The organism is Collinsella sp. LCP19S3_B11 (genome assembly GCF_052121915.1).
GTDB lineage: Bacteria > Actinomycetota > Coriobacteriia > Coriobacteriales > Coriobacteriaceae > Collinsella.
Genome location: NZ_JBQKDI010000016.1, coordinates 1 through 50124 on the forward strand (window position 1 = coordinate 1; position 50124 = coordinate 50124).

Sequence of the window (50124 nt, forward strand, 5' to 3'; positions counted from 1 at the left end):
CAAGCCGTGACCGGAATCGGTGAAAATACGTTAGCGCAACCGGTGAAACCGCCTTTGCGCGAACGGCGCGCCTGTTTAGCGAAACTGGTGAAAAATAGATTGACGCTAACAAGTGCCAGGAGGAGTACGGGCACCCGGCGGGCTGCACCATCGCGCAGATCATCCAGGAGTCCGGCCAGGGAGACCGCATGAGCCAGCTCGCCGAGCGCGACCACAACCTCTTCGGCATGAAGTGGTGGTCGGGCTACGCGGGCTGCCCCGAGGTCGCCGGCAAGGCGAACTGGGCGACCAGCGAGGAGTACGTGCCCGGCGAGCACACGCAGATCACGGCGAGCTTCATCCGCTTCACCGGCGACGCCGAGTGCGTCCGGTTCCGCAGCAGGGTCTTCCTGCAGGCGGAGCGCTACTCGGGCAACGCCCTCATCCGCGAGGCGATCGAGAAGCACGACTCGGACAGGATGGCCGAGGGGCTCAAGGACGCGGGATGGGCGACCGACTCGTCCTACGTCGAGTCGCTGAAGTCGATCATGGCGCAATGGGGCCTCTACCGGTTCGACTCCATGACGGTCGACGACCTGAGGGACCCGGCGGCGAGCGGGAACGCGATCGTCGAGGCGGCGTACAGCCAGCTCGGCGTGCCCTACGTGTGGGGAGGCTCGACCCCCGGCAAGGCGCTCGACTGCAGCGGGCTCACGCAGTACTGCTACGCGCAGGCGGGCATCCGCATAAGCCACTACACGGGCTCCCAATACGAGGAGCTCAGGCGCATACCTCTCTCCGAGGCGAAGCCCGGCGACATCCTCTACCGCTCGGGGCACGTGGCCATCTACATCGGCGACGACAGGTACATACACGAGCCGCGACAGGGCGACGTGTGCCGCATAGCGAGCGGCATCGGCAGCTTCAGCTGCGCGCTCACCGCGAGATAGGAGAAAGCAATGCAGGTAAAGTCAAGGGTCATGGCCGCCGTCGCGGCGGGGGCGCTCATCGTGGCGCTCGGCGCGGGCGCGGCGCGCTGCGCCATCGCCCCGCATGAGGACGCGCAGGAAAGTCCCCGGGAGCAGGCGCAGACAACGGCCGGAGACGGCCAGGGAGGCCCCGACGCGGGGGCCGAGAAGGCCGCCTCGGGCGCCGAGGCGCTATGGAACACCGCATGGGCGGGCGCCGACGACCCGACCGCCACGCTGCGGATCGTCGAGGGCGCCATGGTGGAGCGCGCCGGCGGCGTCGAGCGGGCCTGGTTCTTCTCGGCCCAGGAACCCTCCGCGGCGGGCGGCGTGCTCAGCGTGCCCATCGACGTCAAGGGCGACGGCGAGAAGGCGGGAGGCCTCTCGCTCATCCAGGTCTCCGGCACCGGGGACGACCGCACCCTGGCCTGCGACCTCCTGACGCAGGCATACGCGCCCCAGAAGACGCGCGGCGGAGCGTTCTCCGTCACCGGAATCGACGACCGCCTCCCCGAGGCGCTGGGAGCCGACGCCGCCGACGTCGAGGACGTCCTCGCCAGGAAGGCGGCGGAGGTGTCCCCGCAGGCGGCGGGCGCCTCCTGGGACAAGGAGGTGTGGATCGACTACGCCGGGGGCGTCGCGTCGACGACCTTCACGCTCGACGACCCCGCCTCGACGGTGGTCACCGTGGTCTCGCGCGGCGGCTCGCTGGAGGCGATGTAGCCGTGCGGGCGCTTGAATCGCGACGCCGCAGGGCGTTCGCCGTCTCCGCCGCGACGGCGTTCGCCCTCTGCGCGCTCCTGCTCATCCCCGCGCAGCCGGCATACGCCGACATAGCCGGGGACGTCAACGATTGGCTGTGCGGCCTTCTGCGCGACTGCTGCAACTGGATGTTCAAGGCGCAGACGGGCGTGCTCGGGTCGATCGGCGCGAACGGGATCCTCTCGGCCGACTTCGCGCACATGCTCACGAGCTCGAGCGACCTGACCATGCACGACGTCGCCCGCGGCGTGTGGCAGGTGGCCATCCTGCCGATCGGGTGCGGGGTGCTCGGCCTGGTGTTCACCCTGAAGCTCATCGAGATCTCCCAGCGCATGGACGGCAGCCAGAGCCTTCCCGGCGTCAAGGAGGTCGTGTTCCTGCTCGTCTTCTTCGCCGTGTTCCTGTTCCTCATACAGAACAGCTTCGACCTGATGGCGTCCGTCTACGAGGTCTGCGGGCTCGCCATCGACCGCGTCGAGGCGCTCTTCGGCGCCGGCGGCGCGCTCGACCTGCCCGAGGTGTCCGTCGTCACCACCGACGACGACGTCCCGTCGCTCATCGCAATGCTCGTCGTGAGCCTCATCAGCTGGGTCGTGGTGCTGGCGGCCTACGTCGTGGCCCTCGTGGTCTGCTGGGCCCGCGCGCTCCAGCTCTACATCATGGCCGCGTTCGCCCCGATCCCGCTGGCCTTCCTCGGCATGGACGCCACGCGCCAGATAGGCGTCGGCTACCTGAAGAGCTTCGGGGCGGTCTGCATCGCCGGCGTCATCATCCTCGTCCTGCTCATATCGTTCCCGCTCGTGCTCGGCGGGCTAACCGGGGCGAACCCCGGGACGGGCACCCCGGCGGACGCGGTCGCGAACGGGCTCACCTACGCGCTGCAGTACCTGGCCATGTGCGTGCTGCTCATCCTGGCGCTCGTGAAGAGCGGCTCCTGGGCGCGCGACATCGTGAGCGGCTTCTAACGAGAAACGAGGAAGGAGGCGGTCGCCATGAGATAGGGGCGCCGCGCCGGGGCGCGCGTCCCGGCGGATGAAGACAAGGACCGATTGAAAACGAAAAGGAGGAAAGACATGGAAGAGAGGAAGAACGTGTATCTCTCGCTGCACAAGAGCTTCGTGCGCGAGGGCATCGAGTACACCGACCGCGCCACCGGCGAGGCCAGGACCTTCAACTCGGCGACCCTTCCCAAGGGCACCGTCGTCGACGGCATGGACGTGGGGGGCTACGAGTTCAGCCCCATGTTCGTGAACGAGAGCCGCTTCAAGGGGGCGGACTTCCGAGACATACCGCTGCTCGCGAACCGCGAGGTGTGGCTGAGGAAGACGGTGATGGGACCGGACGGCCAGCCCGAGCTCGACGACGCCGGGCGCGCGGTCAAGGACACCGTGAAGGTCATGCCGGCGCAGCTCAAGGAGGCCGTGGACGCCGGGCGCTCGCGCTACCTCGCGGAGCGCGCCGAGCATGCCCGCCAGGCGAACCGCGCCGTCGAGCACGACGCGCCCCGCGCCCAGCGAAGCGTCGAGAGATAGGGAGGCGGAAAGATGAACGCAGCCAAAGAATGCACCCTGCAGGAAAAGCTCCTCCGATGCGCCATGGCGCTCATCCTGGCGGCGGGGGCGCTGCTCGCCTCCGTGGCGGCATCGCCCGCCTACGCCGCGCCGAGCACGGTCGACGTGTCCATCGGCGGCAAGATCCCGTACGGCGGCTTCGCCACCACGTGGATGAGCGCCGACGGGAACATCGCCTACTGCGCAGAGCCATCGTCCCCGACGCCCGCGGCGGGATCGTACTCGACCAGCCCCGTGCCGAGCGGCGACGTGACGGCGGCGATCTGGTACTCGTTCGGCTCTCCCGGCTTCGACGCGTCGATGTTCCCGGGCAGCTGGTACGACGGCGGCGGCTGGGATGACGCGAAGTACGCGGCGGCGAGCCACGTGCTGATCGCCTACGCCTACTCGGGGTCCGAGTCGGCTGCCACGCACGGCACGAGCGCCGAGTTCGCCTCCTGGGCGAAGTCCGAGCTGATCGGCGGGACCTTCGCCAAGATGAAGGCGGGCGCCGGGAAGGTCTCCGCCGGGTTCGAGGCGTTCTGCGTCAGGACCGGCGGAGGCTCCCAGACGCTCGTGAGCTTCAGCTGGTCCGCGGGCGGCGTCAGGATCGCCAAAGAGGACTCCGAGGCGGGCGCCGAGCCCCAGGGCGACGCCTCGCTCGACGGCGCGGGCTTCGCCGTCGTGAACGAGACGGGCCGCTACGTGCTGGTCGGCGGCAAGTACTACGCCGACGGCGAGACCTGCGCCACGATCAAGACCGCGCCCGGGGACGGCTCGCACGTCGCCGCGACCGGCGCCGACGCCCTCCCCGTGGGCAGCTACCGCATCGTCGAGTCCGCCGCGCCCGAGGGCTACGAGGCCAACGACTCCTCCGTCGCGTTCACCGTGAAGGCCGGCGAGGTGGCCGACCTCACGGGCGACCCCGTGACCGACGAGGTCTTCCGCGGCGGCGTGCAGGTGACCAAGTCCGACAAGGAGCTGCAGGCGTCCGAGGCGCTCGCGGGCAGCGGCCACAAGGAGGCGCCTGGCGAGCACCCCGGCCTCGACGGGATCGAGTTCACCGTCACGAACCGCTCGGCGCACAAGGTCCTCGTTGGCGGCGAGTGGCGCGAGCCGGGCGAGGCCGTGGCCACGCTGACCACCGCATGGAACGACGAGGCCGGCGCCTACACCGCGCAGACCGCGGCCGACGCACTGCCGTACGGGACCTACGACGTGCGGGAGACGGCGACGAACGGGAGCTACCTGCTGACCGACGGCGAGCCCCGCACCTTCGAGGTCCGCACCGCCGGCGAGGTCGTGAGCGCCTCCGCGGACGGCGCCGCGCTCGAGTTCCGCGACCAGGTGGTGCGCAACGACCTCGAGCTCTCCAAGAAGAGCGAGGCCGACAACGCCGGCCTCATGGTCCCGTTCGCCATCGAGAACGCGGCGACCGGCGAGACGCACGTGCTGGTGACGGACCGCAACGGCGACGCGTCGACCGCGAGCAGCTGGAACAGACACTCGAACGACACCAACGCCAACGACGCCCTGCTCAGCCATGAGGGCCCGATCGGGCCCGCCGACATGGACCCGAAGGCCGGCATCTGGTTCTCGCTCGGCGAGGACGGCTCCTCGGCGCCGGTGGACGACTCGCTGGCGGCCCTGCCGTACGGCGCCTACACCATGACCGAGCTGCGCTGCGAGGCCAACGAGGGACTCGAGCTCATCACGAGGAGCTTCTGGGTCGAGCGCGACTCGACGGTGGCAAAGGCCGTATGGATGGGCCTCGACGACCAGGAGGGCCCGCGCATCTCCACCACCGCCAGGGACGGGGCGGACGGCGACAAGGACGTCTCGGCCGACGCCGAGGCCAAGGTCGTCGATGAGGTCGCCTACGAGGGGCTGAGGGCCGGCGAGCCATACGAGCTCTCGGCCGCCCTCGTCGACAAGGCGACCGGCGAGCCTGTGGCCGACGCCTCGGGCAAGCCCGTGGAGGCCAAGGTCGAGTTCGCGCCCGCGCTCTCGGCGGGCAGCCAGGACGTCGAGATCCCCTTCGACGCGAGCCTGCTCGGCGGCCGCGACTTGGTCGTGTTCGAGAGCCTACGCAAGGACGGCGCCGAGGTGGCGTCGCACGCGGACCTCTCCGACGAGGGGCAGACCGTCCACGTGGCCGTCGAGGTGGGCACGCAGGCGGCAGACGCCGCCGACGGCGACCAGGTCATCGAGGCCGGCAAGGCCAAGGTCGTCGACACGGTTGCCTACAAGGGCCTCGTCCCCGGCGAGACCTACATCGCCGTGGGCACCCTCATGGACAAGGGCACGGGAGAGCCGTTCCTCGACAAGGACGGCAACGAGGTGACCGCCCGCACGCCCTTCGAGCCCGAGGCGCCCTCCGGCACCGTCGAGGTGACCTTCGAGTTCGACACCGAGGACCTGGCCGAGGGAGACGAGCTCGTCGTCTTCGAGAAGGTCCTGGACTCCGCCGGCAACGTCGTGGCGACCCACGAGGACATCGACTGCGCCGAGCAGAGCGTGGTCGTGGACAACCCCGACACGCCCGAGGCCCCCGAGGAGCCCTACGCCAAGACCGGCGCCGACGCTCCCGACGGCACCGGCTACGCCGTGGCGGCGGGCATCGCGCTGGCAGCGGCGGCGGGCGCGGGCGGAGCGCTCGCGTACCGCAAGCGCAAGGCCATCACCGCGAGCAAGGACCAGGCGGCCGAAACGACCGCCGAGGAGCCGGAAGAATAGCGACGCCGCATCGATACCGACCTGGAGGCCCTGGGCGCTCGCCCGGGGCCTCCCCTGCGAACGGGGGAGGACATGAACAAAGGGAAAGCCGCCACGGCGCTCGCCGTCGCCGTGGCGTTGCTGGCGCTGGCGGCGCTCGCCGTCCTGCCGCAGCCCGAGAGGAGCCCGTACGAGACGCATGAGGTGCCCGCCGCGGCGGAGGGCACGGCGACGGAGACGCGGGAGACGGGAGGCGGCATCGACTGGGACGCCCTTCCCGCCTCCGCCGTCGCATGGGTGCGCGTGCCGGGGACGACCGTCGACTACCCGATCGTCCGGGGGCGGCCGGAATCGCCCGACTTCTACCTCACGCACGACGCCGGCGGCGGGAGGTCCGCATGGGGCGCTCCCTACATCGACGCCGGGTGCGCGGAGGGCACCGAGAGCCCGCTGGTCATCGTCTACGGGCACCACATGTCCGACGGCACGATGTTCGCGCCGCTCGCGCGGTACTCGTCGCGCGGCTTCGCCGAGGGGCACCGCACCATCCGGGTCTACACCCGCGAGAAGGAAATCGAGCTCGAGGTCTTCGCCGTGGACGTGGTAGACGCGAGCTCGGAGGGCAAGCGGACCGACTTCGCCGACGCCGCGGCGCTCGATGCCTACCTCGGGGACAAATTGTCCCGATGCGAGGTCGTCCTGGAAGAGCCTGCGGGCGTCGCTCAGGCCTGGGCCTTCGCGACCTGCAGCTACCAGACGAGCAACTCGCGCACCGTCGTCTACGCGAAGGAGGTGGAGGAATGGGATTCGCGCCCTTCGGAATAGGGTTCCTCATTGGGCTCCTCACGCTCACGGCCTACGCCTGCTGCGCAGCCGGCGACGACGACCGGGACTGAGCACGGAAAACTGAAATCGAGCAACGAAGAAGAGGCGGGCAATTGCCCGCCTCTTCTTACATCACCCACTTGAACACGGCGCGGAACAGCCAGACGAAGAAGCCCAGCGTGAGCTTCAGCGCCGCCTTGAGGAACCTACCAAGCCTCTTCATCGACGTCACCCCAATCTTCCTCGACCTTGCGGGCGCCTTCCTCGGCGCCCTCTTCCTTCTCTTCCGCGAGCAGGCTCGCCAGCTCGCCCGGCACGCCCGGGACCTCCGCCCTCCCCAGCGCACGCTGCAAGTCCCTTATCTGCGACTTCAGCGGTTTTGAGGGAGGGCCCACGTGCTCGCGGTAGCAGGCGCCGATCGCGGCCGCGTCGCACAGGTACCCCCGCACCCGGGCGAACGCCTCGTCGCCGTCGAGCAGGACGCGCCGTGCTCGCCCGAGCTCCGCCTCCGAGGCCAGCATGAAGCGCCACCCGCGGGACCTCCGCGCCGCCGGGATGCCGTCCGCGGGCGCGTCGGCGCGCCAGTCGTCTCGCACCTGGTGCCAGTTCGCCGTGAGCCAGAGCCCCTTCTCGGGCTCATCCCGCATCTCGAGCTCGAACTCCGTGAGCATGTTCGCGCCGGAGAACGGCGACCCCTCCGTGAACGAGAGCGTGTCGAACAGCGTCGTCCTGCCGCCCTCGTACTCTATCCTCACCATCATCTCCGGCCCCTCTCCCTGCGTTGCTCCTGGTGGGCCCGCTGCCGTTCGGCCGCCCGCGCACGCTGCTGTTCCTCGTCGCGGCGGTCGCCGCGCCCGCGGTCATCGACGTTTGCGTATCGGCCGTCTTCGTAGCGGGTCTTGAGCGGCATGAGCCCGTTTGCCGCCATGTAGCCGCGCGCCGCCTCGAGGCGGCGGTACCCCTCGCCGCCCGCCTGGCCGCGCCGCTCGAGCGTCGCCATCCTGAGCCCGAACTCCTCGATTGACTCGACGTCGAACTTCGCGCAGGTCTCGAGCGCCGAGGAGAGCCTGCTCAGCTCCGAGAGGTCGTTGAGCTCGAGGGCCCGCTCGGCGGCCTCGCGGATGCGCGCGGTGCTCGCGTCCGTGGGGCGGTAGGCTCCCTCGCGCTCGAAGCGCCGGCGCAGCATCTCCTTGCCGTAGACGAAACCCAGCCGCTCGCCGCTGACCTTCTTGGACGGCTCCTCGGCCAGGCTGAACACCCAGTCGTCCCGCCGCGCCTTGGCCGAGTTGTCGGCGACGTGCACGCCCAGGGCGTCGAGGATGCCGAGGAACTCCGCCTCGTCGCGCGCCGTGGTCTTGGCGAGCGCGACGCGGGCGCGGATGTCACCGACCCACGAGTAGCCGCCCGAGCGCATGATCTCCTTCTCGGCCCGTCCCAGGTAGACGCTCCTGCGGCTCCTGGGCCCGCCCGCGGCGGCCCGTCCGCGCGCCTTCGAGGGCGATTCGGGCGCCCGGTCGTTGGAGAGTCCCGACAGCCCGCGCTCGCGGGCCATGTCCTGGAGGTCGCGGTTGAGATCCTCGGGGTGCTGGGTCTGCATGCGGTAGCCGGTGCGCAGGTTCGCGTTGTTCACGACGATGTGCGCGTGGGGTATGCCGCGGGCGTTGTCGTCGTGGTAGACGATGGCTATCTCGTGGTCACCGAAGTGCTTGAGCGCCCATGAGCTCGCGAGCTCGCGCAGCGCCGCCAGGTCGATGTCGTCGCCGGGGTCCGGCGAAAGTACGAAGTGCTTGAACGTGCGCGCGGGCTTTCCCCGCCAGGGGGCGTCCGTGCCGAACGCGGCGCGCGTGGCGTCCATCTCGGCGTCCCAGGCGCAGGCCTCCTTGGCATCGTCCCCGAGCGCGCCGGCGTCGCGCTCGTCGTAGCTCAGGTTGAACAGGTCGCGCGCGAGGGCGCGCCCTCCCTTCTCGAGGTAGCGGCGGATGCCGCCGGTCGAGCCGTGGCCGCTGATCGGCTTCAGGATCGGCATGGCGCGCCCTCCACGAGCGAGTCGGCTCCGATGCGCCCGAGCTCCGCGGCCATCTCGCGGGCCGCGGCGTTCACGTCGGCGAGCTCGCGCTCGATCGTCGGGATGCTCTCCGCGACCAGGTCGCGGTCGACGTGCCCGTGGCGGGCGTGGAAGTTGATGAGGTTCATCGCGTGCACGGCCTGGTTGTAGTGATAGCCCCACTTCGTGAGCTCGCGCGACATCGCCCACAGGGCCCTGCGGTCCACGAGTATCCGGTGCTCGTCTCCCGCGTTCGCCTCAGTCGACAGCGGTATGCGAACGAGATAGCGCAGGTACTCCGACTTGCTGAGGCCGGCGCGCTCGCAGCGCTCGCAAAGCGCGTCGTAGTCGCCGCCCTCCATGCGGAACGTGACGCGGCGCTCCTTGCCCCCGGCGGCGCCGGTTCCGTCTTCCATGGGAAACTCCTCTCCTCGGGCCCGCCGCTCGGCGGGCGCGTCTCTCTAGGGGCGCGGGGGATCCCCCGCAGGCGGCTGCCCGGCTCGGGCGCCGCCTCTGGGACCGGGCCTCGCGGAAGCGGGCTCCCGAACGGCCCGCGGCATGACGGGTCCGAGGCCGCCCGGTCCCCAAGTGCTATGGACGCCCGGCGCGAAGTGTCGGACGCCATAGGCTACTTGCTGGATTTCGGGCCTGAGGCCCTTCTCCGGACCTTCTGGGCGCCAGTGCCCGGCTGCGCGTACGGGGCGGTCATGAGCGCCATCTCCCGCAGCAGCGAGAGGTCTGCCGCGCTCGGGCTCTCGGGCGGGCTCTCCAGGAAGTCGGCGACGAGCCTGGCGGCCTTGGCGAGCCGCCCGTCGGGGCCGGCCGGCGTTTTGCCCTCGCTCTTCACGTAGTCGGAGAGCTCCCGCTTGGTGCGCCGCCACGGCTCCATGGCGGCGTGCATCTCCGCCTGGCGATCCTTCGGCATGTCCGCGAGGGAGCGCACCGCCTCGGCGGTGAGGTTGCCGCGGTCTGCCTCGGCGGCCCACTCGGGCGAGAGGTCCTCGGCGATCCGGCGGGCCATCCTCTCCTCGCGCGCGATGGTCTTGCCGGAGACCTTGCGGCCCGTCTGCCGCTCGATGATGGCCGCCTTCACGTCGTCGACGCGCATGCCGGAAAGCGATGGGTCCTCGGAGCGCAGGCGCACGGCGTCGCCCCTGAGCGCCTCGGTCGCGGCGGCCCGTTCGGTGACGGTGAGCGCACGGGTGAAGTAGTTCGCGGCGTGGAGCAGCGTCACCGCCCGCTCGTCGTCGATTCCCTCGATCACGCGGCATGGCATTCTCTCGTAGGCGGGGTCGTCCTTGGCGAGCAAGGTGTAGGCGGCCTTGCGGCGGTGCCCGGAGACCATCTGCCACGAGCCGTCGCCCACCTTGCGCACGAGCGGCAGGTCGGTGAGGCCGTCCTTCCGTATGGACTCGGCGAGCTCCGCTATGCCCGCCGGGTCCATGGAGTAGGCGGCGTTCGCCGGGTGGTCGGCGATGTCCGCCACCGCGATCTCGGACACCGGGTAGCGCCCGCGGGTGCGCGACGCGCCGTCGAGCAGCCCCGTGATGGTGAAGCCCGCGGCCACCCGGCTAGGCGAGCTCACGGGACACCTCGTCTGCGAGCGCCTCGTAGTCGCGCGCGGGGCGGCTCCCCGGCTCGAAGGCCGCCACCGGCTTCCACTGCCAGCTGCCCTCGCAGACCTTGCTGCTCGCGTGGATGACCGTCTCGAACTGCTCGTCCGGGAAGAAGCCGTCGAGCACGGCCGCGCCCGTGGCCTCGGCGTTGGTCATGCGCCCGGGAACGCAGGTGCGCAGTATCTTCCAGCGGGGCGTGGGCATGCGCAGCGCGTCGGCGATGGAGCGCGTCGCCTCCACGGTGAGCGCCGTGCCGCGCATCACGGTCGAGTCGAGCTTCACGGGGATGACGACCATGCCGCCCTCCGCGGCGGCGAGGTAGGCGTTGAAGGCGAGCCTGCGCATCACGGGGCTGCAGTCGATGAGGCAGACGTCGTAGGAGCCCGAGGCGTCGTCGAGGGCGAACTTGAGGCGCTGCTCGCGCAGCAGCATCTCGTTCTGGTCGACGAGGTCGATGGTCGAGGCCACCACGTCGAGGTTCTGCGCGGCCCCGTAGGCCACCTCCTCCACGGGCGCGCCGCCGTAGAGCAGCTCGACCGAGGTGCGCCGCTCGGAGGCGGCCCGGTCGTAGAGCCCGAAGAAGTCGGTGGCCGACGCCTGCGGGTCGAGGTCGACGAGCAGGGTCCTGAGGCCCCGGGCGGCGAAGATGGCCGCCAGGTTCACGGCGGTCGTCGTCTTGCCGACGCCGCCCTTGTAGTTGGAAATGGCTATCGTGCGCATTGGTCGCTTCCTCTCTAGCGTGGGGCGCGCCTCGCCGCATCCGGTCCGGCGCGCCCCGAGTCTCGGAGCGTCGGGACAAAACCGTACGGATTTGTCCGACAAGCGGAGTGTACCACGAAAACGTACGGATATGTACGCTTTCGTGGTACAGGGGCCGGATTCGGGAAAGGCCCGGCCCCGGGAGCCCGGGACCGGGCGCGGCGCCTAGGAGAGCGGCTCCATCTCGCCGAAGCAGTTGACGTGGTGGCGCAGGAGCGCGCGGTTCTCCTTGACGACCATCATCGCCACCTCGTCGAAGCGGACCGGCGTGTTGGCGTAGTCGTCGCCGTTGCCGGCGAGCCACATCGCCGCCAGCGCCTCGCGCAGCCCGCGCGCCCTGTGGGCCTCGGGGAAGCCGTCCGTCCCGACCCGGACCGTGGCGTCGACGAACACCAGGGTCCCGTCCTCGTCCAGCGCCACGAGGTCGATCCCGCCGATGCCCTCGGGCCCCTGCCAGGCCTCGTCGACGACCTCGTAGCCCTTGCGCTCGAGGAAGGTCCTGACCGCGCCCATCGCCTTTTCCTTCATGTCGTTCATGTCTTGCTCCTTAGACTCTGAGGCCCGCCCCCGTGGCGTGCCTTGCGCCGCGTGAGTCGCATGCAGCGCGGGCGGACCGGCAAGGGGAAAAGCGAAGTCGGACGTGGTTGTAGAAGTACTCCGACGGCAGTTTTTCGCGTTGTTCGCGCGCGGAGCGCATGGGGCGAAGAACCCGAAAAAGTGTCGCGGCCCTTGCGGGGCGCTCGCCGGCGTGCGACCCTGCGCGTCCAAGGAGCGCCGGGGCGGGTTCTCCGATCGAAGGGGCGCAGGCGTGCGGCATGGAATCGGGCATGGTCGCCGGGCCCTCCGGGCATGGGGCGCGGTCCGTCGATGGCAGTGGCGGGGCCTTGCGGGGATTGGCGTCGGCACCACCGCGGCAGGGACGGCGCCGCGTTTCCGAGTCTCGACGCCTCGGTCGGAAACGGGACGGCCTTCCAGCGCCGCTCACGGCGGATACGCGCACGGGATCGCTGGCTGTGGGGCGGCTCTCCATGCAGAACGGCTACGGTGCTGCGCAACACGTCCGTCGGAAGAAGGAGGCAAGCTGATGTTGAGCTACGAAGAGAAGGTTGAGCGCCTCGAGCTGCTCGATGCTGTGACCGATGCTGGGAGGCTGGCAAGGGGCCTGGACCAGCTGCTCGAGTCGCTGGCGCACGCCGACCAGCTGGACCCGCTCGACGTCGAGGGAATCCTGGCCCTGAGGTCGATAAGCGAGAAGTGCGCCGGGCGCATCGAGGACGCCGAGCGCATACTGGAGGCGCAGAACGAGGTCCTCTACGCCGAGGAGCGGAAGCCATCGGAAACCCCAGAAGCTAGGGCCGTGCAAGCGCACTGAGGAATAATCGAGCCTCTCCCCGCCATGCGCCTCGACGCCCTTTGCGTTTTCCGAGGTAGTGGGATAATGGGTTGTTAAATAAGGGACGCAACAACCCCGGGGATTTAGCGGCATCCCAAACCGAGCCGCCGACGGTTTCTTCCGGCCTCAAGCCGAAATGGCAAGACCCGCGACTAGCCGTAGGCAACCGAGAGAGGTCGAAAGAATGAACGACGAGGAGCTCGGCCTGCCAAGGCCGGAGAGATACGAGGGCGAGCGATTCGCGTCGAAGACTACAAGACGGGAGAATACGCGGAGGCGCGGACGCTCGAGGAGGCCATCGCCATCCGGGGCGCCAAGGCGTTCCTCAGGGACGTGACCCCGGACGATTTCCTGGACGACGCCCCGCTGGGTGTCGAGAAAATCGGAATAGCGGACCTTTGGTCCGACTCCACCTGGGAGGAAGGCGAAACGGAGCGCGACGTGACCCTCGAGAGGTCGGCGGCCTCCCTCAAGGAGGGCGACCTTCTCGAGGTGCGTCCGTGTCCGGAGGACGTCAGCGAATGGGGCTACAGGTTCCACCTGGCCGACGGGTCCACGGTGCCCTACACGCCCTACCACGATTACGACGACCAGCTGTTCCAAAGGGCCATCGAGGGCCTCGGCGCCGGCGAATGGCTCGCATGCCGCGTCAGGGAGGTGTCCTGCTTCGGAGAAGACGGCATCGACGACGACCCCGAGTTCTGCTGGCGAGTCTACTCTTGCAAGGTCACGGTGTATCGCGGCGGCTCGACGAGGGCGTAGGCCCGGATCAGCGCCGCGACATCCCGAAGAAGTCGTCGTGGCCTCTCTCGCGCGTCGATCGCCTTTCAGGCGTAGGGGCCTCGCCGAGCCCGTTGAAGATCTCCATGACCAAGGCGAGCTGCTTCTGGAGCCCTTCGTCCAGCTCGTCGGCGTCGCACACGGCGAGAAGCCGCTCAGCGAGCCCCTTCATGGAGTCGCGCAGCGCCCGCTGCGTCCGCGACGACGGCCTCACGGTTATCTCGGTCCCGGTCAGCCTCGCCATGATGTAGTCCTGACGGCTCATGCCGCTCCAGGCTGCCATGCTTGCGATCAGCTCGTACTCCTCGGGGGTGCAGCGGAACGCCATCGTCTTGCTGCGCTTGCGGGCGCTGTTCTCGCACGGCATCCTACTCGCCCCTCAGCTCGGAGAGCGCGTCGGCGATCTGCGCGCGCTTGGCGGGGAAAAGGTGCGCGTAGCGGTATGTGATGTCGATGGCCTCATGGCCCACGCGCTCGGCGATGTCGAGGGCGGAGAAGCCCATGTTGATGAGCAGGCTCACGTGGCTGTGGCGAAGGTCGTGGATGCGTATCCGCTTGACGCCCGACGCCTTGCAGCCGCGGTCCATCTCGTGCACGAGGAAGTGCTTCGTGAAGCCGAAGAGCCGCTCGTCGGGCGCCACGTCATCGCGTATCTCGATGAACTCCGCCATCTCGTCGCGGAGGAACGCGGGCATCTTGATCGTGCGCACCGACTTGCGCGTCTTCGGCTCCGTGACCACGTCCTCGCCGTGCAGGCGCTGGTAGGACTTGTTTATGCGAAGCTCGGACGTCTCCATCAGGAAGTCCGAGGGCGTGAGGGCCATGAGCTCGCCGCAGCGTATGCCCATCCAGTAGAGCACCTCGAACGCGTAGAAAGCGAGCGGTTTGTCGGAGATGGCCTCAGAGAAGCGGAGATACTCGTCCTTGGTCCAGAACTGCATCTCGCCGGCCTCCTTGCTGCCCATCTTGTTCACCTTGTGGACGGGGTTCTTCTCCAGGTTGTAGTAGCGCTCGGCGTGGTTGAAGATTGCGTTGAGCTGGTTGTTGATGATCCTCAGGTAGGTGGGCTTGAAGCTGTCGCCGTCTTGCCTCGTGGACCCCGTGAGGGAGTTCTGCCACCTGACGATGTCGACGGGCCGTATGTCGCACATGCGCTTGTCGCCGAAGAACGGCAGGAGCTTGCTTTGGATGATCGTCTCCTTGGTGAGCCAGGTATGCTCGCGGACCCTCGGCCTCACCTCCGCCTCGTAGACCTTGCAGAAGTCTGCGAAGGTCATGTCCATGGCGTTGTCCTTGAGGGCCTTGAAGTTCTTCTCCCACAGGAGCGCCTCGAGCTCGGTCTGGAATCCCTTCTTGGTCTTGTGCCGCTTTGCGCCGCGCGCATCGCGGTAGTAGAACTGCACGTAGAAGAGCCCCGTCTTCTTGTCCTTATAGGCAGGCATCGTCCACCTCCGGGAAGTAGCGGGCCTCAAACAGGTCGCTGCGAACGCGCCCGCGGATCACCACGCGTCCGAGGGACTCCTGCTCCTTGTTCATCTGGCGGATCACCTCGTAGGCGCTGCCTTTCTTGATCTTCAGGCGTTCGGCCACCTCGTCGGCGGTGAGCATGCTCGGCCTCGGCGTCTTTGCCACCGGCTTTTCCATCCTGGTCCTCCTGTCTATCCGTACAGCCTTGTACGTTTATATTCCTGAGAATAATCGTACGTATCTGTACTGTCAATAGAATTGCGTACAAACTCGTACGCTGATAGAATGGTCGCCGATGAAAACGGACAGGAGGGCGCATGGCGACAGGCGACAACATTCGGCGGTACCGCAAGGCGAAGGGCTTTACGCAGGCCCAGCTCGCCGATGCGGTGGGTCTCACCGAGGGCGCGATCAGGCACTACGAGAGCGGCATCCGCGCGGTGAAGCCCGAGCTGCTGGAAGAGATCGCGAAGGTGCTCGGAGTCTCCGCGGGCGCGCTCAAGGATTACGGCGTCGAGACGTCGCATGACCTCATGGCCCTGCTGCTGCAGCTGGAGAAGGACTATGGCCTCGCGCCCAGCAAGGATGGCATGGGCCTGGCGGTCGATCCCAAGGCGCCGCATGCCCCCAAGCTTGCGCAGTCGATCAAGTCCTGGGCGAAAAAGCGCGAAGAGCTCAAGCGCGGCGATATCGATGAGAGCGCTTACGCCAGATGGAAGGCGTCTTTCTGATATTTCCCCAGGCAAATTGACGTTTCTTTGAGAACAGCCTCCGATCTTTCGGAGGCTGTTCCATTATTCCCATATGAAATTTGCGCCCAAGAAACCCCTTCCGGGGAATAATTGCATGCCCCCAATACGGCAAGATACGCGGCGTCATTCGGCGGCACTCGGGGGTTACCGAAACTGCGGAAACCGATTTTCGCGATTTTATATTCCCGTTTGTTGACCTGGGCAAATGCACTTGACGAGGCCTTGAATTCGCCTCGCAGTTTCAACTTAGTTTCGGCCGCTCGAAATCAGCCCTCGGGGGACCAGGATTGTGAATTATTCCCGCAGGGCCCGATTATTCCCGTATCGCCGAGTGCTCCGCTGTACTGCCCAGTAGGGGCATACGGGAATAATTTAACCGTTTTACCAGGTAGACCTGCAAAAAGAAAGCCTCCGAACCAGAGGGTTCGGAGGCTGTTATCCCCACTATTTCGCTGGTGGCTTTGCCCTGGGACGATGCCGAAACGGCATCAGACGGTACTCGGAGGTACTAAAACGCGAGTTCGAAAGCCAGTTCTCGTTATTCCCACTCAATGGTCGCGGGCGGCTTGGACGTGATGTCATAGCACACGCGGTTGGCGCCGGGGACCTCGGCAACGATGCGGCCGGAAATGCGGGCCAGCACATCGTAGGGCAGCTTGGCCCAGTCGGCGGTCATGGCATCACTGGATTCGACGGCACGCAGGATGATCGGGCGCTGATAGGTGCGCTCGTCGCCCATAACGCCAACGGACTTGATGTCGGGCAGGACCGCGAAATACTGCCAGCAGCTGTGCTCGGAGTTGCGCTCGCCGGTCTGCTCAAACAGGCGCTGGTTGTAGGCGTCGAGCTCCTCGCGCACGATGGCATCGGCGTTTTTGAGGATCTCGAGCTTCTCCTTGTCGACCGCACCGATGATGCGGATGGCCAGACCCGGGCCCGGGAAAGGCTGACGGAACACGATATGACCCGGCAGGCCCAGTGCCAGACCAAGCGCGCGGACCTCGTCCTTAAAGAAGTGATCAAGCGGCTCAATGAGGTCGAAGTGTACGCCCTCGGGGAACGGGATCAGGTTGTGATGGCTCTTGATGGTGGCCGTCTTGCCGCCCGTCTTGCGAGCGCCGGACTCGATGATGTCGGGGTAGATGGTGCCCTGAGCCAGGTACTTGACCGGCTTGCCATCGGTCTCGAGCTGCTGCGCCACGGCGAAGAACTCTTTCCAGAACTGAGTACCGATGATGCGGCGCTTCTCCTCGGGCTCGATCACGCCGGCCAGAAGCTCGGCATAACGGTCCTCGGCGTGAACGTGGATAAAGTCGACATCGAACTGCTTGGTGAAGACCTCCTCCACCTGCTCGGGCTCGCCCTTGCGCAGCAGGCCGTGGTTGATGAACACACAGGTCATCTGCTTGCCCACGGCGCGAGCGCCCAGCGCAGCCACGACGGAGGAGTCGACGCCACCGGACAGGGCCAAAATCACGCGGTCGTTACCGACCTTCTCGCGGAACTCGGCCGTCATGGTCTCGACCAGGTTGTCCATGCTCCAGTTGGGCTCCAGGCCGCAGATCTCAAACAGGAAGTTGCTCAGCAGCTGCTGACCGTACTCGGAGTGCTTGACCTCGGGGTGGAACTGGGTGGTGAAAATCTTGCGCTCGGGGCACTCCATGGCAGCAACCGGGCACACGTCGGTGCTGGCGGTAACGGTAAAGCCCTCGGGCACCTCGGACACGGCGTCGCGGTGGCTCATCCACACGGTTTGCTGCATGGGCGTGGAGTTAAAGAGCTTGGCGCCGGCAGTGCGTGTGATGGTAGCACGGCCGTACTCGCCCACCTCGGAGTGGCCGACCTTGCCGCCGAGCGTCACGGCCGTGATCTGATGGCCGTAGCAGAAGCCCAGGACGGGAAGGCCCAGGTCAAAGATGGCAGGATCGATGGACGGAGCGTCCTCGGCATACACGGAGGCCGGGCCGCCGGAAAGGATGAGCGCAGAGGCGTTCATCTCGCGAATCTCATCGGCCGAGATGTCGCAGGGAACAATCTCGGAATACACGTTGAGGTCGCGGACGCGACGGGCAATGAGCTGACCGTACTGCGCACCAAAGTCGAGTACGAGGACCTTTGCGGAAGCCTTTTGATCCATGGTTTCCCCCTCTTGTTGGCGGGGAGCCGATGCCCACCCGCGCGAATAAACGAGAATAACTTTCATAGTGTACACGTTATATGGGGTTTCTCGTCCCTCGCAGCCATCAGCGCACGGCAAACGCACGACCTGGGCCCCTATTTGACGGCAATTGAAGTGTTACCAAACGTTACAGATGATGTAATACGTTTGAACATTGGACGCCCTGTGCCACAATACTGCCGAACGACTCCGCCTCTGCGGCGGCAAATACGATAGGAACACCAACATGAAGCGCATCCTTCTCATCGCCACGGGCGGCACCATCGCATCGACCGAGGACGGCAACGGCCTCTCCCCCGCCCTAACCGGTGAGGAACTCGCCCAGAGCGTCCCCGAGATCTCGGGCCTCTGCGAGCTCGACGTCATGCAGCCCATGAACATCGACAGCACCAATATGCGTCCGAGTGACTGGATGCGTATCCGCGACGTCATCGTCGAGGGTTATGCTGACCACGACGGCTTCGTGATTCTGCACGGCACCGACACCATGAGCTACACCGCGGCGGCGCTTTCTTACCTGATTCAGGACAGCCCCAAGCCCATCGTGCTCACCGGCTCGCAAAAGCCCATGGGCAACCCCTTTACCGATGCCAAGCTCAATCTGTACCAGAGCCTGCTCTATGCGCTCGACGAGCATTCGCACGACGTCTCAATCGTGTTTGGCGGTGTGGCCATCGCCGGCACGCGCGCCCGCAAGCAGCGCACCATGAGCTTTAACGCGTTCATCAGCGTCAACTATCCGCCCATTGCCTACATCCGCAACGACCGCATCGTGCGCAACGGGCTCCACGGCACCCACCAGAATGAGAGCCCGGTTCGTTTCTACGACAGTATCGACCCGCGCGTGTTTGTCCTTAAGCTCACGCCCGGCGTGAATCCAGGCATATTGGACGCCCTGACCGATAGCTACGACGCCGTAATTCTGGAGACCTTTGGCATTGGCGGTATTCCCGAGTTTGGCGAGTCCGGCGAGTCATTCCAGGAGGCGATTTTCCGCTGGGTCGATTCGGGTCGCACCGTCGTTATGACCACACAGGTCCCCGAAGAGGGCCTCGATCTGGGTGTTTATGAGGTCGGCCGTGCCTACGCCGACCATCCGGGTATTTTGCGCGGCGACGATATGACCACCGAAACGCTCGTGGCCAAGACCATGTGGGCGCTCGGCCAGTCACGTGATGCGGCCGAGATTCAGCGCCTGTTCTACAGCCAGGTCAACCATGACCGCATCCCGATGGTGTAGCTAAAACAAAATCCGCCTCTTTGGGCCTTGTGGGGCACGTGGTGCCTCTCGGAACGTGCAAAAAGCGGAGTTTTCAGCACCCGCCCCTTCCGGAAACGTTAAAACCGCTAGCTGTAAATCGCTTTTCGGTTCGATAGGCTCGTCCCACGCGTCTATTATTCCTCATAATAATGAATTTTGTGGATAATCCAAAACAGCAAGCATCGTATTTGCGCCTTCGGTTGCTGCCAATTTATTGAGGGATGCTGAATACTCGGGTTTTTGCACGCCGCCGTCGGGGGGACCCGTTCAGCAAACGACAAATCTAGCAAAAACGCCTACTCAATGCCCTCGAGAAGCTCTGACACCGTCATGCCAAGCGCGGGCGCAAGTTTAAATAAAATCTCGAGCGTGCTGTTTGCCGTTCCGCTTTCGATTTGATCGAGATAAGGTCGGCTGATACCAACCGCCACGCAAAAATCGACCTTGGAGATACCAAGGGCCTTGCGCGTCCGCTCGACTCGCTCGCCAAGAATCTGTTTCGCATGTTCGTTCATGCAGACGAGTTTGAAATGGAGCAAAACAAAAACGTAAACTATAGTTTACGTTTTGCCCAATATACAGGAGTTTTCTATGTCGGGTTCTTCGGTCCGCATGTACCGAGCCACGCTTCGCACAAACAGCGCACCGCCCAAGCTTGTCGTCGTTGAGGCAGAGTGCCTTTCGCCCGATGAGCGCACAGCATTTGCATTGCTATCAAGTCGCGTCGCCGCCGTTTTGGTCCCTTGCCCGGCGCAAGGTGAACTTGCCATCCAATGCCAAGCGCACGGCTGCTCACTCAATCAGGCTGCCGTAATCGCAACCAGCCAGTGTGGCCTGCCCCTTCTCTTGGAAGCCGGTATCGCGCTCTGCCTTCGCGGTGCCGGATACGAAAACGAGGCCGCCGCCGATGTGGTCTTTCAACCACGATCGAGCGGCGGCCTCGCAGCAGCCATCGAATATGCTTGCAGGCTCGTTGCCTAAAGGCGCAAGCTAAAAGCCCAGGCCAAAGCCTGTGCCGGTAATCGCCGAATACATAAAGTAGACGTTAATTACGTTGAGGAATGCGCCCGTGATGCAGCCGTTTCGCAGGTAGCGCTCGCACACGATGCGCGCCATGGCGGCGGAGTCCTCATTGTTCTTTGCCTGGCGTCCCGCCGTAAAGTACGTCGCCACGCTCAGCAGCAGGTTGAGCACCGGCAGCGCCAGCAGCTCGTAGCTCTTGCCCCAGCGCGTCACCTCACCGGCGGCATTAAACTTTGTTGCCACCTCGGGACCAATGTTGGGGATTACAAACGCTGCGACCACCAGCGGAAGCACTGCAAGCACCAGCAGCGCGATGCCCATGTAGCCAGCTTTTTTTCCATATTTAAACATGCTCGCCGTCCTTACACGTTAAAGCGGAAGTGCACGACGTCGCCATCGGCCATGACATACTCTTTGCCCTCGATGCGCAGCTTGCCTGCAGCCTTGGCGCCTTGCTCGCCACCGAGCTCGATGTAGTCGTCATAGCCAATGACCTCGGCCTTAATAAAGCCGCGCTCAAAGTCGGTATGGATGACACCGGCGGCCTGCGGGGCGGTCGCGCCCTGACGCACCGTCCAGGCCTTGACCTCCATCTCGCCAGCCGTAAAGAACGACTGCAGACCGAGCAGCTTGTAGGCTGCCTGCGCGAGCACGTCCAGGCCGGGCTGCTCCAGGCCCAGGCTCTCCAGGTAGTCGGCCGCATCCTCGGGATCGAGCTCGGAAAGCTCGGCCTCGATCTTGGCGCAGATCGGCAGCGGCTTGACGCCATCGATGGGCGCCAGGTCCTCGTTGAGCATGTCCTCGTCCACGTTGGCCACATACAAGATGGGCTTCATGGTGAGTAGGAACAGGCCCTTCGCAGCGGCGCGCTCCTCGTCGGTCATCTCCATGGACGCGGCGCGCTTGCCCTCGTTGAGCCAGGCGAGCAGGCGCTTGGCGACCTCAAACTTGGGCATGAGCTCCTTGTCGCGCTTGGCCTCCTTCTCGAGCTTAGGCAGCTGCTTCTCGAGCGTGCCCATGTCGGCCAGGATGAGCTCGGTCATGATGGTGTCGGCATCGCCGGCGGGATCGACGAACTCGCCCGTGCGACCCACCTCACGCATGACGTTGGGATCCTTAAAATAGCGCACGACCTCGCAGATAGCGTCGGTCTCGCGAATGTTTGCCAAGAACTGGTTGCCCAGGCCCTCGCCCTCGTTGGCACCCTTCACCAGGCCCGCGATGTCGACAAACTCGACCGTAGCCGGCACAATGCGGCCAGGGTTGACAATGTCGGCGAGCTTTTGCAGGCGGCTATCGGGCACATCGACGATACCCACGTTGGGGTCGATCGTGGCGAACGGGTAGTTGGCGGCAAGGCCGGTCTTTTTGGTAAGCGCGGTGAACAGCGTCGACTTGCCCACGTTGGGCAGGCCCACGATACCGATGGAAAGGGACACGACAGCTCCTTTTGGTACAGGTACTTCAAACTGCATAAGTATAGCGCCGCCACAGCATCCGGGCGAATCCGGACACCGCGGCGGCGCAAATGAAGCAGAGATTGGGGTAGCTGGCTAGTCCGCGAGCTTCTCCACCTGGTCGAGCATCTTGTCGAGCTTGGCCTTCGCCTCGGCTTTTACCTTTTGGGCCTCTTCGTGGGCTTTGGCCTTCTGAGCGGCCTTTTCCTCGGCTTCGGGGTCGACGACAACCAAGTTGGACGCATCGTGTTCGACCAGCTTGAGCGCATGTTCGGGACAAACCTTGACACAGGCACCGCAGCCCAAGCAATACGTGGACTCCAACGCGAAGCGGCCGCTTCCCACCAAATCGCAGGCGAACGTGGGGCATACATTGACGCACTCGCCACACGATGTGCACTTGTCAAAATCGCACTCAGGCGTACTCACCTGCATGTTCTGGGCAAGCTCGGGATGGTTCTGCAGTGTCGAAAGCACCAGCTGCCGCCCATGCGTGAGCGAACGGCGACGCTTTGCCGTCGTGGTGCCGCACATGGTGTTGAGCGTGCGCTCCAGCTGGGTAATCTGATGGCGATGGGCCTTCAACTTCTGCGTCACCGAGGCCAGCGCCGCCGTCGCCGGGTTGAGCTTGGTCACCGTCAGACCCGTCGTGCGGGCAATCTTTTCCATGTACTCCTTGCGCTCGTACTCGCGAAGCTTATGGCACTTGAGGCTCTTGGGGTCGATCTCCAGGCCCATACCCGTGCCAGACCACTCCTCAGCCTTCGCAATCGCCTCGCCCAGGATATCCTCGCCGCCGGTGTTGCGGCATTTATCGCACACGCCCAGGGGCAGGTACACACTCACGTTGGGATAGTCCGCCAGTACCGAGAACCAGGTCTCGGCCGTAATATCGCCCACGCAGGCAACGACGACCTCGTTCTCGCGCGGCATGCGCTTGAGGGCGCGTGTGCAGGTGACGTAGGCGGTCTCGTGGCTCGTTGCTGCCGAGACAATGTCGTCATACAGGTTTTTGGGCGCCAGGCGCGGCGAGATGATCGCCTCGGTCGGACAGGCAGCGGCGCACAGGCCGCACTTGCGGCAGGAGTCGAGAATCTCAATAGAGTCTTCCTCGACCTCGATAGCGTTGACCGGGCACACATCCATGCACGCGGAGCAGCCACTCTTTTCGTTTTTGCAGGTCAGGCACGGAATGGTGTTGCCGCGCGGACGCTCCTTGTAGTCGGCGGGATTCCACTGCGGCGCCGACGGATCAAGCGCATCGGTCACACCGCCAAGCGGGTTTTTAAGAAAGTCGAAACCCTTGCTGATCTCGATAATGTCATCAAACAGATCGTGTTCCTGCGCCATGCGCGGCCCCTCCCTGAGCAGTGCAAACAAGCAAGAGATAATGATACGCCATCGGCCCACGCCTCGGGCAAATTACATGCGGCGCATCATTGAGACAAATAGCCTATGGCCTATCGCCGCCTCGATTGCACAAGGTCAATCAAGCGCCAAGCTATGCCTCGCACATGAGCTGCACGAGCTTTTGTTTGGTCACCTTGGCCTGTTCGTTAGCCATATTGCGCTCGTTCTTAAAAGTTGCGTCCGCAACGCTCAGCAGGTCATCATCGGAAATCTCACCAAGGCCCAGCTCCTCGAGTGTCGTCGGCAGACCCACGCGCTGGCAAAACTCGAGCACCTGATCAAGCTCGGGCGCGCACTCCAAACGAAGCTGCACCACCAGGCCAAATGCCACGGCCTCACCATGCATGGCCTTGCACTCGGGCAGAATCGTCAGGCCGTTGGCGATGGCATGGGCAAGCGCTAGGCCACCGCTCTCAAAGCCAACACCCGAGAGCAGAATATTGCACTCGATCAGGCGCTCAACCGCCGGCGATATACGACCCTTTTTAAGATCGCGCTTGGCAGCGACGCCGCACTCCATGAGTGTGTCATAGCAGGCACGAGCCGCGACCAAGGCCAAGTGTCCCGACGCGCCACCGTGCTCGTTGGTACCGTGCGCCGCGGCGCACGAACGCGCCTCGAAGTACGTTGCCAGCGCGTCGCCCATACCAGCGACCGTCATACGCAGCGGAGCCGCCGCGACCACGCCGGTATCGACCACAACCAAATCTGGATTCTTTTCGAGCATCAGATAGCGGTCGAACGACCCATCCTCGTGATACAGCACCGAAATCGCGCTGCACGGACCGTCCATCGAAGCCGCCGTGGGGCATACGCACAACGGCAACTCGGCATAAAACGCAACGGCCTTGGCGATATCGAGCATCTTGCCGCCGCCAATACCCACCACCATGTCGCAATACTCAGCCTGGGCTTCCTTAGCCATTTCGACAACGGCCTCTTCCGTACACGGACCGTCATAAATCTTAAAGAACGGCTCGCTTAGATCTTCGTCCAGAAATCCATCGACGATCTGCCTGCACAGCCGATCCTCGGTGCCCTGGTCAAACAAGACATAGGCAGCGCAGCCCAACCATGACAAATATCTGCCCTGACGCGAAAGTTCGCCCGGCCCCTGAACATACCGGCCGGGACCGCCATAAACCATAGGAAGCGCCATACGAGAATCCGCCCTTCATCAAACAACGATTGGTGCAAAGCCACCTGTCCCCTTGTGGCAACTTGGCGCATTGAGGACAGGTTAGATTGCACCATAGAAAAAGGGTCCCGCGCACAGAGCGCGAGACCCTTATCAGAACAATGTGTGCCGATTAGAACGTGACCGGGGTGTCGGTGTAGACGCACTCGAGCAGCTGCTCCATCTCCTCCTGAGACGGCTGGCGCGGGTTGGAGCCCGTGCAGGCGTCGAGGATGGCGTTGGCGGCAACGTCGTGCTTCTTAGCCTCGAACTCATCGTAATCGATGATGGACTCGTCGGCCTTCACGCCCTTGGCACCGTAGTTCTTGATGCCCTGCGGGATGTCGAGCTTGTCGTTGAGGTCGCGAATCTCCTGGACCAGAGCCTCGACCAGCTCGTCCTCGGTCTCGCCGGCGAGGTGCAGGATCTCCTTGGCGATGAAGGCGTAGCGGCTCTTGGCGCGAGCGTCCTTGGCGTTGAACTGGATGACCTTGCCCAGGTACATGGCGTTGGCGCAACCGTGGATGATGTGGTCGCCCTCAAAGGCGGCACCGGTCTTGTGAGCCATGGAGTGGACAATGCCCAGCAGACCCGAGGAGAAGGCGATGCCGGCGATGCACTGGGCGTCGTGCATGTGCTGGCGGGCCTCATGATCGCCCTGATAGGACTTGGGCAGCCACTCGACGATCTCGCGGATAGCATGCAGGGCGTTGGCGTCGGTGTACATGGAACCAGCGGTGGAGACGTAGGCCTCGATGGCGTGAGTCAGAGCGTCCATACCGGTGTGAGCGCACAGCTTGGCGGGCATGGTGTAGGTGAGCTCGGGGTCGACGATGGCGACATCAGGGGTGATGTTGAAGTCGGCCAGCGGGTACTTGATGCCCTTGGCGTAGTCGGTGATGACGGAGAACGCGGTTACCTCGGTAGCGGTGCCGGAGGTAGAGGAGATGGCGCAGAAGTGAGCCTTCTGACGGAGCTCCGGGAAGGAGAACGGGACGACCGCCTCCTCGAAGGTCTCCTCGGGATACTCGTAGAACAGCCACATAGCCTTAGCGGCATCGATGGGCGAGCCACCGCCAATGGCGATAATCCAGTCGGGCTGGAACTCGGTCATGGCCTCGGCGCCCTTCATGACCGTCTCGACGGACGGATCGGACTCGACGCCCTCGAACAGCTTGACCTCGAAACCGGCCTCCTTGAGGTCGGCCTCGACGTCCTGCAAAAAACCGCCGCGGCGCATGGAGCCGCCGCCGGTCACGATGATGGCCTTGCTGCCCTTGAGGTTCTTCACCTCGTGGCGAGCGCCCTCACCAAAGTACAGATCGCGAGGATTGGTAAAACGTCCCATACTGTGCCTCCTAAACAAGCCCCTCTTAGACTTGCGTATATAACGGAGCACCCGATTGGCTCCGTTAGGACCGTTTTGCGCGTTGCCGGCGATGACAATGCGCGATGTCTAAACGTCTCAACGCTCAGACAAATATTATTTTACCGTTCTGGTTGGTCAGTTATTTACCGAAAGTCGACAATGATGAAACGTTTTTTCTATCCCTGAAGACCCTTATGCGGCATTCATACTCCCAAGCTGGGCAAACGTTTTATCAAGGTTGACCACATATCCAGGGCAGGACTGTGCCCCTCCAAAAGACACACCGTTCGCCGCCAAAAATCGACCGTTTGCGGCACCGTGATACCACTCGGTCGTCCAAGATGCCGACATTTGTGCGACATCCGTCTTCGTGGTGCAAAGGTGCATGTCCAAGTGCGGCACTCCCAATGTGCCTCATGCGGGTAAACTAGAACCTTATATAGAGACATTTGAACCCTAACCGCAGCAAAGGAGGCCCCATGGCATTCGATCCCATTCAAGAAGATTGCCATCGCCTCGTTCTTGAGGCCTTGCGCCGCGACAATATCCCGCTCACCGACGGCCCTGCCGTAGAGCGTCTGATGGAACAATTCACCCGCAACCCCGCGCCGCTCATCGTGCACGACCGCGACCGCGCCGGACATCTGATTGCCAAGGTAGTCGAGGCTGTCGACTACCGCATTCCCTTTATCCCTGACGATACCCAGGCAGAGCAAGAAGAGACCGCTGCCGAAAACATGCTTCGCGAGGCAGCCGCACTCGACCCGACCAACTGGGACGCTCAGCGCATGTTGACCGCCCTCACCGCTAACTCCAACGAGGAGTACGTACAGTACTTGGTATCCAAGCGCGATGAAGTCGAGCACGACCTGGCACTCAAGATCGCCTCGGCGCAGGACCCCTACGAGCGCGAGGCCGCAGGCGACCTTACACGCCGCCCCTACCTGCGCTGGCTTGCCGCCCTTGCGTCGCGCGCCCTCATTAGCGGCCGTTACCGCATGTCGCTCGAAACCGCAAACCGCAGCCTGGACTTTGCCCCCAACGATCCGGCCGGTGTCCGCCACACTGCGATGCTCGCCATGGCAAAACTCGAATACCCCGCCGAGGAGCTCAAACGCTTTCGCTCTGCCCACTCCGTCCCCTATCTCGCCAACACGCCGCTGCGCCGTCGTCCCAAGGACGCGGAGCGCGACTTAGACCCGTGGACGCTCATCGCGCTGATGAGCGCTGCCTGGCGCGAGCTGGACTACGAGGGCGCCGAGCACTACTTGCGCATCCTTGCGCGCTCGTGCCCGCACGCAGCCGAGGCGCTTTACTTTCAAACCGAGTTTCCCGATGGCGTCTATGCCCGCGTCAACGTGGGCGTGGGCTCCACCGACGAGCTTGTCCTTGCGCTGTCCGAAGCGACGCCGGTACTGCAGGAGGGCTTGGGCGCCCCCGACAACGCCAGCTTTGCCGCCTGGGTCGCCACCAACGATATCGTGCGTTCCCAGATCGACGAGCGCATCCTACGGGCGGCCGAGCAGGGCTTGCCGTTTAAGGGAGGAGACCTCTAATGGATCCGAGCGTCTACATCCCCGCCTACCTGGAGCGCGCCTACGTTGCGTCGCACCCCGAACTCACCGATGCAGCACGCGATCTTGTCCATAACGACGTGAGCGTCAACCCTCATAAGTATGCGCAGACCGAGCATGCCCAGGCACTGCTTTCCTATGCCGGTGTTCACCGCCACCTGCTCGACGAGCTCCATCGTATCGAGGATATGGGCAGCGATGAGGAATTTGAGCAGACGCGCAACCGCCTGTTCGACGATATGCGCGATGAGCTGCTCAAGATCGTCCGCGTCGATGCGTATGTCTTCGATGCCCAGCTGCTTGCCATCATTTTGGCGGACACGCCCGTCGACGCCTGCCTGGGCGACCTGATGAAGCTCGAGGCGACCACAGCCGATTACCTACGGCAAAGCGTGCCCGGATTCGACATGGAGGCCCCGCACTACTGGGCCAACAAGGTGCTGGCAGACGGCGTGACGGCGGCCGATCTCACCGTGAGCGAGCCGGCGCTTATCGGGTGGCTCCACACGCTCGAGGCCATCTCGCAGCTGTGCATGGCGAGCGCTCGCTACCGTGCTGCCGTCAACTATTCTCGCCGTGTTCTTAAGGCGGAAGGCTATCCCACCCGAGCTGCCGGCACCGTGCTACTCGCCCTCGCTCGTCTGGAAGACGAGGACGGCTTTTTTGCCCTGGCCCACCAGCTCGAGGAGCAGATGGGGGCCGATGCCCTCGAGAACTCCCCCTGGTACCTACTCGCCCGCACGATCCTGCTGTTCAAAACAAACAAGATGCGCCCGGCGACACGCGCCCTGCGTGAGTTTGCCAACCGCTGCGAGGGCGGCGCGTTCTTTTTGCTGAACCCCATGTATCAGACGCCGTACCTTCCCTGCCGGCCCGAGCCGCACGACCCCTGGGACCTTTCGCACCAGGCAGTTTGGGAGGCCGACGGTATCATCTCGGATACTCCCGACTTTGCCCCCTGGGCCAACGCTTGCGAAGACGTATCGCAGCTTGCCCAGGAATTTGCGCGCCGTTATGGCTTTTAACGGCACGATCGCCACGACCATGTCATTCACGTTAGGAACGGCTCCATGAACTTCCGCTCATCTCTCGCCTGCACCTCGAGCGATATCGCCCGCTGGGGGCTGCGCTCCATCCTTAAGCGCCAGGGCGGCGTACTCCCCGGCCGCATCGCCATGAAGATCAACCCCGAGCTGCTAAGCGACCTCGCGAGCCTTGTCGACCGCAGCGTGGTGGTCACCGGCACCAACGGTAAGACCACCACCTCCAACCTCATCGCCGACGCCGTTGCCGCCAGCGGCGCCACCGTGGTATGCAACCGCGCCGGCAACAACATGGAGCCGGGCGTGGTGGGTGCCCTGCTCGAGGGCCGCAGCGATCTTAAGCGTGCCGCCAGCAGCAAGCGCGTAGGCGTCTTTGAGTGCGACGAGCTCTACACGGTGCGCGTCTTGCCCAAGCTCAAGCCAACGTACTTTGTGCTGCTCAACCTGTTCCGCGACCAGCTGGACCGCTACGGCGAGATCGACCACACCCAGGACGTCATAGCCCACGCGTTGGAGCTTTCGCCGGCAACGACGCTCATCTATAACGCCGACGACCCGCTCTGCGCCTCGATCGCCGCACGCGTCCCCAATATGAGCATCGCCTTTGGCATCGACGGCGCCACGGGCACCGAGTCCGATCGCATTAGCGACTCGCGTTTTTGCTCGCAATGCAACGCGCCGCTGGAGTACGACTATGTGCAGTACGGCCAGCTCGGCGCCTATCATTGTCCTTCGTGCGGTTGGAGTCGCCCCGCGCTGGTCCGTCGCGTGACAGGCGTTGAGCTCGGCTGCGACGGCTACGGCTTTGACCTGACCTTTGGACCCGAGGCAAAAGCGCCCGCAACGCACATCGCCACGCGCTACAACGGCCTGTACATGGTCTACAACGTTGCCGCCGCCTTCTTTGCGGCGCGCGAGTTGGGCGTGGACGCAGCGCATCTGCAGCCCACGCTCGATGCCTACGTCCCCGCCGGCGGACGCATGGGCCGCTGGGAGATTGCCGGCCGTACCGTCGAGGCAAACCTGGCCAAAAATCCCGTAGGCTTCGATCGCCAGATCCAGTCCATTAAAACGGCAGGCGGCAGGCTATGCGCCTTCTTCCTGAATGACAACGACGCCGACGGCCACGATGTCTCGTGGATCTACGACGTCGACTTCGAGCGCATCGCCGATACCCCAGGGCTTGTCGCCTTTGCCGGGGGTACGCGCGCGCACGACATGCAGGTGCGCCTGAAGTACGCCGGCATCGACGCCGCCATCATCTCGAATATCGAGCAGGCGATCGGCGCCGTGGCAGATGAGGCAGCCGATGACACCTTCTACGCCGTCGCCAATTACACGGCATTCCCGCCGCTGGTCAAAGAGCTCGACGGACTTAAAGACGCCGATGCGAGCTCGGTTGCCTCCTGCGCCGTAACACGCACCGATGGCAGCGCCGTCCCCACCGACATTGCGCCGGTCGAGCTTCCGCGCCCGCTGCGCATCGTCTATCTGTATCCCGATGCCCTCAACCTCTATGGCGACGGCGGCAACGTCATCGCCCTCGAGCGCCGCTGCGCCTGGCGCGGCATTCCCGCGCGCGTGGAGGAGGTCCGCATGGGCAAGACGCTCGATCTTACCGACGCCGACATCGTCATGATGGGCGGCGGTGCCGACCGCGATCAGTTGGCTGTGGCACACGAGCTGCTCGCTCAAAAGGACAAGGTTGCGACATATGTTGAGGACGGCGGCTCGTTGCTCGCTATCTGCGGCAGCTATCAGCTGCTCGGTCGTTCGTACTATATGGGCGAGAATCGCATCGAGGGTCTAGGTGTCATCGCCTCCGAGACCGTGCGCGGCTCCGACCGCCTGATAGGCAACGTCGCCGTCAAGACCGACCTGGCACCCGAGCCCTTTGTGGGGTTCGAGAACCACGGCGGCCGCACCCTGCTCGATGCAGAGGCCACGCCGCTTGGAACGTCTGTCGTCACGGGCACCGGCAACAACGGCGACGATGGCTTTGAGGGCCTCATCTACAAGGGCGTCATCGGCACGTACCTACACGGACCGGCACTGCCCAAGAACCCCGAGCTCGCCGACTGGCTCATCGCCCATGCCCTTGAGCGCCGTGGCGATGCACAGGCCGCCGCCCTGCTGCCGCTCAAGCCCCTCGACGACACCTACGAGCACGCCGCCCACGACGCTGCCATGAAGCTCCTCCCCTAACGCCCCGCCACCACAAAGGGACAGGCATCTTTGTGGTGGTTTTTCAGTTTGCCAACGATATGTGAACGAATAAAAAAGTCTGCTATACTCTTTCCCGCTGTCCCCATCGTCTAGCGGCCAAGGACGCCACCCTTTCAAGGTGGATATCGCGGGTTCGAATCCCGCTGGGGGCACCATTTGAAACGAGAAGCCCGTTACCCCCGCGGTGACGGGCTTTTTGCTACTCATGTGCCGGGATTCGAACCCGACAGGGTGCGGAGCTGAGGAAACGCGAAGCGTTTTCCAGCGCAGCACGCAAGGAGCGAAGCGACGCAGCGAAGGCGGGCGGCGCCAGCCGCACGCGGATATCCCGCTGGGGGCACCATTTGAAACGAGAGGCCCGTTACCCCCGCGGTGACGGGCTTTTTTCTACCCCAACGCCGGGATTCGAACCCGACAGGGTGCGGACCCCGGAAAATCGGCGGCAAAACGGACTCCAAAGCGTCCTTCGAAATCAAAAAGCCGGGGCCCGCGCGATGCGGACCCCGGCTTAATACCGTGACGATATGTTGGCTATGCCCTACACGTAGAACAGAATGTCGTCGTAGGTCGGGACCGGCCAGTAGTCGGCGGCCACAATCTCCTCCATGGCATCCACGGAGGCACGCAGCGTATCCATAGCGGGAACGACCTCGTGTGCATACACATTGGCCTGCTCCTGGCCATCGAGAGCCTCGGCCTTCTGATGCACGGCGTCGAGCGCCTTGATGGAGTCGTTGATGGCGGTGATACCGTTGCAGAGCTTGTTGAGCGTGTTCTGCTCGCACTGCATGGCGGCCTCAGCACCGGCGGCACGAATTGTCTCAAGGCCCTTAGCGACCTTGGTGGCATAGGCGGTAATGACCGGACGATAGGTACGACGTGCCTCGCGAATCATCGTGGTAGCCTCGATGTTCATGAGCTTGTTGTACTTCTCGAGCTTGCAGTCGTAGCGGCACTGAGCCTCGGCCTTGGTCAGAACGCCCGTCTCCTCAAAGAGCGCGATAGCCTTATCGGAAACAAAGGCGGGAAGAGCGTCGGCCGTGGTCTTGTTGTTGGCAAGGCCGCGCTTCTCGGCCTCGATGGGCCACTCGTCGGAGTAACCGTCGCCGGAGAACAGGATGCGCTGGTGATCGGTCAGCACCTTCTTACAGTACTCGAGCGCGGCGTCCTGGAACTTATCCTCGGGCGTACCCTCGAGTGCGTCGGCGAAGGACTTGAGCGACTTGGCCACGGCGGCATCGAGCACCAGGTTGGAGTCGGAGACGTTCTGCTCGGAGCCGCAGGCACGGAACTCGAACTTGTTGCCGGTGAAGGCGAACGGAGAGGTGCGGTTGCGGTCGGTGTTGTCCTGCATCAGCTTGGGCAGGGTATCGGCGCCCAGGTCGAGCACGCCGCGCGTGGCATGGACGGAAGCCTTGCCATCGATGATCTTCTCGACGACCTCGGTAAGCTGGTCGCCCAGGAAGATGGACATAATCGCCGGAGGAGCCTCGTTGGCGCCCAGACGATGGTCGTTGCCGGCCGAGGCAACGGAGGCACGCAGGAGCTCCTGGTAGTTATCGACGGCCTCGATCACCGCGGTGAGGAAGACGATGAACTGCAGGTTGTCGAGCGGGGTGTCGCCCGGATCGAGCAGATTCTCGGACTCGGTGCCAAGCGACCAGTTATTGTGCTTGCCCGAACCGTTGATGCCCTCGAAGGGCTTCTCGTGCAGCAGGCAGACCAAATCGTGGCGGGAGGCGATGAGCTTCATCTTCTCCATCATGACCAGATTCTGGTCGATGGCCTCGTTGACCTCGCCATAGACGGGGGCGAGCTCATGCTGGCAGGGAGCGACCTCGTTGTGTTTGGTCTTGGCGGGAATGCCAAGCGCCCACAGCTCATCGTCCAGGTCCTTCATATAGGCCGAGACGGTGGGGCGGATAGCGCCAAAGTAGTGCTCCTCGAGCTCCTGGCCCTTGCAGGGAGCAGCACCAAAGAGGGTGCGGCCGGTGATGACCAGGTCCCTGCGCTTGCGGTAAGCGTCCTTCTTGATCAGGAAGTACTCCTGCTCATCGCCCACGGAAGGAACGACCTTCTTGGGGGTCTTACCAAACAGCGCCAAAACGCGCTTGGCCTCACGCGAGAGCGCGGTCATGGAGCGCAGCAGCGGGGTCTTCTTGTCCAGGGCCTCGCCCGTGTAGGAGCAGAAAGCCGTGGGGATGCACAGGACATCGTCCTTGATAAAGGCGGGGCTGGTGGGATCCCAAGCGGTATAGCCGCGGGCCTCGAAGGTGGCACGCAGGCCGCCGTTGGGGAAGCTGGAGGCGTCCGGCTCGCCCTGGATGAGGTTCTTTCCCGTAAACTTGGTAATAGCGGTGCCGTCGTGGTTGGGTTCGAGGAAGCTGTCGTGCTTCTCGGAAGTAATGCCCGAAAGCGGCTGGAACCAGTGCGCGTAGTGCGTCGCGCCCTTGGAGATGGCCCAGACCTTCATGGCATGGGCAACGGCGTTGGCCACATCCAGGTCGAGCGGCTCACCGTCCTCGAGGGTTGCAGCAAGGCGCTTCCAAATGTCCTTGGGGAGGTAGTCCTTCATGACTTCCTCAGAGAACACCATGGTCCCGAAGCGGTCAGTAAGTTCGGCCATACGGAACTCCCTTCGTATCGGCACCGCGTGAGAAGCGGTGTTGATTACTAACGAACGAGTCATAGCTTAGACTCGCCGTGTTTCCGCGACATTACCGTTATGTTGCCGTCGCGAAACTAATCAATGAGGTTACCGCATCGCGGCAATGTTGCCACCCTCAACAGCCAATCAACTGTATAAATTGCAGACCTCTCCACATGGTTTACGGGTAGTCTTTTTGGGACGGGGCTTTTTTAGCTGCCCTATTTAAATATGGTCTCAAGCTTTGGAGGCGCCGGATTGGGTAGCTAAAAAAGCCCCGTCCCAAAAAGACTACCCTGCGTACCTGGTTGATGGGGTAAAAAAGCTCCAAATTAGCTACGCTGTTATAGGGAATGCCGATAGCGAAACATCTTCGATTGATATTTCCAAATAGCGAGTAAAACTCCACCGTAGCGCAGCGGTGCTGTAGAATCCATACAACACATCACGCTAATGTATCTAAAGGAGCACGACATGCGCGTCGACGAGGTTTTTAAGCAGGCAGCATCCCAGGGCACCACGCCCGTTTCGTTTGAGATGTTCCCGCCCAAGGGCGAGCTTACCCTCGACACGGCTCGCGAGGTGGCTGGCAATCTGTGCAAGCTTTCGCCGAGCTTTGTCTCGGTCACCTGCTCGGCCGGCGGCTCGGGCAACGGCTCCGCCACCGCCCCCATCGCGCATATGATTACGGGCGAATTCGATACGCCCTCGGTGGCGCACCTCACCTGCGTTGGCCGCACGCATGCCGATATCGCCGCCAAGATCGACGAATACCGCTCCGCCGGCGTAGAAAATGTGCTGGCCCTGCGTGGCGATCTTCCCGCCGGCGCGAGCGAGAATGACAAGCCCGCCTCGGACTACGCCTACGCCCGCGACCTCATCCCCGAGCTTGTCGACGCCGGCTTTTGCGTGGGCGCCGCAGCCTACCCCGAAGGCCACATTGCCTGTGAGAATCTCAACCTCTCGGTCGAATATCTCAAGCAAAAGCAGGACGCCGGCGCGAGCTTCTTTGTGACCCAGCTCTTTTTTGATAACGAGTGCTTCTACCGTTTTCGCGAGCTTGCCGACAAGGCCGGTATCACTGTGCCCATTACCGCAGGCATCATGCCGTTTATGGGCAAGTCGCAGATCAGCCGCATGGTCTTTATGTGCGGCGCGTCGCTGCCCTCCCCCGTCATCAAGATTCTCGCCAAGTACGAGAATGACCCCGAGAGCCTGCAGGCAGCCGGTGTAGATTATGCAGCCCGCCAGCTTTGCGACCTTAAGGATCACGGCGCCGACGGCCTGCACTTGTACACTATGAATCGTCCTGCGATCGCCGCAACTATTATGGAGCGCCTGGGGTAATGGAAAAACCGCACATCGATACAGCTTTTGGTGAAGTGCCGGCCGACCTTGCGTCGCCGGCGCTCTACCGTATCGATGATGCCCACCATCCCCGCGTCGATCGTGCCGAGATGCTGCGGTATCTGGGTTACGGCGGCCAGCAGATTGAGCCCGAGCTGTCGCAGCGTATTGAGCTTGTCGTTGAACGTTTGGAACTGGACATTGAGCCCCGTGGCGTGCGCCGCGTATTTGCCGTCGATGCCATGGGCGTGGACGAGCAGGGAGAGCCCAGCATCCGTCTGGTTGGAACCAACGTTGAGCTGCGCGGTCGCGATATCTATCGACATCTCAAAGACGCCCACTTCGCCGCGCTCATGGCATGCACCCTCGGCATGGACGCCGAGCGTCGTCTGCGCACCACGGGAGCCCAGCAGCCCCTAGAGGGAGCCGTGCTCGATGCCGCGTGCTCCGCCTATGTGGAAGCTGCCGTCGAGCAGATGGACCAGCAGGTCAAGGCTGCGGCCGCCGCACACGGACTCGCCGGTAACTGGCGCTTCAGTCCCGGCTACGGCGACTGCCCGCTTACGGCTCAGCGTTCAATCGTGGCCGCACTCAACGCCACGCGGCTCATCGGGCTTACCGTCACACCTACCAGCCTGCTCATGCCCACCAAGAGCGTGACCGCGGTGATCGGCCTGTTTGACGGCGAGGTCCACGACGCCCAGAGTCGCCCCACCTGCAATATCTGCCGCATGCGCGAGCACTGCCGCTTCCGCGCCGCCCACACCACCTGCTATTCCAGCCATTAGGAGCCCCCGATGTTTACTCCGCTTATCACTCATGATCTGGACGGCGCCGCTCTGGCGGCGCCCGTTGATGCTGCCCGCCGCAAGGGCGCCACGTACAAGACGCGCACGATCGACGACCTTTACATTAAGGACGATCGCCTGCGCGCCGCCATCGAGGGCACGGGGCACCTGCTGTTCGACGGCGGCATGGGCACCATGCTGCAGGCGGCCGGCATGAAGGCCGGCGCCCTGCCCGAGCTGCTCAACTTTGAGGAGCCCCAGGTCATTACCGATATTCAGCGTCAGTATGTCGAGGCCGGCTGCGATGTGATCACCGCCAACACCTTTGGCGCCAACGCCCACAAGCTCGACGGTGCCGCCACCGTGGCAGATGTCTTTGCCGCCGCTGTCGCCTGCGCCCGCGCGGCCGGTGCCCGCTACGTCGCCGGCGACATCGGCCCCATCGGTGCGCTGCTTCGCCCCTTGGGTACCCTCAGCTTCGACGAGGCCTATGACCTCTTTGCCGAGGAAGTGCGCGCTGGCGTCGAGGCGGGTGTGGACCTCTTTATTATCGAGACCATGACCGACCTTGCCGAGATCAAGGCGGCGGTCCTTGCCTGCCGCGAGAACTCCGACCTGCCTGTCTTTGCCACCATGACCTTTGAGGAAGACGGTCGCACCTTCCTGGGCACGAGTCCCGAGGTTGCCGCTATCACGCTCGACGCCATCGGCGCCGACGTCCTGGGCATCAACTGCAGCCAGGGGCCGGCCGAGCTCCGAGGGCTCGCCGCACGTATGCTTACCGTTACCGACAAGCCCGTTATGGTGCAGGCCAATGCAGGACTCCCCCACGTGGACGACGACGGTAACACCGTCTTTGACATCCAGGCCCCCGAATACGCCAAGGCCGTCGCCGGCATGATCGCCGACGGCGTGAGCGTCGTGGGCGGTTGCTGCGGAACCACGCCGGCGCACATGGCAGCGCTGCGCACGCTTATCGACAGCCACACGCCCAGCCCGCGCCACCGCAAGCCCAGCATGTCGGTCACGAGCGCCCAGACCGTGGTTGACCTTCCCTGTGACGGCCACAAGATCGCCGTCATCGGCGAGCGCATCAACCCCACCGGAAAAAAGCGCCTGCAGCAGGCCCTGCGCGACGGCGACCTGGACTACGTCGTAAGCCAGGGCATCAGCCAGCAGGAGCAAGGCGCCGACATCCTGGACGTCAACGTGGGCCTGCCCGAGATCGACGAGGTCAAGATCATCCAACAGGCCACCGAGCAGCTCCAGGGTTCCACGCTGCTGCCGTTGCAGATTGACTCCACCGACCCCGCAGCCGTCGAGGCCGCCGTGCGCCGCTACGCCGGCAAGCCCATCATCAACTCGGTCAATGGCAAGCAGCAGATCATGGATGAGATCTTTCCGCTTGTCGCCCACTACGGCGCCAACGTCGTCGGCCTCACGCTCGACGAAGGCGGCATTCCCGATACCGCCGAGGCTCGCTTCGCCATCGCCGAGCGCATCGTGGCCGAGGCCGCCCGCTACGGCATCGGACCGGACCGCATCCTCATCGACTGTCTGGTCATGACCGCCTCGACCAATCAACGCCAAGCCGAGCAGATTCTGCGCGCCATGTCCCTGTGTAAGGAGCGTCTGGGCGTCAAATGCGCGCTCGGCGTGTCGAACATCAGCTTTGGTCTGCCCGCCCGCCCGCTGCTGGGCTCGGTCTTTTTGGCTGCCGCTTTTGGCGCGGGTCTGGACGCCCCCATCATGAACCCGGGCTCCAAGCGCTTTATGGATACCGTCTACAGCTATCGCGTCTTGAGCGTTGAGGACGAGGGCTCAACCGGATACATCGAGCGCTACGCCGGCTGGACCGATCCGTACAAGATCGCCGCGAACCCGGCGGCGGCTCAGACAGTATCGACCGACACTGTGCCCGCCGCTGGCACCGCCGGCAACGACGACCCGATTCGTCGCATGGTCGTCTCGGGCCGCAAAGGCGAGATTGCGGCCGAGACCGAGCGTCTGCTGGCAGACCACGACGCCATGGACCTCATCAACAACCACTTTATCCCCGCCCTCGACGAGGTTGGCGTTCTCTTTGACCAGGGAAAGTTCTTCTTGCCGCAGCTCATGGCCTCGGCCGAGGCCGCGCGCGTGGGTTTTGACACCATCAAGCGCCTGATGCCCGCCGGCGAGATTGCCGACAAGGGCAAAATCTGCGTGGCCACCGTCAAAGGCGACATCCACGACATCGGTAAGAACATCGTCAAGATGCTGCTCGATAACTACGGCTATACCGTCTTTGACCTAGGCCGCGACGTCGACCCGCAGGAGGTGCTCAAGACCGTACGGGAGCGCGACATCAAGCTCGTCGGCCTCTCGGCGCTTATGACCACCACGGTCGTCGCTATGGAGGAGACCATCAAGTTGCTTCATGCCGAGGTGCCGGGCGTCAAGATCATCGTAGGCGGCGCCGTACTCACCCCCGAATACGCCAAGCAGATCGGCGCGGACTACTACGCCAAGGACGCCGCCGAAAGCGCTCGTATCGCCGAAGAGGTCTTTGGGCAGTAACACAACGGAAACAACCGAGCACCAAAACGTGCCGCATGCGCCACTTGGCACGTGCGGCACGTTAGAATAGACAAGGCTATGCTCGTTTTGGCAGATAGGAGTGCAAGGATGGCGATCACGCCCGCAGAAATCGCGGAAACCCGCGGCATGGTTGAGGAGCAGAACCTCGACATCAGGACCATCACCATGGGTGTTTCGCTCATGGGTTGCGGCGACGAGAACCTCGACCGCATGTGCACGAAGATCTACGACCACGTGACGCACACGGCTGAGCATCTGGTCGAGACCGCCGAGAACCTCGAGCGCGAGTACGGTATCCCCATTGTCAACAAGCGCGTTTCCGTCACCCCGGTGGCGCAGATCGCCGCATGCTGCAAGGATGAGGACCTCACCCCCATCGCGCATGCCCTCGACCGCGCGGCCGAGACGCTCGGCATCGATTACCTGGGCGGCTTCTCCGCACTCGTCCAGAAGGGCATCGGCGACGCCGACCGCCGCGTCATCCAGTCCATCCCCCAGGCGCTCGCTACCACCAGCCGCGTCTGCTCCAGCGTCAACGTCGCCAGCCTGCGCGCCGGCATCAACATGGACGCCGTGCTCATGGCGGCTCAGACCATCATCGATGCCGCCAAGCTTACGGCAGATGAGGATTCCGTCGGTGCTTCCAAGTTTGTCTGCTTTGCCAACATGGTCGAGGACTCCCCGTTTATGGCGGGTGCCGTTCACGGCGGTGGCGAGGCCGACGCCGTCATCAACGTAGGCGTCTCGGGCCCCGGCGTTATGGCCGCAGCCCTGGAGAAGCTGCCCGATTCCGCATCGATGATGGAAGTCGCCGAAAAGATTAAGCAGACCGCCTTTAAGATCACCCGTGCCGGCGAGCTCATGAGTCGCGAGGCTGCCCGTCGCCTAGGTGTCGAGAAGGGCATTGTCGACCTGTCGCTAGCGCCTACGCCTGCCGTCGGCGACTCCGTCGCGCGCATCCTCGAGATCATCGGCGTGGGCACCTGCGGTGGCCCCGGCACGACCTGCGCGCTCGCCATGCTCAACGATGCCGTCAAGAAAGGCGGCGTCATGGCCAGCTCCAGCGTGGGCGGCCTCTCGGGCGCCTTTATCCCCGTGTCCGAGGACGCCGGCATGATCGCCGCCGTCGAGGCCGGCGCGCTTTCGCTCGAGAAGCTCGAGGCCATGACCTGCGTGTGCTCCGTTGGCCTGGACATGATCGCCATTCCCGGCGACACCCCGGTCGAGACTATCGCCGGCATTATCGCCGACGAGATGGCCATCGGCGTCATCAACAATAAGACCACGGCCGTGCGCGTGATCCCCGCCATCGGCAAGGGCGTGGGCGACTGCGTCGAGTATGGCGGCCTGTTTGGCCGTGCGCCCATCATGCCGGTGAACCCCAACGCCGGCACCGTGCTTGCCCACCGCGGCGGACGCTTCCCGGCACCGCTGAACTCGCTCAAGAACTAGCAGGGAGTTACAGGGCGAGGAGCCCCGGTGAGGGCAAATATATAAGGTCGCCTGCTCGGACAGTCCTGACTCGCACGGAGAGCACATTAAGTGCTCTCCGGCTCGTGCGGACCTCGCGATCGACCTTATATATTTGCCCTCACCGGGGCTCCCGCACAACGGGACCTCAGTTGGGTTCTATCCCGGTTGCAGTTGCTTCGCTCCTGCACCACTTGGCTGGTGCGGCGGCTTGGCGTTGGAACGGTTCTTTTTCTGATATATGCTTGTTGCGGCTCTTCTTTTGGGAGGGGCCGCTTTTTTGTTGTAAGGGGGATGGCCCGTGGCTGATGGTGTAATTCAATCTGAGCTTCTTTCTGCGGATTGGAATGGCGAATGGATGCGCTTGCAGGCTGCTCGGCGGCGGGCTGATGATTCTTTTGAGTGGGATAAAAGGGCCCGGCATTTTCGTCCACTGGAGACTGCCCCCTACGCCCGAGATTTTATAAAGCTGCTGGCGCTTGAGCCCGGCGAGTCGTTGCTCGATATGGGGTGTGGGGCCGGGTCGATTGCTATTCCGCTTGCTCAGGCTGGACATCCCGTGATTGCTGCTGATTTTTCCCCTGCTATGTTGGGCACGCTTGATGCTGGCATTGAGTATTATGGGCTCGAGGATCGCATTACACCGCTTGAGCTTGCTTGGGATGATGACTGGGATTTGGTTGGACCGGTCGCGAAAGCGGTAGATGTTGCCTTTGCGAGTCGCTCGGTTACTACGAACGACCTAAAAGGCGCGCTTGCCAAGCTCGACCGTACGGCTCGGCGGCGTTGTGCTGTCACGATGGTCGCCAACTCCAGCCCACGCTATGACCTGCACGTGATGAATGCCATCGGCGCCTCGGTTACCCGTAGCAATGGTTTTGTGTACGCCTTTAACATCCTTATTCAGATGGGTGCACTACCGCAGGTCACGTATTTTGAATCGCCCCGTCGTGACACCTTCGATAGCCTCGAGGCCGCCGTGGCAGACCTCTCCCGTATGCTCGAGCATGGCAACGAGGATAAGATCGATCGTCTGCGCGACTATATCGCCCAACATATGATCGAGAACCCCCATGCCGGCGAGCCGGGATCCAAGGGCGTGCCGCAGGGACGTTACATGCTCGACCACATCCGCAAGGTCCGATGGGCGTTCATTGCCTGGGAGCCGGTCTCTGCGCCCCGACCGTAGCCCATCTAAAGTATGCATCGTCTACCCGCCCGGCATCCGCATTCTTTGCGAACTGGCAAACGCGCTCCACACCGCGCCGTTCCTGCGCTATCGTGGGACAGCTCACGTAGATTAAGGCCCCATCGCGGGGCGCCCCATACATAGAAAGCGAGATCCCATGGCACTGACAGGAGCCCAGGTCAAGCAGCTTCGCAGCATGGCCCATCACCTCAACCCCGCCATCATCATCGGTAAGTCCGATGTCAACGAGGGTACCGTCGAGCAGACGGCCGCCTACCTGGAAAAGCACGAGCTCGTTAAGTGCTCCGTGCTGGACGGCTCCAGCCTTTCTGCCCGCGAGGCCGCCGAGGAACTCGCCGAGCGCTGCCACGCCGACGTCGTTCAGGTTATCGGCCGCAAGTTCTCGCTGTATCGAGAGTCCTCGCGCAAGGATATCGAGAAGATCAAGCTTGTCTAAGGGCCGATCGGTTCACACAGAGCAAGCCTGCGGGCGTCCGAATGATGCGGGCGCCCGTTTTTTATCGTTCAATGAACGGTCGGTTGACCCTGCTTTCGACCAGACGCTCGTAGAGACGCTTGGTCTCGGGCTCGGGAACGCCTGCGACCTGTTCCTTAAGATGATGGATATGCCCGCTATAGAGCTCGACGATATCGCGGCGTCTCCCCGCCGCTCCGTACACGCGCATGGCGCATCGCACCATGTCCTCGCGTGCGGTCTCCTGACGTAGCCCCGCTTCTACCAGCCAGATTGCCGACTGCAGGTCGTTTTCTTCCAAGGCAGCGCTTGCTCCCACAATCATGCAGTCGATAAACTTCGACTGCATGATGCGGCGCATGCGCAAAAAGTACGTCGGATTGCAACCGTTGGGGATATACAGCGGTCCGGTATAGAGCTGTTCGATCTTAAGACACAGCTCGACCAGGTGAGGCCCACGCACTCTTGTGCGATTACCCAAAATCTCGCGGCTTATCTGCTCAAATAGCTTCACATCGGTCTTAACGTAATCCCTGTTGAGGCCAAGGCAGTCGTTTTGAATCAGGACGCACGACTTGCCATCTGGCGTGGGTCCCAAAGCGGATCGCAAGCGTGACACAGTCGAATACAAGTTGTTACGGGCGCTACTGTACTCGGCATGTGGCCACAGTTCCATAGCCAAGGTCTCGCGATCGACAAACGAATCGATACCCAACGCAAGCCGCTCGGCAAGCGTTGCCGCTTTCTTACGACGCCACATCTTGTCTGTGATGGGAAATCCGTCGCGCTCGGCACGAAACGCGCCAAACATGCGAATCTCGATATGATCGATAGCGTCGACGGGTTCGACCTCGCCGACCTGGAACAGCCGCTCGCTCTCTCCCTCCAAATCGTCGCGCAGCGAATATCGCGATAGCTCACGCACCGGGAGCTTCTTTCGAATCTTGGCAGCAGGCTCGCCCAAGCAATGCATCGCAAGGCGTGCAAACAGCCGATACGCTGGCTCCAGAATCCCAGAACGATTCATAGACATCCAGGCGGCAAGATCGCTGTCACGGCCCGCAGACGCCAAATGCAGCGCTACGACCCAAGCCTCCGCGCCGCCGACTTGTGTCCGACTTAGGTCGAGCAGCTCTGCCTCTTCTCGTACCGACACCATCGACGTATTGCGAAGGCTTGATGCACGCTCCAACAGCAACGCGTTGTCGCGCATGTATGCGATCGACTCGTCAGCAAGCTTGAGTACCTGGACCGCGCGGAACTTCGCGTTGACCGGGCGCCCCTCGGCGAGCGCCTGCCAGCCTTCAAGTAGCAGGCCAAACAGCTGGATTTGATTGTCACGCACGCGCACGGCAAAGCGATCGAGCTCATTAAACGCCGTATCGTCAGTCATTGGCAGGCCTGCAAGCAGACGCCGTGCCGCCAGCACCATACGCACCCAGACAGCCGGTGCCTTAAGCCCACGAGCATCGAGTGCCTCCCGTGTTCGAGACATCTCGTCGTCACGCTCATCGATTCCCATAAAGGACCCATCGAAGAGCTCCACCAACATCCGATCTGCCCGTATGAGAATCTCTGCAATATCGAGTTCGCAATCATATACCTTGTTCGCCTTGAGTCCCGAAAGTGCTGCGCCGTCTTTCGCCTGTTCGGTCAGCCGGCTCTTAACCTCGATATGCGCCGACAGCATATCGAGCGCAGCACAAGATGCCTCATTTTTTGGAAGAGCAGGATTGGCTGGAAGCCCAAGCTCGCAATCTCCATAACAGACGACCGTAAGCACCTGGGCGACTTTCCAAGAAACCAAATCAATCTCGCGGACCGACTGTGCGCTCGCATGTTCGACAATCGAGGCCATATACCGGGCCAGTTTAGTATTCGAAACGCTTACCGCCGCCAAATAGACACCAAGTGCCTCGGTGGGCGTCGGCTCCAACGCGGGATTGTCGGCATCCGTCGTCCTCAGTACCGCGCGACAGACATCCCCTCCATGCCCAGTCAGAGCCAAATCGACACCATACTGTCCAGCAAGCTCAAGGACGGCATCGCGATCCAAAAAGGCATCTGCCAAATCCATCGCAGCATCGCATCGGCCCGCCTTGAGCAGAATGCGTGCCGCGCGCATAACGAGCTCTGGACGAATTTCCGCAACCATTTTTCGTAATCTCAGGCGCGCGTTATCCTCGGTGCCCATACACGTAAAGCTTCGATCGACCGGATCGACACCAAAAATCGGATAATCACGAACAAGATAGGACTGATCGATCATGGAAAGCCTGACACCGCATGCCTCAAGTTCCGCAATCTTGCCCTCGCCCATCAGGGCCATCACGCACGCCACGTTAAATAGGGCGCCGTTATCGATTGATGCCATATCGGCAAGTGCCGCACCGTATACGTTGACAATCTCGTTTTCGAGCAAGCTGGCAACGTCGCCCTCTCCGTACAGCCCCGTCTGCATAGCCGAAACCAACTCGGGAACACCCTGTGTGAGCTGGTAAAAATCGAGCGACGTGCTAATCGAGAACGCCGATGCCCAAGCCGAATACTCATAGGCATGCACCTTGAGCATCTGCGCATTGATCTTGACCGAGTCACCCAGCCCGCGAATCAACTGGCGATTTGAGGGACGGCAGGTGACAAAGACCCCGATCCCCATAGTGCGCAGGCCTCGAATTCGATCGATAAGCTCCTCGGTATCTTGCTGATCGAGGTTGGGGACGTTATCGATCGCAATCAACGATCGTGGTTTGTCCTCAAGTTCATCTGTGACCACTTCGAGCTGTATAAACACCTCGCGGGCAATCGCGCGGTCAGCCTCGATGATTCGTACCAGACCGCGCGTCGGGTCGCTTTTGACTTCCTGAGTGTACTGAAGCAATATCGATGTTTTCCCAAACCCATCTGGTGCATAGAGCAACACAATGCCCGCCTTGCGGCCCTTGACAATCAACTCGCTCATCAGGCGATCACGTCGGACCATATAACCTGTGCCCAACGGCGCCAATTCGAGATCGTCCGTATCGTTCAGCCCGTTCATCATGCTCGCTCCTTACCTCGACCACATGGACACCGTAATCGCAAGACAGCCCAAGCCATCCCGTAAATCGAACGACGCAGAGTTTTAGGTTGTCTTTCGGTTCGCATTTGGCAAGTTTTTGTTCAGCGAGCGCCGATTGAAACTTCTCCCCCAACCAACCGGTCTTTGCGCAGGTCAATGCGCTTGCCAGCATGTCCCACTCATTTGGCAGTGTAACGCAATGGGGCTTGTAATATTTTGTTGCGCAACTCGCCTACGCGCTGCTACCGTTTGCGACTCATTAGTAGCATTTTTGAATAGACTATGCTAGAGAATGCATCACGCTATACGAGGCACCACCGTCAAGCTTTTGGCAAGCTAATGTTATGCACACCATAAAGTCCGCGCTCATTCTGGTTCCGCTGGCAGATATTGCGGACGGACGCAGTATAAGGGCTCATGAGTCTATAAGCTAGCCGCCATCCCGCATATGCATAATAAAAAAGGCCCCCGCAGAACGGGAGCCTGTAACAAAGTAATAACAAATCGCTCGGATTGTACTACTCGCAGAGCGAAAGGGCAGCCTCGTCGGCAACGACGACGCAGTTGGTGTGCAGCTGCAGGATCGAAGCCGGGCACTCGGGCGTAACCGGGCCATAGCACATATCGTGCACAGCCTGAGCCTTGGCCTCGCCGTTGGCGACGACCAGGATCATGCGGGCATACATGATGGTCTGGGTACCCATGGTGTAAGCCTGGCGGGGAACGTCGTCGATGCTATCGAACAGGCGGCTGTTGGCCTGAATGGTGCTCTCGGTGAGGTCGACGCAGTGCGTACCCTTGGAGAAGTGGTCATCGGGCTCGTTGAAGCCAATATGACCGTTATTACCAATGCCGAGCAGCTGCAGATCCGGGTAACCGGCGGCAGCGACGATCTTGTCGTACTCGGAGCAGGCAGCGGCGGCATCGGGGTTGGAGCCATCGGGCACGTGCGTGTTATTCAGATCGATGTTGATGTGATCGAAGAAGTTCTCGCGCATGAAGTAGTGATAGCTCTGGGGATCATCGTGCGAAAGGCCACGATACTCGTCCAGGTTATAGGTGCTGACCTCGGAGAAGTCAATATCGCCCTTCTTGTACCAATCGGCGAGCTGCTTGTAGGCGCCAATAGGAGTGGAGCCGGTAGCAAGACCGAGTACGCAATCGGGCTTAAGGATAACCTGCGCCGAGATGATATTGGCGGCCTTGCGGCTCATATCCTCGTAGTCTTTAGCTTTAATGATCTTCATTACGCATCCTTTCTCGTAGAAGAGAGGCAAGGCTCCCCTTACAAGCACTTGCCCGCGGCCTGCGTCGGCCGCAACCAACGTGTGCGGCCACCAGGGCGAGGTCGCGTAATGTATGTATCTCGTGTCTAGCCGCGTCGAGGCCCCTGCCCGTCCACGGTGACCCGAAGCCTTTTAGCCTCGGACATTTTTCATCTTGCCACGAAGGGCGCCCTCTTTCAAGGGCGCCCTCCGTAAACGTGTTTGAATTGTAGGCCAAAGGGCAAGCGAACGAGTTAGCGCTCGCGAGCGACGATGAGCTGATCCATCTCCTCGACATGCTCGCCGACGGAGCCCTTGATGCTCGAGAACTCAACAGAGTTGCACACCAAAATGGGAACCGTCACATCGTAGCCCTCGGCCTCGATTGCCTCGCGTTCAAACTCGATAAGCACATCGCCCTTATGGACGATATCGCCCACCTGTGCATGCACGGTAAAGTGTTTGCCCTCAAGCTGAACGGTATCGAGTCCAACGTGGATTAAAACATCCAAGCCATCGACCGTGTTGAGCGCAACGGCGTGTCCCGTTGGAAAAATCGCCTCGATCTTGGCATCCGCAGGTGCAATCACGCGCGTGCCCGTAGGCCGAATGGCAACGCCTTGGCCCAAAAGGCCCGTGGCAAACGTCTGGTCTTTAACCTCGGAAAGCGGAATGACATCGCCCGAGATGGGAGCATCCAGCGTAAGGACCCGACCACGCATACCAAAAGACCTTAGGACTTTAGTGAACATGCTCCCCCTTGGACATACCAATAATCAAAACCAGTTTTAGTAGTTTACCACTTGGCATTGGTTTTTGACCATTAGGGAAGTTCGCGCTTGACAACCTCGACGATGTCGTCAACGACGCGCTGAGTCAGCTCGTGCGTCTCGGCCTCGGCCATCACGCGAACCAGCGGCTCGGTACCGCTCGGGCGCACCAGAATGCGGCCGCGACCGTTAAGCTCCTTCTCGGCGGCAGCGACAGCGTCCCAAATGGGCTGGCAATCGTCCAGACCGGCCTTGTTGTCGGAATGCACGTTGACGAGCACCTGCGGGTACTTCTTCATGATGCCGGCAAGGTCGGTGAGGGTGCGGCCAGTGCGCTTGAGCACGGCCAGCAGCTGCAGCGCCGTCACCAGGCCATCGCCGGTGGTGTTGTGCTCCAGGAAGATGATGTGGCCGGACTGCTCGCCGCCGATAACGGCGCCGTCCGCGAGCATACGCTCCAGCACGTAGCGGTCGCCCACGGCGGTCTGCACCATCTCAAAGCCCTGTTCCTTCATAGCGATGGAAAAGCCCAAGTTGCACATAACGGTCGAGACGATCTCGGAGTTGGCGAGCTTGCCGCGAGCGGCGAGGTCAGAGCCGCAGATGGCCAGGATGTAGTCACCATCGATCTCGTTGCCCTCGCTGTCCACGAACAGCACACGATCGGCATCACCGTCGTGGGCCAGGCCGATGTCGGCGTGGGTGCGCAGCACGAGCTCGCGCAGGGGCTCAAGATGAGTGGAGCCGCACTCGACATTGATGTCGGTGCCACAGTAGTCGGTATTGATGGCGTGTACCGTGGCGCCCAGACGCTGAAGCGCGGCAGGCGTGGTCTGGCAGGAAGCACCGTGACCGCAGTCAACGGCAACGACCAGGCCGTCGAGCTTAAGGCCGTCGAGGGTGCTGATAGCGTGGTCGACGTATGCTTTGCGAGCGTCCTTCATCTTGATGATGTGGCCCACACCAGCGCCGGTCGGCAGCGTGTCGGCAGCCATGGCCTCCTCGGACATGACCCAGGCGCTGATCTCTTCTTCAACGGCATCGGGAAGCTTCATGCCCTTGCTGCTAAAGAACTTGATGCCGTTAAACTCCGGCGGATTGTGCGAAGCGGAGATGACGATGCCGCCGTCGAGGTCGTTTTGGACGGTGAGCAGCGCCACGGCCGGCGTAGGGATAACGCCGCAGCAGTGCGGGCGACCGCCCTCGGCCATAATGCCAGCGGTCAGAGCGCTCTCGAGCATGGTGCCCGAAAGACGCGTGTCGCGGCCAACGCAAATGTCCGGACCAAGGAACTTGGTCGCCGCACGGCCAAGGCGAAACGCGAGGTCGCACGAGAGGTCGGCGTTGGCGACGCCACGGACGCCGTCGGTGCCAAAGATGTTCTGGAGCATAGGATCGCTCCTTCCCAAGTGGGCAAAACGCACTCGCCCACCCTAGTCGAAAAAGAAAAGCGGGACCCGCCGAGCAATCGGCAGGCCCCGCTTGTACATTGTATCTCGTAAGGAGATAAAACCTTAGCGCTTGGAGAACTGGGGAGCGCGGCGGGCCTTCTTGAGGCCGTACTTCTTGCGCTCGACCACGCGAGCATCGCGCGTAAGGAAACCGGCCTTCTTGAGGTCAGCACGGTAGTCGCCAGCGTTCAGAAGAGCGCGAGCGATGCCCAGGCGCAGAGCGCCGGACTGACCGGAGATGCCGCCGCCATCGCACAGAGCGATAACGTCGAACTGACCGGCGGTATCGGTCACCTTGAAGGGAGCAAGGGCGTTCTCAACGAGCTGATGACGGCCGAAATACTGCTCGGCGTCACGCTTGTTGATGGTCACCTTGCCGGTGCCGGGGACGAGACGGACGCGGGCGACGGCGTTCTTACGACGGCCGGTACCCTGGTAGACAACGGTGTTCTCAGCCATCTTTAAGCCTCCAGCTCAATCTTCGTGGGGTTCTGGGCAGCATGCGGATGCTCGGCACCAGCGTAGACCTTAAGCTTGGTCATCTGGGCACGGCCGAGGGTGGTCTTGGGCAGCATGCCGCGAACGGCGCGCTCGATGACCTTCTCCGGGTGCTTCTCCATAGCCTGGTGGAAGCTCTCAGCCTTGAGGCCGCCGTTGTAGCCGCTGTGGCGATAATAGGTCTTCGTGTCGGCCTTGTTACCGGTAAGCTGGACCTTATCGGCGTTGATGACGACAACGAAGTCGCCGCAGTCGCTGTTGGGCGTGAACTGGGGCTTGTTCTTACCGCGCAGAATCATTGCGATCTGGGTGGCAAGACGGCCCAGGACAGCACCATCGGCGTCGACGAGAACCCAGTTGCGCTGGACCTCGCCCTGCTTGGCGTAGTGAGTCGATTTCGAAATCACTTAGACTCCTCCATGTACAGTACGTGTTGTTACAGAGATTCACGGGGCTCTGCAAGTAACCCGTCCATATTACCCCGCTCGTCGCCCGAGTCAACAGGTATTTTGGCTCTGACCAGACTTTCTGCACATGTCGTCCATCGGTAATGATGTCGCGACGCTAGCGCTCGACAAATGCCTCGATATCACTCAGCAGATGCTTTGCCTCCTGACGACCCTGAATATACAGGTCGAGAAGCTTTGCCGGATCGTGCTCAACGTGACCGACCTCGACAGGCTTTTGCGGGGCAACGACCAGCGCGCGGCCCTCGCGCTCATACTTCCACAGATGCATGCGCTGGATGTTATAGCGGTCGTGGCGCGTCTCGATAGCCTCGAGCAGATAGGGGTAGTCGGCATAGCGGGCGCGTGCGGCAGGCATAAACTCGTAGGGCTTTTTCTCGTACGAGCGGTCCTGCGTGACAATGACAACCGCGCGATCGAAGCCCGCCTCCTCCAGCACGTGCTCGATGGGGACCGAATCGGCTACGCCGCCGTCGACGTATTTGTGCCCGTCGATCTCGACCGGCGGCGTCACCAGCGGCAGCGACGTCGAGGCGCGCACGGCATCGAGGTCGAGCACGGCGCTTTTGACCGGCAGGTATGCAGCGGTTCCAAAGAGCATGTCCGTCGCGACGGCGTACATCTCGATGGGGCTCGCGTCGAATGCCTCGTTGTCAAAGGGATCCAAGCGGTCCTGGACATCGTTGAAGATGAAGTCGTAACCCACGATGGAACCCGTGGAGGCAAACGATGCGGCGCCCATGAAGCGGTTGTCGTTGCAGAAAGCCAGGTTGATGCGGTTGGCACGGCCGATCTGGTGCGACTTGTAGTTCACGCCGTTGAGGGCGCCGGCCGATACACCGTAGACAGCCGGAATCTCGACGCCAGCCTCCATGAGGATGTCGAGCACGCCCGCGGTAAACTGCCCGCGAAAACTGCCGCCCTCCAAGACGAGCGCGACCTTGCCGGCGTTCTTTGCCTTATCTTCTGCCGTCATGTTGACCTCCTACTGTTTCGTTTTGGCCTTCTTCTACCCAGTTTTGAGATGGAGAGCGCATGGGTTTTGGAGTTGAGGAGGACGGGGCGACTGGCGGAAAGCACGTCCCGTTCTGGGGGGGCGATTCCGGGATGGACTTTCCGCCAACAACCTATACGGAAAATGCATCCCATTCTGAGCGTAGATTCTGGGATGCAACTTCCGCTTGAGGCGTCAACGTGAGTAGTCAATTTGGGACGGGGCTATTTTAGCTGCCCTTTGACTGTCGACGAATTATTGGGGACCGGAACTAATATCGACTGGCTTATAGGGGTAGCTAAAATAGCCCCGTCCCAAATTGACTACTCCACCTTGTAGAGGCTTTGCGCGGAGAATCCGCGTATTTGCTTCGCAAATCCGCACCGGCTTCGGCCGCCTGCCGGCGTCCTCGCCCGCGGGCTAAAAACGCTTACGCGTTTTCTTTACGCCCGCGCCCTGCACAGAGTTCGGTTCTCCGCGGTGCGGGGATGACGCTGGCGCAGGGCGTTGCCGGCTGTCATCCGATCGGCATCGCATCTATATAGGGTCGAGGCTTTGCGCGGAGAATCCGCGTATTTGCTTCGCAAATCCGCACCGGCTTCGGCCGCCTGCCGGCGTCCTCGCCCGCGGGCTAAAAACGCTTACGCGTTTTCTTTACGCCCGCGCCCTGCACAGAGTTCGGTTCTCCGCGGTGCGGGGATGACGCTGGCGCAGGGCGTTGCCGGCTGTCATCCGATCGGCATCGCATCTATATAGGGTCGAGGCTTTGCGCGGAGAATCCGCGTATTTGCTT

General features: G+C 62.9%; 46 protein-coding genes and 1 tRNA gene. 21 read left to right on the plus strand and 26 right to left on the minus strand.

Annotated features, from left to right (window positions below):
• Positions 1-215, minus strand: a 215-nt coding sequence (locus ACTQV4_RS08360) for a hypothetical protein (RefSeq protein WP_441569620.1), incomplete at its 3' end; no start/stop codon positions are given.
• Between ACTQV4_RS08360 and ACTQV4_RS08365 the strand changes: the two genes are divergently transcribed.
• From ACTQV4_RS08365 to ACTQV4_RS08390, 6 genes are all read left to right on the plus strand, one after another.
• The gene (locus ACTQV4_RS08365) at positions 162-929 is read left to right on the plus strand and encodes an NlpC/P60 family protein (protein WP_441569644.1); all 768 of its coding nucleotides are present in this window, start codon (positions 162-164) and stop codon (positions 927-929) included. The two genes, ACTQV4_RS08360 and ACTQV4_RS08365, sit on opposite strands and share 54 nt — an antisense overlap.
• Positions 930-959: 30 nt before the next feature.
• Positions 960-1670 carry a hypothetical protein gene (locus tag ACTQV4_RS08370; protein ID WP_441569621.1) on the plus strand — a complete coding sequence of 237 codons (711 nt, stop codon included), beginning with the start codon at positions 960-962 and terminating at the stop codon, positions 1668-1670.
• Positions 1671-1672: 2 nt separating this feature from the next.
• Complete coding sequence (locus tag ACTQV4_RS08375; protein ID WP_441569622.1) at positions 1673-2674, plus strand: conjugal transfer protein TrbL; 1002 nt, start codon at positions 1673-1675, stop codon at positions 2672-2674.
• Positions 2675-2782: 108 nt separating this feature from the next.
• Positions 2783-3241, plus strand: a complete 459-nt coding sequence (locus ACTQV4_RS08380; RefSeq protein WP_441569623.1) for a DNA gyrase — start codon at positions 2783-2785, stop codon at positions 3239-3241.
• A gap of 12 nt (positions 3242-3253) precedes the next feature.
• Positions 3254-5995: a VaFE repeat-containing surface-anchored protein gene (locus ACTQV4_RS08385; RefSeq protein ID WP_441569624.1), complete on the plus strand. Its 2742-nt coding sequence runs from the start codon at positions 3254-3256 to the stop codon at positions 5993-5995.
• Between the two features lie 72 nt (positions 5996-6067).
• Entirely contained in the window at positions 6068-6799 is a 732-nt protein-coding gene (locus ACTQV4_RS08390) for a class B sortase (protein ID WP_441569625.1), read from the plus strand.
• Positions 6800-7005: 206 nt separating this feature from the next.
• Here the strand turns inward: ACTQV4_RS08390 and ACTQV4_RS08395 are convergent, their stop codons facing one another.
• From ACTQV4_RS08395 to ACTQV4_RS08420, 6 genes are all read right to left on the minus strand, one after another.
• Entirely contained in the window at positions 7006-7560 is a 555-nt protein-coding gene (locus ACTQV4_RS08395; RefSeq protein WP_441569626.1) for a hypothetical protein, read from the minus strand.
• The gene (locus ACTQV4_RS08400) at positions 7557-8825 is read right to left on the minus strand and encodes a relaxase/mobilization nuclease domain-containing protein (protein WP_441569627.1); all 1269 of its coding nucleotides are present in this window, start codon (positions 8823-8825) and stop codon (positions 7557-7559) included. The genes ACTQV4_RS08395 and ACTQV4_RS08400 overlap by 4 nt, the downstream gene beginning before the upstream one ends.
• Positions 8813-9259, minus strand: a complete 447-nt coding sequence (locus ACTQV4_RS08405) for a plasmid mobilization protein (RefSeq protein ID WP_441569628.1) — start codon at positions 9257-9259, stop codon at positions 8813-8815. Before ACTQV4_RS08405 ends, ACTQV4_RS08400 begins: the two co-directional genes overlap by 13 nt.
• Positions 9260-9471: 212 nt before the next feature.
• Positions 9472-10428 (minus strand): ParB/RepB/Spo0J family partition protein, encoded by a 957-nt coding sequence (locus ACTQV4_RS08410; protein ID WP_441569629.1) that lies wholly within the window; start codon positions 10426-10428, stop codon positions 9472-9474.
• A complete protein-coding gene (locus tag ACTQV4_RS08415; RefSeq protein ID WP_441569630.1) occupies positions 10415-11179 on the minus strand; it encodes a ParA family protein in 765 nt (254 codons plus the stop codon). The genes ACTQV4_RS08410 and ACTQV4_RS08415 overlap by 14 nt, the downstream gene beginning before the upstream one ends.
• Positions 11180-11383: 204 nt before the next feature.
• Complete coding sequence (locus tag ACTQV4_RS08420; RefSeq protein ID WP_441569631.1) at positions 11384-11755, minus strand: YraN family protein; 372 nt, start codon at positions 11753-11755, stop codon at positions 11384-11386.
• A 547-nt stretch (positions 11756-12302) separates the two neighbouring features.
• On the opposite strand from ACTQV4_RS08420, the gene ACTQV4_RS08425 reads away from it, so the two are divergent.
• Complete coding sequence (locus tag ACTQV4_RS08425) at positions 12303-12590, plus strand: hypothetical protein (protein WP_441569632.1); 288 nt, start codon at positions 12303-12305, stop codon at positions 12588-12590.
• A gap of 354 nt (positions 12591-12944) precedes the next feature.
• Entirely contained in the window at positions 12945-13373 is a 429-nt protein-coding gene (locus ACTQV4_RS08430) for a hypothetical protein (protein ID WP_441569633.1), read from the plus strand.
• Positions 13374-13380: 7 nt separating this feature from the next.
• Here ACTQV4_RS08430 and ACTQV4_RS08435 read toward each other — a convergent pair whose 3' ends face one another.
• The 3 genes from ACTQV4_RS08435 to ACTQV4_RS08445 are packed head-to-tail and all read right to left on the minus strand — an operon-like array spanning position 13381 to position 15035.
• Entirely contained in the window at positions 13381-13758 is a 378-nt protein-coding gene (locus tag ACTQV4_RS08435) for a plasmid mobilization protein (protein ID WP_441569634.1), read from the minus strand.
• A 1-nt stretch (position 13759) separates the two neighbouring features.
• Positions 13760-14833: a site-specific integrase gene (locus ACTQV4_RS08440; RefSeq protein WP_441569635.1), complete on the minus strand. Its 1074-nt coding sequence runs from the start codon at positions 14831-14833 to the stop codon at positions 13760-13762.
• Positions 14820-15035, minus strand: coding sequence for a hypothetical protein (locus ACTQV4_RS08445; protein ID WP_441569636.1), 216 nt, complete (start codon positions 15033-15035; stop codon positions 14820-14822). Before ACTQV4_RS08445 ends, ACTQV4_RS08440 begins: the two co-directional genes overlap by 14 nt.
• Before the next feature lie 140 nt (positions 15036-15175).
• Between ACTQV4_RS08445 and ACTQV4_RS08450 the strand changes: the two genes are divergently transcribed.
• A complete protein-coding gene (locus ACTQV4_RS08450) occupies positions 15176-15589 on the plus strand; it encodes a helix-turn-helix domain-containing protein (RefSeq protein WP_441569637.1) in 414 nt (137 codons plus the stop codon).
• Between the two features lie 559 nt (positions 15590-16148).
• On the opposite strand, the gene guaA is transcribed toward ACTQV4_RS08450, so the two are convergent.
• Positions 16149-17747 carry a glutamine-hydrolyzing GMP synthase gene (gene guaA, locus ACTQV4_RS08455; protein WP_441541341.1) on the minus strand — a complete coding sequence of 533 codons (1599 nt, stop codon included), beginning with the start codon at positions 17745-17747 and terminating at the stop codon, positions 16149-16151.
• A 268-nt stretch (positions 17748-18015) separates the two neighbouring features.
• On the opposite strand from guaA, the gene ACTQV4_RS08460 reads away from it, so the two are divergent.
• On the plus strand, positions 18016-19029 hold the full coding sequence (locus tag ACTQV4_RS08460) for an asparaginase (protein WP_441541339.1): 1014 nt from the start codon (positions 18016-18018) through the stop codon (positions 19027-19029).
• Between the two features lie 317 nt (positions 19030-19346).
• Here the strand turns inward: ACTQV4_RS08460 and ACTQV4_RS08465 are convergent, their stop codons facing one another.
• A complete protein-coding gene (locus tag ACTQV4_RS08465; protein WP_427719445.1) occupies positions 19347-19565 on the minus strand; it encodes a helix-turn-helix domain-containing protein in 219 nt (72 codons plus the stop codon).
• Between the two features lie 76 nt (positions 19566-19641).
• Here ACTQV4_RS08465 and ACTQV4_RS08470 point away from each other — a divergent pair, with 76 nt between their 5' ends.
• Positions 19642-20031: a hypothetical protein gene (locus ACTQV4_RS08470; protein WP_195838610.1), complete on the plus strand. Its 390-nt coding sequence runs from the start codon at positions 19642-19644 to the stop codon at positions 20029-20031.
• A 9-nt stretch (positions 20032-20040) separates the two neighbouring features.
• On the opposite strand, the gene ACTQV4_RS08475 is transcribed toward ACTQV4_RS08470, so the two are convergent.
• From ACTQV4_RS08475 to ACTQV4_RS08495, 5 genes are all read right to left on the minus strand, one after another.
• On the minus strand, positions 20041-20424 hold the full coding sequence (locus tag ACTQV4_RS08475; RefSeq protein ID WP_154517947.1) for a DUF1648 domain-containing protein: 384 nt from the start codon (positions 20422-20424) through the stop codon (positions 20041-20043).
• 11 nt (positions 20425-20435) lie between these two features.
• Positions 20436-21512 (minus strand): redox-regulated ATPase YchF, encoded by a 1077-nt coding sequence (ychF, locus tag ACTQV4_RS08480; RefSeq protein ID WP_089572784.1) that lies wholly within the window; start codon positions 21510-21512, stop codon positions 20436-20438.
• Positions 21513-21626: 114 nt separating this feature from the next.
• Positions 21627-22880: a 4Fe-4S binding protein gene (locus ACTQV4_RS08485; RefSeq protein ID WP_441569638.1), complete on the minus strand. Its 1254-nt coding sequence runs from the start codon at positions 22878-22880 to the stop codon at positions 21627-21629.
• A 151-nt stretch (positions 22881-23031) separates the two neighbouring features.
• On the minus strand, positions 23032-24099 hold the full coding sequence (locus ACTQV4_RS08490; RefSeq protein ID WP_441541335.1) for a glycerol dehydrogenase: 1068 nt from the start codon (positions 24097-24099) through the stop codon (positions 23032-23034).
• A 151-nt stretch (positions 24100-24250) separates the two neighbouring features.
• Complete coding sequence (locus tag ACTQV4_RS08495) at positions 24251-25465, minus strand: iron-containing alcohol dehydrogenase (protein WP_117794788.1); 1215 nt, start codon at positions 25463-25465, stop codon at positions 24251-24253.
• A gap of 500 nt (positions 25466-25965) precedes the next feature.
• Here ACTQV4_RS08495 and ACTQV4_RS08500 point away from each other — a divergent pair, with 500 nt between their 5' ends.
• The 4 genes from ACTQV4_RS08500 to ACTQV4_RS08515 all read left to right on the plus strand — a co-directional run bounded on the left by ACTQV4_RS08500 (position 25966) and on the right by ACTQV4_RS08515 (position 30484).
• Positions 25966-27042: a hypothetical protein gene (locus ACTQV4_RS08500; RefSeq protein WP_441032443.1), complete on the plus strand. Its 1077-nt coding sequence runs from the start codon at positions 25966-25968 to the stop codon at positions 27040-27042.
• The gene (locus ACTQV4_RS08505; RefSeq protein ID WP_427794487.1) at positions 27042-28085 is read left to right on the plus strand and encodes a hypothetical protein; all 1044 of its coding nucleotides are present in this window, start codon (positions 27042-27044) and stop codon (positions 28083-28085) included. Before ACTQV4_RS08500 ends, ACTQV4_RS08505 begins: the two co-directional genes overlap by 1 nt.
• Before the next feature lie 45 nt (positions 28086-28130).
• A complete protein-coding gene (locus ACTQV4_RS08510; protein WP_441032437.1) occupies positions 28131-30308 on the plus strand; it encodes a MurT ligase domain-containing protein in 2178 nt (725 codons plus the stop codon).
• Positions 30309-30407: 99 nt separating this feature from the next.
• A tRNA-Glu gene (locus ACTQV4_RS08515) sits at positions 30408-30484 on the plus strand.
• A gap of 383 nt (positions 30485-30867) precedes the next feature.
• On the opposite strand, the gene ACTQV4_RS08520 is transcribed toward ACTQV4_RS08515, so the two are convergent.
• Positions 30868-32955, minus strand: coding sequence for a glutamine synthetase III family protein (locus ACTQV4_RS08520; protein WP_441032435.1), 2088 nt, complete (start codon positions 32953-32955; stop codon positions 30868-30870).
• A gap of 474 nt (positions 32956-33429) precedes the next feature.
• On the opposite strand from ACTQV4_RS08520, the gene ACTQV4_RS08525 reads away from it, so the two are divergent.
• The 4 genes from ACTQV4_RS08525 to ACTQV4_RS08540 all read left to right on the plus strand — a co-directional run bounded on the left by ACTQV4_RS08525 (position 33430) and on the right by ACTQV4_RS08540 (position 39143).
• The gene (locus tag ACTQV4_RS08525) at positions 33430-34323 is read left to right on the plus strand and encodes a methylenetetrahydrofolate reductase (protein ID WP_441569639.1); all 894 of its coding nucleotides are present in this window, start codon (positions 33430-33432) and stop codon (positions 34321-34323) included.
• Complete coding sequence (locus ACTQV4_RS08530) at positions 34323-35111, plus strand: hypothetical protein (RefSeq protein WP_441032429.1); 789 nt, start codon at positions 34323-34325, stop codon at positions 35109-35111. The genes ACTQV4_RS08525 and ACTQV4_RS08530 overlap by 1 nt, the downstream gene beginning before the upstream one ends.
• 9 nt (positions 35112-35120) lie before the next feature.
• Positions 35121-37670, plus strand: coding sequence for a homocysteine S-methyltransferase family protein (locus tag ACTQV4_RS08535; protein WP_441569640.1), 2550 nt, complete (start codon positions 35121-35123; stop codon positions 37668-37670).
• Positions 37671-37778: 108 nt separating this feature from the next.
• Positions 37779-39143, plus strand: a complete 1365-nt coding sequence (locus tag ACTQV4_RS08540) for a PFL family protein (RefSeq protein ID WP_427719427.1) — start codon at positions 37779-37781, stop codon at positions 39141-39143.
• Between the two features lie 166 nt (positions 39144-39309).
• On the opposite strand, the gene ACTQV4_RS08545 is transcribed toward ACTQV4_RS08540, so the two are convergent.
• Positions 39310-39717 carry a hypothetical protein gene (locus tag ACTQV4_RS08545; protein ID WP_441569646.1) on the minus strand — a complete coding sequence of 136 codons (408 nt, stop codon included), beginning with the start codon at positions 39715-39717 and terminating at the stop codon, positions 39310-39312.
• Between ACTQV4_RS08545 and ACTQV4_RS08550 the strand changes: the two genes are divergently transcribed.
• Positions 39667-40350, plus strand: coding sequence for a hypothetical protein (locus tag ACTQV4_RS08550; protein ID WP_441569645.1), 684 nt, complete (start codon positions 39667-39669; stop codon positions 40348-40350). The two genes, ACTQV4_RS08545 and ACTQV4_RS08550, sit on opposite strands and share 51 nt — an antisense overlap.
• 157 nt (positions 40351-40507) lie before the next feature.
• Positions 40508-40807: a YhbY family RNA-binding protein gene (locus ACTQV4_RS08555; protein WP_427795027.1), complete on the plus strand. Its 300-nt coding sequence runs from the start codon at positions 40508-40510 to the stop codon at positions 40805-40807.
• A 61-nt stretch (positions 40808-40868) separates the two neighbouring features.
• On the opposite strand, the gene ACTQV4_RS08560 is transcribed toward ACTQV4_RS08555, so the two are convergent.
• The 7 genes from ACTQV4_RS08560 to ACTQV4_RS08590 form a co-directional block, all read right to left on the minus strand.
• Positions 40869-43808 carry an AfsR/SARP family transcriptional regulator gene (locus tag ACTQV4_RS08560; RefSeq protein ID WP_441569641.1) on the minus strand — a complete coding sequence of 980 codons (2940 nt, stop codon included), beginning with the start codon at positions 43806-43808 and terminating at the stop codon, positions 40869-40871.
• 596 nt (positions 43809-44404) lie between these two features.
• Positions 44405-45133, minus strand: a complete 729-nt coding sequence (gene nagB, locus ACTQV4_RS08565; protein ID WP_427719421.1) for a glucosamine-6-phosphate deaminase — start codon at positions 45131-45133, stop codon at positions 44405-44407.
• Between the two features lie 272 nt (positions 45134-45405).
• Positions 45406-45873 (minus strand): PTS sugar transporter subunit IIA, encoded by a 468-nt coding sequence (locus ACTQV4_RS08570; RefSeq protein WP_370450664.1) that lies wholly within the window; start codon positions 45871-45873, stop codon positions 45406-45408.
• Positions 45874-45974: 101 nt separating this feature from the next.
• Positions 45975-47312, minus strand: coding sequence for a phosphoglucosamine mutase (glmM, locus tag ACTQV4_RS08575; RefSeq protein ID WP_441569642.1), 1338 nt, complete (start codon positions 47310-47312; stop codon positions 45975-45977).
• 123 nt (positions 47313-47435) lie between these two features.
• Positions 47436-47831 (minus strand): 30S ribosomal protein S9, encoded by a 396-nt coding sequence (rpsI, locus tag ACTQV4_RS08580; RefSeq protein ID WP_022094634.1) that lies wholly within the window; start codon positions 47829-47831, stop codon positions 47436-47438.
• A 2-nt stretch (positions 47832-47833) separates the two neighbouring features.
• Positions 47834-48277 (minus strand): 50S ribosomal protein L13, encoded by a 444-nt coding sequence (rplM, locus tag ACTQV4_RS08585; RefSeq protein ID WP_370450665.1) that lies wholly within the window; start codon positions 48275-48277, stop codon positions 47834-47836.
• A gap of 157 nt (positions 48278-48434) precedes the next feature.
• Complete coding sequence (locus tag ACTQV4_RS08590) at positions 48435-49313, minus strand: patatin-like phospholipase family protein (RefSeq protein ID WP_441569643.1); 879 nt, start codon at positions 49311-49313, stop codon at positions 48435-48437.
• Between the last annotated feature and the right edge of the window lie 811 nt (positions 49314-50124).

What these genes read in the sequence shown, in the direction of transcription:
- ACTQV4_RS08370 (WP_441569621.1), top strand. Translation starts at nt 960, where the DNA reads ATGGCCGCCGTCGCGGCGGGGGCGCTCATCGTGGCGCTCGGCGCGGGC.
- ACTQV4_RS08380 (WP_441569623.1), top strand. Translation starts at nt 2,783, where the DNA reads ATGGAAGAGAGGAAGAACGTGTATCTCTCGCTGCACAAGAGCTTCGTG.
- ACTQV4_RS08385 (WP_441569624.1), top strand. Translation starts at nt 3,254, where the DNA reads ATGAACGCAGCCAAAGAATGCACCCTGCAGGAAAAGCTCCTCCGATGC.
- ACTQV4_RS08390 (WP_441569625.1), top strand. Translation starts at nt 6,068, where the DNA reads ATGAACAAAGGGAAAGCCGCCACGGCGCTCGCCGTCGCCGTGGCGTTG.
- ACTQV4_RS08395 (WP_441569626.1), bottom strand. Translation starts at nt 7,560, where the DNA reads ATGATGGTGAGGATAGAGTACGAGGGCGGCAGGACGACGCTGTTCGAC.
- ACTQV4_RS08400 (WP_441569627.1), bottom strand. Translation starts at nt 8,825, where the DNA reads ATGCCGATCCTGAAGCCGATCAGCGGCCACGGCTCGACCGGCGGCATC.
- ACTQV4_RS08405 (WP_441569628.1), bottom strand. Translation starts at nt 9,259, where the DNA reads ATGGAAGACGGAACCGGCGCCGCCGGGGGCAAGGAGCGCCGCGTCACG.
- ACTQV4_RS08415 (WP_441569630.1), bottom strand. Translation starts at nt 11,179, where the DNA reads ATGCGCACGATAGCCATTTCCAACTACAAGGGCGGCGTCGGCAAGACG.
- ACTQV4_RS08420 (WP_441569631.1), bottom strand. Translation starts at nt 11,755, where the DNA reads ATGAACGACATGAAGGAAAAGGCGATGGGCGCGGTCAGGACCTTCCTC.
- ACTQV4_RS08425 (WP_441569632.1), top strand. Translation starts at nt 12,303, where the DNA reads ATGTTGAGCTACGAAGAGAAGGTTGAGCGCCTCGAGCTGCTCGATGCT.
- ACTQV4_RS08435 (WP_441569634.1), bottom strand. Translation starts at nt 13,758, where the DNA reads ATGCCGTGCGAGAACAGCGCCCGCAAGCGCAGCAAGACGATGGCGTTC.
- ACTQV4_RS08440 (WP_441569635.1), bottom strand. Translation starts at nt 14,833, where the DNA reads ATGCCTGCCTATAAGGACAAGAAGACGGGGCTCTTCTACGTGCAGTTC.
- ACTQV4_RS08445 (WP_441569636.1), bottom strand. Translation starts at nt 15,035, where the DNA reads ATGGAAAAGCCGGTGGCAAAGACGCCGAGGCCGAGCATGCTCACCGCC.
- ACTQV4_RS08450 (WP_441569637.1), top strand. Translation starts at nt 15,176, where the DNA reads ATGGCGACAGGCGACAACATTCGGCGGTACCGCAAGGCGAAGGGCTTT.
- guaA (WP_441541341.1), bottom strand. Translation starts at nt 17,747, where the DNA reads ATGGATCAAAAGGCTTCCGCAAAGGTCCTCGTACTCGACTTTGGTGCG.
- ACTQV4_RS08460 (WP_441541339.1), top strand. Translation starts at nt 18,016, where the DNA reads ATGAAGCGCATCCTTCTCATCGCCACGGGCGGCACCATCGCATCGACC.
- ACTQV4_RS08465 (WP_427719445.1), bottom strand. Translation starts at nt 19,565, where the DNA reads ATGAACGAACATGCGAAACAGATTCTTGGCGAGCGAGTCGAGCGGACG.
- ACTQV4_RS08470 (WP_195838610.1), top strand. Translation starts at nt 19,642, where the DNA reads ATGTCGGGTTCTTCGGTCCGCATGTACCGAGCCACGCTTCGCACAAAC.
- ACTQV4_RS08475 (WP_154517947.1), bottom strand. Translation starts at nt 20,424, where the DNA reads ATGTTTAAATATGGAAAAAAAGCTGGCTACATGGGCATCGCGCTGCTG.
- ACTQV4_RS08485 (WP_441569638.1), bottom strand. Translation starts at nt 22,880, where the DNA reads ATGGCGCAGGAACACGATCTGTTTGATGACATTATCGAGATCAGCAAG.
- ACTQV4_RS08490 (WP_441541335.1), bottom strand. Translation starts at nt 24,099, where the DNA reads ATGGCGCTTCCTATGGTTTATGGCGGTCCCGGCCGGTATGTTCAGGGG.
- ACTQV4_RS08495 (WP_117794788.1), bottom strand. Translation starts at nt 25,465, where the DNA reads ATGGGACGTTTTACCAATCCTCGCGATCTGTACTTTGGTGAGGGCGCT.
- ACTQV4_RS08500 (WP_441032443.1), top strand. Translation starts at nt 25,966, where the DNA reads ATGGCATTCGATCCCATTCAAGAAGATTGCCATCGCCTCGTTCTTGAG.
- ACTQV4_RS08505 (WP_427794487.1), top strand. Translation starts at nt 27,042, where the DNA reads ATGGATCCGAGCGTCTACATCCCCGCCTACCTGGAGCGCGCCTACGTT.
- ACTQV4_RS08510 (WP_441032437.1), top strand. Translation starts at nt 28,131, where the DNA reads ATGAACTTCCGCTCATCTCTCGCCTGCACCTCGAGCGATATCGCCCGC.
- ACTQV4_RS08520 (WP_441032435.1), bottom strand. Translation starts at nt 32,955, where the DNA reads ATGGCCGAACTTACTGACCGCTTCGGGACCATGGTGTTCTCTGAGGAA.
- ACTQV4_RS08525 (WP_441569639.1), top strand. Translation starts at nt 33,430, where the DNA reads ATGTATCTAAAGGAGCACGACATGCGCGTCGACGAGGTTTTTAAGCAG.
- ACTQV4_RS08530 (WP_441032429.1), top strand. Translation starts at nt 34,323, where the DNA reads ATGGAAAAACCGCACATCGATACAGCTTTTGGTGAAGTGCCGGCCGAC.
- ACTQV4_RS08535 (WP_441569640.1), top strand. Translation starts at nt 35,121, where the DNA reads ATGTTTACTCCGCTTATCACTCATGATCTGGACGGCGCCGCTCTGGCG.
- ACTQV4_RS08540 (WP_427719427.1), top strand. Translation starts at nt 37,779, where the DNA reads ATGGCGATCACGCCCGCAGAAATCGCGGAAACCCGCGGCATGGTTGAG.
- ACTQV4_RS08550 (WP_441569645.1), top strand. Translation starts at nt 39,667, where the DNA reads ATGGGGTGTGGGGCCGGGTCGATTGCTATTCCGCTTGCTCAGGCTGGA.
- ACTQV4_RS08545 (WP_441569646.1), bottom strand. Translation starts at nt 39,717, where the DNA reads ATGTCCAGCCTGAGCAAGCGGAATAGCAATCGACCCGGCCCCACACCC.
- ACTQV4_RS08555 (WP_427795027.1), top strand. Translation starts at nt 40,508, where the DNA reads ATGGCACTGACAGGAGCCCAGGTCAAGCAGCTTCGCAGCATGGCCCAT.
- ACTQV4_RS08560 (WP_441569641.1), bottom strand. Translation starts at nt 43,808, where the DNA reads ATGGTCCGACGTGATCGCCTGATGAGCGAGTTGATTGTCAAGGGCCGC.
- nagB (WP_427719421.1), bottom strand. Translation starts at nt 45,133, where the DNA reads ATGAAGATCATTAAAGCTAAAGACTACGAGGATATGAGCCGCAAGGCC.
- ACTQV4_RS08570 (WP_370450664.1), bottom strand. Translation starts at nt 45,873, where the DNA reads ATGCGTGGTCGGGTCCTTACGCTGGATGCTCCCATCTCGGGCGATGTC.
- glmM (WP_441569642.1), bottom strand. Translation starts at nt 47,312, where the DNA reads ATGCTCCAGAACATCTTTGGCACCGACGGCGTCCGTGGCGTCGCCAAC.
- rpsI (WP_022094634.1), bottom strand. Translation starts at nt 47,831, where the DNA reads ATGGCTGAGAACACCGTTGTCTACCAGGGTACCGGCCGTCGTAAGAAC.
- ACTQV4_RS08590 (WP_441569643.1), bottom strand. Translation starts at nt 49,313, where the DNA reads ATGACGGCAGAAGATAAGGCAAAGAACGCCGGCAAGGTCGCGCTCGTC.